This is a genomic window from Dyella sp. ASV21 (genome assembly GCF_016428975.1).
Taxonomy (GTDB): domain Bacteria; phylum Pseudomonadota; class Gammaproteobacteria; order Xanthomonadales; family Rhodanobacteraceae; genus Dyella.
In genome coordinates, this window is record NZ_JAELTT010000030.1 from 1 (window position 1) to 52,244 (window position 52,244).

Consider the following 52,244-nt stretch of genomic DNA (forward strand, 5'->3'; position numbering starts at 1 on the left):
ATCGCGCAGAGCATGCCGATGCTGATCCTGTTCCGTGCCATCCAGGGCGCGGTAGCCGGGCCGATGTATCCGGTCACGCAGAGTCTGCTGATCTCCATCTATCCACCCGCCAAGCGCGGCATGGCGCTGGCGCTGTTGGCAATGGTGACGGTGGTGGCGCCGATTGCCGGCCCGATCCTGGGCGGCTTGATCACCGACAACTATTCGTGGCCGTGGATCTTCTTCATCAACGTGCCCATCGGCATCTTCGCCAGCATGGTGGTCGGCAACCAGATGAAGCTGCGCGTGGATACCATCTCTCGGCCCAAGGTGGATTACGTAGGCCTCATCACGCTGATCGTCGGCGTGGGCGCGCTGCAGATCGTGCTCGACAAGGGCAACGACGAGGATTGGTTCAATTCCTCGTTCATCGTAATCACCAGCATCGTGTCGGCGGTGGCGCTGGCGGTATTCCTGATCTGGGAACTCACCGACGACGAACCCATCGTCAACCTGCGCCTGCTGCGTCACCACAACTTCCGCGTGGGTACGATTGCGCTGGTGTTGGCTTATGCGGCGTTCTTCGCCATCGGCCTGCTGGTGCCGCAGTGGCTGCAGCGGAACATGGGCTATACCTCCACCTGGGCGGGCTTCGCGGCAGCGCCACTGGGCATTCTGCCGGTGATGCTCACCTTTATCGTGGGCAAGTACGCCGGTCGCACCGACATGCGTCTGCTGGCCTCGTGCGCGTTCCTGGTGATGGGCGCCACATGTTTCCTGCGCTCGCACTTCTTCCTGCAGGTGGATTTCTGGCATGTGGCCGGCGTGCAGTTGTTCCAGGGTCTGGGCGTGGCGCTGTTCTTCATGCCGGTGACCACCATCCTGCTGTCGGACCTGCAACCGAACGAGATCGCCTCGGGCGGCGGCCTGGCGACATTCCTGCGTACATTGGGCGCGAGCTTCTCCGCCTCGCTCACCACGTTCCTTTGGGATCACCGCGCCATCGTGCATCACGCGCATCTGAGCGAGCACATCACGGCGTACGACAGCTCGGCGCAGAGCACGCTGCAGGCGGCGGGCGTCAGCGGTCAGGCAGGCAATGCGATGCTGGAGCAGATGATTACCCAGCAGGGCTATCAAATCTCCTTCAACGAGGTATTCCACTTGCTGGGTTGGGTGTTTCTCGGCCTGATCGTGGTGGTGTGGCTGGCGCGTCCCCCGTTCAGCGCCAAGGGTGGTCCGGCCGCGGATCATTGAGTCGCGGCCGCACAGGCGCCTGAAACGACAACGGCCCCACGTGGGGCCGTTGTCGTTTCGGTGAGTACCACCGGTTTAGAGGTTAAAAGCCAATCCTACCAGGGCCATGGTCTCGCCACGGTTGGAGCCCTTGATGCCCGCGTTGGACACGTGGCGCACCTGGAAACTCCAGTGGTCACCCTGCCAGCCGACCGAATTGACGAATTCACCGCCGCTGCTCAATGCCAGTGTACGGCCACCCTGGGCGGCGACCTGCGTGGTCCAGAACAGGTGGTGGTACCAGTCGTTGTCGCTGCCGTAGCGAATGCGGGCGCCGCCAGCCAGTAGCCAGACGTCGTCGGACACCGCCCGGCCGTAGCGCGTAACGTTGCGGCCGTTGATGAAGCCGACGGAGGCGTCGGGCGCCCAGGTGAAGCGGGTGCTGCCGACGGGGTGCTCGCCGAACACCGCCTCCACGAAGCCGGTGTTGGTCCAGTAGCCGTCGGAATAGCTGCGACCGCCTTCCAGCTCGATACGGGTATCGGCGGCGGCGACAGCGGACACGCCCAGCAGGGCGGTCGCCAGGACACTACGAATCAATAGGGAACGCATGGGAAAACTCGTTCTAGTTTGGGGAGGGTTTTGTGCACCGCATAGTTTAGTAAGTTAGTGGACCGGCCGGTACTAGAAATAGGTCGAATCCATGCAACACACCGTTGCGCGGGCGGCGCTTGCATCCCCGTGCTTGCTTCGGACAGGACACAGCATTGGCGCGCCGGCGTAAACGGCGCGCGCAAAAACGGCGAAGATTTGGCAAGCCACGTCGGCCAGGACGCCGCCGACCGAAGCGGGGCGCTACATCAGGACGCCGTCCACCGGCTGCAGTGGCTCGGGCAGCGGCGTATCGCCGAGTAGTTCGCCCAGGCTGATCTCGATGGTGCGGCACAGGGCATCCAAGGCGAGATCATTGGGCAGGCGGTCGAAGGGGTTTTCGATCTGGTCGCCCAACGCGTCCAGGCCGAAGAAGGTGTAGGACAGCACGCCCACCACCAGCGGCGTCACCCAGCCCACGCTGCCGACCAGGCAGAACGGCAGCAGCAGGCAGTAGATGTAGACCGTGCGATGCAGCAGCAGGATGTAGGCAAACGGGATGGGTGTGCCCTGGATGCGCTCGCAGCCACCCAGCACGTAGGACATGCGGCTCAGTTGCTCCTCGATGCTGGCGAGCAGCATCGCGTCCAGCCGTCCCTCGCGGCGCAGTTGGGCATAGCTCTCGCCAATCGTGCCCAGTAGCGCGTTGGCCGGATTGCGTGCCTGCATCAGCGCCGCCACTTCAGCCGGCGGCAACCAGTGGGCGAGGTCCTCCTGCGCCGGCGAACCGCGCAACAGGTGACGCAGGGCGTGGGCATAGGCGATCAGCCGGTGCACGCGCAGGCGTTGTTCTTCGCGGGGCAATCCGTCCGGCAAGGTGAGTGTCTGGCGTGCCAGGTTGCGCAGCACAATCAGCAATTCGCCCCACAGTTTGCGCGCCTCCCACCAGCGGTCGTAAGCCACGCTGTTGCGAAAGCCAAGGAAGATCGCCAGAGTCAGGCCCATCAGGGTCAACGGCCCCGCGCCCAGTTCGATGCCGGTATGGGGCAGCCGCTCTTCCAGCAGCACCACCAGCACCGCCAGCAGCATCATCCCCAGCACCCGCTTCCAGATCACCGGCACGATGGACCCGCGCAGGGTGAACAGCATCAGCCGCAGTGGACGGTGAGGAGGATGGATGACCATGGGCATGGTGGCGGAACGGAGGGATGGCCCACTTTACCGCGTCCGTGCAAAGGCGTTGATGCCGTTTTTTTGCCCGGGTAATATGAGAAAACACCGACAGCCGGGCCGCACTATGCAGCGCAAGGATCGTCCGACCTGCACCGCCTTCCTGGGCCATCGCCAGCTCGCCTCTGGCAGCCTGGCCGAGGTGGCGTTGGCGGCCCGCAAGGCCCTGCTCGATGACGCCGCGGCGCCGGTGCTGATCTTTGACGATCTCAGCGGGCGCACGCTCGACCTGGATCTGCGCGGTACGCTTGATGAGGTGCTGGCACGGCTGGCGGACTACACGCCGTGCGAACAGGCGCCCGCGCGCGGGCCTGGTCGTCCCAAGCTGGGCGTGGTGCCGCGCGAAGTGACCCTGCTGCCGCGCCACTGGGAGTGGTTGGCGGCGCAGCCGGGCGGGGCCTCGGCCACGCTGCGGCGGTTGGTGGAGGAAGCGCGTCGCGAAAGCGTGGGACGCGATCGCGCGCGCCTCGCAGGCGAGGCGCTCGATCGCTTCATGCTCACCATGGCCGGGGACCTGCCTGGTTACGAAGAAGCCGCTCGTGCGTTCTGGCGTCAGGAGCGCGATCGCTTCGGCGAACTGATCCAGCGCTGGCCCATCGACGTACGCACGCACCTGCACCGGCTGGCCGACCAGGCCTGGCAGGAACACGAACTCGTCGGCTGACCTTCACCCTCCTCCCCTTTTCCGGAATCGCTCCGATGTCCTCCATTGCCTCCCGGCAACCCTTGCTCACCGAAGGTCCGATCGCGCGCACGCTGCTGATGTTTGCGCTGCCGATCCTGGGCAGCACCGTGCTGCAGTCGCTCAATGGCTCGGTCAACGCCATGTGGATCGGCCACTATCTGGGCGAGGCCGCGCTCACCGCGGTAAGCAATGCCAATCTCATCCTGTTTCTGCTGCTGGGCGCGGTATTCGGGCTGAGCATGGCCTGCACCATCCTCATCGGCCAGAGCCTGGGCGCGCGCAACATGCTGGAGGCCAAGCGCGTGGTCGGCACCGGCGTCACCTTCTTCGTGTCGGTATCGGTGCTGGTGGCGATCGGCGGTTACTTCGGCACGCCGTGGATGTTGCGCGCGCTGGGCACGCCGGTCGATGCGCAAGCCTTCGCGGTGCCGTACCTGCGCATCATCTTCATCGCCGTGCCGTCGATGTACTTCTACAACTTCCTGATGATGACCTTGCGCGGCGCGGGTGACTCGCGCACGCCATTCACCTTCATGGCGCTATCGGTGGTGTTGGATATCGCACTCAATCCGCTGCTGATCTTTGGCGTGGGTCCGTTCCCGCGCATGGGTATCGCGGGCTCGGCCACCTCCACCTTGATCGCGCAAAGCGTGGCGTTGATCGCGCTGTTGTGGACGCTGTATGCGCGCAAGCACTTCCTGCGCCTCACCCGCAGCGAATGGTCCTTCCTCAAGCCCGATCCGGACATCCTGCGCTCGCTGGTGTTCAAGGGCCTGCCGATGGGCCTGCAGATGATCGTGATCTCCACCTCCGCGATGATCATGATCCACATGGTCAACGGCTACGGCTCCAAGACCACCGCTGCCTACGGCGCGGCCACCCAGTTGTGGACCTACGTGCAGATGCCGGCAATGGCCATCGGCGCGGCGGTGTCCTCCATGGCGGCGCAGAACGTGGGCGCGCGCCTGTGGGATCGCGTTAGCACGATCGCCAAGGTGGGCGTGCTGTACAACTTTCTGCTCAGCGGGGCGCTGATCGCCTTGATCTACCTGTTCAACCACGCCGCGCTCAACCTGTTCCTGCCCAACGACGGCGAAGCGCTGGCACTGGCGCAGCACCTCAATGGCATTGCGGTGTGGTCGTTCATGTTCTTCGGCGTCACCTTCGTGATGTTCGGCGTGGTGCGCTCCACCGGCGCGGTGCTGCCGCCGCTGGTGATCCTGTTCATCTCGATGTGGTTGATTCGTCCGCCGTTCGCACTGGCATTGGCGCCCACGCTGGGCGCGGACTCGATCTGGTGGAGCTTCCCGCTGGGCTCGCTCGCCTCGATGCTGATGGCGATGGGGTATTACAAGTGGGGCGGCTGGCGACGCGCGCATATGCTGGCCAAGCCGATTGAAGTGGTAGCCGAAGGTGCTGCTGGCGCCGGCCAGCAAGCCCCCACCACCGGTCAGGGCGTACCCGCCTCGGTAGACTGAATCTCCCCGCTGCGCTCCCCGCCATGGGCTTTGACGAGGCCATGGCGGGCGTTGTACCCCTGGGTGTTTCTCGTTCGTCCCCTTCCGCGCCTTGCATCAGCATGCCTGCGAAGCGTCGCCGTCATGCGCTCCTGAGTGTGATCCGCGTCGTGTATGTAATGTGCATTTTTTGCTAAAGGAACGTTATACGCTGCCGACAACGTCGACGTGGAGGAGCGATTTCTTGCGGTTCCGGTGCCTGTTCCCAGGCTAGCCGGCTTCTTGGCCATCGACGGCCACGACCGAAAACCCTCATCCCGACCCGACCACGGCGTTCCCGCGAATGCCGTGCACTTTGTTTGCGCCAGGAATGAATAGCGTCGTATGAACAGGATTTTTCGAGTGATCTGGAGTCCCGCCCTTGGCCAGCCGGTAGTGGCCTCGGAGCTGAGCCGTCGCAACGTCGGTGGCAAGTCGCGGGAGACGCGTGACGCCACGCCGCTGCGCCGCACGATGCTGTCGATGCTGATGCTTGCCGCTGGCCTGGGCTTCAGCCACGCCAGCCACGCGACGGCAGGCGGCTTGTCGCTGCCGGCGGGCGCGCTGCTGGATATCAACAACGGTACCGCCGCCAATAGCGCCAGCAACGTGGCGAACCAGTTCCAGACTTACTCGGTGTCCTACACGGCCACCAGCGATGGTGCCAATTACGTGCTGTTCGCTTTCCGCCAGGATCCGGCCTACTGGACCTTCGGCAACGTGATCCTCACGGCGGCAGGCAGCAGCACCAACCTGTTCGTCGACCCCACCTTCACCCAGGGTGGCACCTTCAGTCAGCAGAGCGGCCTGCAGGCGCCGGCCGGCTGGGGCATCGTGTACCAGAGCGGCAGCACGCCAACGGCCGCCGGCCGCTGGGTAGCGCCGGGCTCCGGTCACGCTTCCAGCACCACCAACGTGAACCAGGGCACCGCAGGCGCCTGGTACGACGGCGCGGTCGGCAGCTTCGACGGCATCTACCAGGGCGTGAGCCTGGTGGCCGGCACGACCTACACCATCACCTTCACCGCGTTGTCCAACAACCTTGCGGGCTCCAACAACGGCGTCGAGCTGGGTGTGTTCGCCGGCAACTGCCTGGCGCTGACCGGTTCGGCCTCCAGCTGCGTGCCCGACAATGCCTACTTCGAAGTGCTCGCCACGCCGTCGCAGACGACCAACGCGGGCGGCCCTTCCTCCACCGTGATCAACGTGCCGGTGACCGTCACCACTCTGGGCTCGGCCCTGGGCGTATTCGACGGCGGCGTGCTGACGGGTGACCGCTCGGCGACGTTGAGCCAGAACTTCACCGTCAGCGGCCATGGCGGCACGGTCGACGAAGCCGGCCACGACCTGGTGATCGGCGGTGTGGTCAGCGACGCACAGAGCGGCACACCTGGCGCGCTCACGGTGACCAACAGCGGCCAGGGCGGCTCGCTCACCCTCACCGGTGCCAACACGTACACCGGCACCACCACCATCGACAGCGGCTCCACCCTCGCGCTGGCAGGCGCGGGCTCCATCGCATCGTCGGCTGGCGTGGTGGACAACGGCCTGTTCGACATCAGCCAGGCGAGCGGCAACGTGGCGATTACCACGCTCTCGGGCGGCGGTGTCGTGGCACTGGGTTCGCAAGGCCTCACCCTCACGGCCGCCGCCGGCGATTTCGGCGGCAGCATCCAGGGCACCGGTGGCGTAACCGTCGCCAGCGGTACGGAAGTGTTCTCTGGTGACAACACCTACTCGGGCGGCACCCACCTCAACGGCGGCAGCCTGCAGATCAGCCGCGACAGCAACCTGGGTGATGCATCGGGTGCGGTGACCTTCAACGGCGGCGACCTCACGGCGACGCAGTCGATGAGCACGCAGCGTGCGATGACCATCGGCGCCGGCAACGGCTCGCTGACCACGCAGGCCGGCGTAACGCTGGCGGCGCAGGGCGATATCGGCGGCACCGGCGGCCTGGTGAAGAACGGCGCGGGCACCCTGGTGCTCTCGGGTGACAACAGCTACGCCGGTGGTACCACGCTCAACGGCGGCAGCGTGCAGATCAGCCGCGACGGCAACCTGGGTGATGCGTCGGGTGCGGTGACCTTCAACGGCGGCGACCTCACGGCGACGCAGTCGATGAGCACGCAGCGTGCGATGACCATCGGCGCCGGCAACGGCTCGCTGACCACGCAGGCCGGTGTAACGCTAGCGGCGCAGGGGAATATCGGCGGTACCGGCGCCCTTATCAAGAACGGCACCGGCACGCTGGTGCTGACCGGCAACAACACCTACAGCGGTGGCTCGGTAATCAACGGTGGCGCCGTGCAGATCAACAGTGGCTCCGCGCTGGGCACCGGTACGCTGGCGCTCAACAGCGCCACGTTGCAGACCATGGCCAACCTCACCCTCAACCAGCCGCTGCTGCTCAGTGGCACCGCCGGTATGAACATAGCGGCCGGCACCACGACGGTACTGAGTGGTTCGATCCAGGGCAGCAAGACCACCGGTTGCTTTACCAAGGATGGCAAGGGCACGCTCAACCTGACCGGTGCAGCCACGCTCAATGCAGGCACCTGCGTCGCGGAGGGCATTCTGCGCGCCAATGGCACGCTCAACAGCCAGGTGCAGGTGTACCAGCAGGGCGTGTTGCGCGGTGTGGGACAGGTCAATGGCGCCATCACCGTCAACGGCACCTTGGCGCCGGGTAACTCGCCGGGCACGCTGACGGTGAGTGGCCCGGTGGTGATGAACGCGGGTAGCTCGCTGCAGATCGACATCGACGGCTACGGCACCGGTACGGGCGCAGGCAACTACTCGCGCCTGCTGCTGGTCGGCGCCAACAGCAGCTTTACCGCGGGCGGCACCCTGGTGCCGGTGCTGCGCGGCATCACGGGCAATGCCTCCAACACCTTCACGCCGGTGGTGGGCGACCAGTTCGTGGTGGTAAGCGCACAGGGTGGCGTGCAGGGCCAGTTCACCGGTCTGCAGCAGCCGACGGCGGGTCTGGCGCCGAACACGCGCTTGCGCATGTTCGTGCTCAACGGCAACCAGGTGAACCTGTACGTAACCCCGGCTTCCTACGCCTCGCTGCTGACCGGCCAGGTCGACGGCAATGCCCTGCGTACCGCTGCCGCGGTGGATCGCATGGGCAGTGCGATGGACAGCGCCAGCGCTTCGGCCGCACAGCAGGTGCTGCTGTACGGGCTGTCGGGCGCCAAGTCGGGTCAGCTGGCCGCGCTGATGAGCAACCTTTCCGGCGAGGTGCATGCGCAGCAGGCCGCGATGGCCCGCGAAGCGAGCCTGGGCCTGGCGGGGGACATCGGCGATCACCTGGCCGAATCGCAGGTGGGTGATGGCACGCACGCCAACCGCGCATGGGCGACCCTGTCGCAGGGCGGCTACCGCACCGTGACAGACGCGGATGCCCAGGGCTTCCGCTCGCAGCAGAGCCGCATGAGCGTGGGCCTGGACGCCTACCGCAGCGATGCCATCGTGTGGGGCGTGGGTCTGGCGCATACCGAAGCCAACCTGGTGGATGCGGCGGACTCGGCGACCGTGCGCGGCAATGCGCTGATGGTGTACAGCGAAGTGAAGGCTGGCCCCGCCTTGCTCGACGGTTCGGCCACGTGGTCCAAGGACGATTGGAACAGCCATCGTCCCGACCCGCTGGCCAGCGGCAGCCTGTACGGCGACGCCAATGGCCACAGCATGGCCGCAAGCCTCACCGCGCGCTTCCCGCTCGCGTTGGCCGGCGGTCGCTTCGAGCCGTATGCGCAGGCCATCTGGCAGCGCGTGAGCCGCGATGGCTTCGCCGAGAACGGCGACGCCGTGACCCAGCTCCAGTTGGGCAGCTACCGCGCCAACGGCACGCGCGTGCTGGCCGGCGTGAAGTTCGGCTCGGCGATCCAGGATGCGCTGGCGGCGGACGTGACCTATCGCGTGGGCGTGGCTGCCGGTGCCGATATGGGCGACACGCTCAAGCCGACGCTGGACGCGACCCTGGCTGGCGAGAATTACACCTTGAACGCCCCGTCGATGGGGCGCGCCCTGGTGAAGCTCGATGCCAGCGGCACCATGCGCCTGAGCAAGCAGGCCTACCTCTACGGTGGCCTCAGCTCGGAAACCGGCCGTGACCGTTCCAGCTACAGCGTGAACGCCGGCGTGCGCGTGCAGTTCTAAGCACGTCGCGGGTCGCAAGACCGGGAAACGCTGCCGACGAGAGTCGGCAGCGTTTTCTTTTGTGCTCAGCGGCGCATCCGGCGCTGCCATGGTTCTGTCATCCAGCCTGCCTAGGGTGGTTGGATGACACGCAACCGTTCCGTGGACGATCACCGCGCGCACCGCCGGGTGCGCCCATGAAGCCGTCGCGCCGGCAGTTCCTGCGTGGTCTGGCCAACGCCTACGGTGCGCTGGCCGCCGCCGAGCTGGGGCTCTTTGCGCTGGCGCCGCGTGTACGGGCGCATGACATGGCGCGCATGGCCATGCCCCAGCTCGCCGCGCCGTCGGTACCGCTGCTCAACCCGGTATCGTTGACCCGCTTCGTCGATCCGCTGCCCATTCCGCCGCTGGCGCGCGCGGCAGGCGAGCGCACGCATGCGGCTTATCCGGGGCGCACGCTGCCGTACTACCGCTTGCGCATGCGCGCCTTCAGTGCACGTGTGCACCGTGATCTGCCACCCACGGCGCAGTGGGGTTACGAGGGATGCTCCCCAGGCCCCACGCTGGAAGCCACGCGCGGCGAGCCGCTGCTGGTGGAGTGGGTCAATGCGCTGCCTGCACAGCACTTTCTACCCATCGACCATGGCATCCACGGGGCCGAGCGCGACAAACCCGAGGTGCGCACCGTGGCCCATGTGCATGGCGCGCGCGCGCCGGCGGCGAGCGACGGCTATCCGGAGGATTGGCTGGCGCCCGGACATGCGGCGACCTATCACTATCCCAACGGACAGGATGCCGCCACGCTGTGGTACCACGACCACGCGATGGGTATCACCCGCCTCAACATCTACGCCGGGTTGTACGGCACCTACATCGTGCGCGATCCGGCCGAAGCGTCGCTGGGCTTGCCCACGGGGGCGTACGACCTGCCGTTGGTGCTCTGCGATCGCCTCATCGCGCAAAGCGGCGCGCTGTACTACCCGGTGTCCGATGATCCCCAGGCGCCATGGGTGTCGGAGTGCAACGGCAACGCCATCCTGTGCAACGGCAAGTTGTATCCCTACCTGGAGGTGGAGCCGCGTCGCTATCGGCTGCGCCTGGTCAACGCAGCCAACGCGCGCTTCTTCCATCTGTCGTTGTCCCATGGTCATCCCCTGGTGCAGATCGCCAGTGACCAGGGGCTGCTTGCCGCGCCGCTGCCGCGCACGCAGGTGGAGCTCTACCCCGGCGAGCGCGCCGATGTGGTGGTGGATTTTTCCGGCCTGGACGGCCAGCAAGTGAGTCTGCGCCAGCAAGGCGATGCGATCCTGGCGTTTCGCGTGCGCGATCGCGGTCGCCGCGATGCATCCCGGGTGCCCGCAACGCTGCGTTCCATCGCGCGCATCGAGCCCGCCAGCGCGGTGCATGAGCGCGTGCTCACCCTGGGGGAGCAGGACGATAGCGGCGGTCGACCGATGATGATGATGCTCGGTGGCCAGCACTGGTCCGCGCCGATCACCGAGCGCCCGCGCCAAGGCAGCACCGAGATCTGGAGCTTCGTCAACCTCACCGGCGACGTGCACCCCGTGCATCTGCACCTGGTGCGCTTCCAGGTGCTCGATCGTCGCCCCTTCGACTTGTTCGCATGGAATGCCAGCCGCACGCTCAAGTACACCGGCCCGGCGCTGCCGCCAGCGGCGGAGGAAATGGGCTGGAAGGACACCGTGCGCGCTGATCCGGGCATGGTTACGCGCATCATCGCGCGCTTCGATGGCGAACCGGGTCGCTACGTATGGCATTGCCATCTGCTGGAGCACGAGGACAACGAGATGATGCGGCCGTACGAACTGCTGCCCGCATGATGATCCGCAAGACGCAAGGCATGCCATGGGCGCCTTGAATCCGTTGCATGGTGATGCGCCGGGGCCGCACCGACCCTAGGCGCGCCGCCGCAGCACCAGTCGTACTGGCTGCTGCGGCCTGAGCGTGACATGCATGCGCGGCTGATACGCCGCTGGCGAGGCATCAGGGAGATCCAAGGTATAGCGCTGCAACAGCATCGCCGCGAGCAAAGTCATCTCCAGCATCGCAAAGTGCTGCCCGATGCATACACGCGGCCCAGTGCCGAACGGCATCCAGGCGCCCTTCGGCGGCGACGGCGCGTCTTCGAGAAAGCGCTCGGGCTGAAACTGCGTGGCCTGCGGGAACCATCGCTCATCGTGATGCAGCACCCATGGCGATATGCGCAGCACTGCCCCGGATGGAACGACGTGGCCATCCAGCGTGAACGGTGACACGACGCGCCGGTTCATCAACGCCGATACCGGCGGGTACAGGCGCAACGCTTCCTTCAGTGTGGCGACCAGCCAGGGCAAGCGCTCCATATCGGGTGCGCCCGGCGTGGCCGAACCCAGTACGTCGTCCACTTCCGCCTGCGCGCGGCGCGCGGCTTGCGGGTGTGTGGCCAGCAAAAGGCTCCACCACAGCAACGCGGTGGCCGACGTCTCATGGCCAGCCTGAAAGGTCACCATGCACTGGTCAAAGATCTCCTGCGAGGACAACGACTCGCCGGTTTCCTCATCGCGCAACGCCAGCAGCATGTGCAGCAAGTCTTGGCGTTCGGTGGTGCCCGCCTCACCGCGGGTGCGCGCATCGATATGGCGCTGGATCAAGCGACGCAGCGTGCGCAAGGCACGCCGCTTGGCGGCCTTCCCCGATAGCGGGAGCCAGTCGGGCAGTGTGAAAGGCACAAACATCTCACGGAACGCGGTGGCCGAGATCACCTGGGTGGCCGCCGCGGCGTCTCGCGCGTCCCGTTGCGCCGATGCGCTGAAAAGTGTGCGCAGGATCACATCCATGGTCGCATCCGTCCAAAGGTCATCCATGCAGACCTCGCCTTGCGCTTGTCCGGATGGCACCGCGTTGTCCAGCGCCACGCCGGCCGCCTCGACCATCAGCGTGGCGTAGCCGGCCACGCGCTTGGGCGTGAATGCAGGCATCAACATCCGTCGCTGGCGCTGCCAGGTGTCTCCTTCGCTCACCAGTACGCTTTCGCCGAAGATCTGGCGGAACACATCGATGCCGTGCTCCCAGCGCAGCAGCTTGTCCGCATGGGTTACCAGCGCTTCGCGCGCCAGCCGGGGCGACATCAGATCCCAGGTCTCCCAGTTGAGCAGGTGCATACGCGTGAGGTCGCCATGTTGACGTTGCAGAGCAATCAGGTAGCCAATGTAATCGGCGCGCATACGGCGTATCTGCGGCAGCCCCCACCAACGCCGGGGCGGCCCCGGTGGGCTGGCGGTGGGCGAGGTGCTAGGCGTGGTGGGGAGATGTCTGGCGGAGTTGTCCATGGCGTGATGCTGTCGCGCGCTTAGCGCGGCGTCTTGAACGAATGCGACATCGGCGCGGTGCTCTAAACTTCCGGGCATGGCAACACTCATACCTCTTCCCTCTACCGAGCCCGGCGGCTTGCTCCCTTCCGGCCAGTTCTGGCTGCCGCGTGCATCATTGATAGCCTGCATGCGCAGCGTGTTGGTGCGCTCCACGCTGGGCTATTCGCTCGACGACACGCAACGCATCAACCGATTTCCCGCCACGCCGTTATGCACCTTGAGCTGGTGGTTCGAAGGCAGCAGCGAGTTGCTGGTGCCGGAGCGACCCGGCGTGATGCCCTGGCCGGACGGCAAGCGAACACCAGCCCCCGGCCGTTGGGTGCTGAGCGGCCCGCAGATGAGTCCCACATCGACATGGTCCCCGGGCCCGGTCCACGGGATGATGGCGTTGTTCCTGCCCGATGCGCTGCACCTGCTGACCGGCCTGGAGCCGGCGGCGATTACCGATCGCCTGGTGGATGCGGCGAGTGTCTTGCCGCCGGATTGGTTGGCCATGTGCGAAGCCGTGCAGCAGTCCAGCGATGATGCACAACGGGTCACCTTGCTGGAGAATTTTCTCGAACCGCGTTGGCGTGCTTGCCGGCCTGCGCTGCCATTCGCCGCGCACCGGCAAGCGGATTGGGCGGCCTATCTGGCGCAGCGCGCCGCCGCTTCCACCATGGGAAGCAGCCTGCGGCAGCTGGAGCGGCGCATCAAGCAATGGGCCGGGTTGCCGTTGCGCGAATTGCGCGGGTTCGGCCGGGCGGAACACGCCTTCTTCGAAGCGCTCCAAGCCGGGGCGATGCAGGCATCGGTCAACCTGGCGGAGGTGGCGGCTGAGGCCGGGTACGCGGATCAGTCGCATCTATCGCGCGTCATGCGACGCATGACCGGTTACTCGCCACAAGCGCTTTATGCGGGCATGCGCCGCGAAGAGGCGTTCTGGCTGTACCGCATGTGGGGTGTCTCCTGAGCGGCGACCGCGCCTAGCGATGTGTGGTTTGGCGCCATCGCCGCACATCGAAAGAACACTCGCGGCACGATAGTTCTTGCGTGATGGGCTGCTTGTCAGCGTATCCGTTGCGCGGAGTTTCGCCTGGCGCCGCGCATTGCACGTCACCGCCGCGACGCAGGCTTTTGCGTCGTAGCACCACTGTCACGTGCGCCCCGCGCGCTGTCGCACGACTGCCAAGGTGCCGTCATCCGGGCGGACCAGACTCGCCGCCGGCCTGCACTCCGTTGCGCTTTGCTGCGGGCCATATCAGGGGGACCACTCGCGCAGCCCTAAGGGGAACTGCAGGAGATCCAAGTCATGACGTCTGTCCGCAAGCGATTTTTGCCCTTGGTCATCGGCACGCTGGCCGCTGGCCTGGCGGGTGTAGTGAGTGCACAAAGCAGCAACCCGTCCGATCAGGACATGCCGTTCCGCGACAAAGTACCGGCAGCGGGCGTGAGCCAGCGTGCCGGGCTGCCGGGCGGTGTCACCACCCTGCACATGCCCGGTGAGGGCGAGGACCGCAGCGGTCGCACCGCCACGCCGATCAAGCATGTGATTTTGCTGATTGGCGAAAACCGTACCTTCGATCACGTCTATGCGACTTACACGCCGCCGCAAGGCCAGAGCGTGCATAACCTGCTCTCCGAAGGCATCGTCAATGCCGACGGTACGCCGGGGCCGAACGTGGCGGCCGCGCGCCAATGGCAGGCCAGCAACACCGGCACATTCACCGTGGCACCGACGCATACGTCCGCTTACGCGCAGCTGCCGTCCATGAATACCGGTGGCGCGCCCACGCAGGCACCGTTTGCCTCCGCCGCACAGGCGCAGGCCGTGGAACCGGGCTTGCCCACCGCGTCATACAGTGAGCTGGCCAACGGTGGCACCGGCCTGCCCAACGACGTGCTCGACTCGCGCTTCCCGGCCCAGTTGCCGAATGCGCCGGTGGATATGCATGCCTCGCTGAGCTACGACGACTACGCCAATAGCCCGGTGCATCGCTTCTTCCAGATGTGGCAGCAGCTCGATTGCGACGTCCATGCCGCCACCGCCAAGAATCCCAGCGGTTGTCGCAACGACTTGTTCCCCTGGGTGGAAACCTCGGTGGGCGCGGGCACCAACGGCGCGACTCAGCCGGCCGGCTTCAACGAGCAGAGCACGCATGAAGGTTCCACCGCCATGCAGTTTCTCAACATGGCCAAGGGCGATGCACCCTACTTCGAGGAACTGGCGCGCACGTACACGCTCAGCGACAACTTCCACCAGTCGGTGATGGGCGGCACCGGCGCCAATCACATCATGCTTGGCTACGGCGACCTGATCTATTACGCCGACGCCAACGGCGAGCCGGCCGTACCCCCGGCCAATCAGATCGAAAACCCCGATGCCCAGCCCGGCACCAACAACTGGTACGTGCAGGATGGCTACAGTGGCGGCTCCTACGTGAACTGTGCCGATGACAGCCAGCCGGGCGTGGCTGCGGTCAAGGGCTATCTGAAGTCGCTGCCCTATCGCACGTTCCACGGCACGGATTGCCGCAAGGGCGCCTATTACCTGGTGAACAACTACAACCCGGGCTACCTCGGCGATGGCACCCCCGCACCGTTGGGCGCCAAGCAGTTCACCATTCCGCCGAGCCAGCAGGACAACCTGGCGCTGCTGCTGACGCGTCACGGCGTGAGCTGGAAGTACTACGGCGAAGGCTGGGGCGGCGGCAAGGAGAACGGCGAAGCCGGCACCTTCTGCAACATCTGCGATCCCTTCCTGTACTCCACGCAGGTGATGACCAACCCCGCCCTGCGCGCCAACAACCAGGATCTGAACGACCTGTACAACGATATCCAGAACGGCACGCTGCCGGCGGTGGCCATCGCCAAGCCGGACGGCATCCTGGACGGTCACCCGGCCTCGTCCAAGCTGGACCTGTTCGAAGGCTACGTAAAGAAGATCGTGGACATGGCCAAGGCCAACCCCAAGGTGTGGGCCGACACCGTGATCATGGTGACCTTCGACGAAGGCGGCGGTTACTACGACTCGGGCTATGTGCAGCCGATCGATTTCTTCGGCGACGGCACGCGCATTCCGCTGCTGGTGATCTCCCGCTACTCCGAGGGCGGCCGCGTGGTGCACACCTATTACGATCACGTGTCCTTCGACAAGTTCGTGGAAGCCAACTGGGGCCTGCGCGAAACCATCTCGCACCGCAGTCGCGACAACCTGCCCAACCCGGTGGCGCTGCCCAACAACCCGTATGTGCCGTTGAATGCTCCCGCCATCGGCAACCTGATGAACATGTTCGACTTCGATCGCATCGGCCACGCGAACGTCGCTACAGCTGAAACACAAGACTGATCCAATGCCGGCCGTGCCCCGCCTGCCGGTGCAGGCGGGGCTGTTGCCCGACCCGTTGGAGCCCTTGTCCCGTGAACCCTTTCCGCCAAGCTGCCGAAGCTCCCCGCACCCAGGCGGTGGCGCGCGTCATCGCCGTGCTGGTGCTGCTGGCGGCTGCGGTGATCGGCGAACCCAGCCATGCCGACCCAGGCGATTTCCAAGCCATGCCAGGCCTGTGGAAGATCGTCACGCACAAGCTCGATCACGGCCACCCCGGGCCGGCCCTGGTGCAATGGCATTGCGTGGACGAAAGCCCCGACCCTTGGTCAGCATTCGCCAACCTTCCCGCGCCGACCACCTGCGAGCGCAGCGACGCGCATCGCAGCAGCACGGCGCTGGCCTGGTCATTGCGTTGTGGCGGTTCGTCCCATCCGGTGGGCACCGGGCGGGTGGATTTCGACTCACCCGAGCACTACACCGCCAGCGTGAGCCTGGATGGTCACGAGGTAGTGCAGGCCGAAGGGCGCCGCTACGCGGCGTGCACCAGTGCCAACGATTGAGTATCCCGCGCTGCCGGTGAGCGCGCTGCGGGCATCCATCTAGGCCGTAAGGCAGCGCAAAGTCGTCTCAGTCACTCGCGCCCGTACAGGCGCGGACGACGTGTCCTGTCCTTGCTAGCGCGTGCGGGGTGTATCGGCGTTGCGCGTGGTCCCCCTCCCCGCAGGGAGAGGGCATCCATCCATCAACCTGCGGCGGTTTGCGCCTTCAGTGCCCGCTTGGCTTCGCGCTTGGCCTTGCGTGCTGCCTTGCGCAGCTTGCGATCGTAGTTCCACAGGTAGATCGCTGGCGTACTCAGCAGTGTCAGCAACTGCGATACCAGCAAGCCGCCGACAATCGCCACGCCCAGCGGCTGGCGCATTTCCGAGCCCACGCCAAAGCCGATCGCCAGCGGCAGTGCCGCGCCCATCGCCACCAGGGTGGTCATGGTGATGGGGCGAAAGCGCACCAGGGCGGCCTCGCGGATCGCGTCCGGCGGCGAGAGCCCGCGCTCGCGCTGGGCGACCAGGGCGAAGTCCACCATCAGGATGGCGTTCTTTTTCACGATACCGATGAGCATCAAAATCGCGATGATCGCCATCAGGGTGAGCTGGGTCTGTGTCGCCAGCATCGCGAGGAAGGCACCCGCGCCCGCCGCCGGCAAGGTGGAGAGAATGGTCAGGGGATGGCCCAGGCTCTCGTAGAGAATGCCCAGCACGATATACATCGCCACGATGGCGCCGATCAGCAGCACCATGCCATTGCTCTTGGCCTGCTGCAGGCGCTGGTTCTGGCCGGTGAACTCCACCCGCACGCCGGCCGGCAGACCCACCGCGATGGCTGCGTTCTCCACCAGCTTCACGCCCACGTCCTGGCTTACGTCCTTGGCCAGGTTGTAGTTGATGGTGGAGGCTTCGAGCTGGTTGTGGTGGCGCACGCGCATCGGGCTCATGTTCGGCTCGATATGCGCGATGGCCGATAGCGGAATCATCTGCCCGCCGCCACTGCGCACGCGCACGTTGAGCAGCGACTCGGGGCTCAGCGAGGTGGCGGCGCTGGAGGTGAGCACCACCCAGTACTGGTTGATGTCCGAATAGATCACCGATACCTGGCGCTGGCCGAACGAGTTGAACAGCGCGGTATCCACCTGGCCCATGGTGATCTGCAGGCGGCTGGCCGCCTCGCGATCCACCTTGAGCATCTGCTGCTTGCCGACCAGGTCGAAGTTGCTGCCTACATCGCGCAGATCCTTCATCTTGCGCATCTGCTGCACCATCTTCAGCGTCCACGGCTGCAGGTTCTCGCCGCTGCTGCTGATCAGCTGGAATTCGTACTGGCCGCCCTTGTCGCCGCTGCCGCCGCCACCAAGGAACTGCACCAGGCTCAGGGTGACGCGCACGCCTGAAAGCTGGTCGTACTGCTTGGAAAGCCGGTCCATTACCGCCTTGGCGCTCTCATGGCGATCGTTGGGGCCGCTGCCCTTGGGCTTGAGGTCCACGAACATGCTGCCGGCATTGCCCACCGCGCCGGTGCCGTCGTTGCCGCCCAGCGTGGTGAGCACATCGAGCACCGCCGGGTCTTTGCGCATGATCTCGGCGGCTTTCTGCGCCTGCTCGGCCATGCGCGTGGGCGAGATGTTCACGTCCGCGCGGATATCGCCCTGGATCATGCCGATGTCCTCCTCCGGCATGAAGTTGCCACCCGCCGTGGCCACCACCGCCGCGCCCAGCGCAAACGTGGCAAACAGCAGCACCAATGGCTGCCAGCGCATGATGCGGCGATGGCGCATGGCCCAGTCCAGCGAGCGCTCATAGACGCGATGCAGCCAGTGGTCGAAGCGCTCCAGCGCCTGTTCGATGCGGCCAGGCGTGCGCTCACCGGGCGCCTCGTGCTTGAGGAAATAGCCGCACAAGGCCGGTGTGAGGGTGAGCGAAATCAGTGCCGAGATCACCACCGCCGCCGCCAACGTCACCGAGAACTCGCGCAGCAACATGATCAACATGTTGTTGCCGAACAACAGCGGCGCGAACACCGCCACCAGCGACAACGTGATGGAGACCACCGTAAAGCCGATCTCGCGCACACCGATCAACGAGGCCTGCAACGGCGTCTCGCCCTGCTCCATATGGCGCACGATGTTCTCGATCACCACGATGGCGTCGTCCACCACGAAGCCGATGCACAGCACCAGCGCCACCAGTGACAGCGTGTTCAACGTATAGCCCAGCGCCAGCATCACCACGAAGGCGCCGGCCAGCGACAGCGGCACGCTCAGCGAGGCGATCAGGGTGGGCCGCATGCGGCGCAGGAACACCAGCATCACCAGCACCACCATCACGATACTGATGAGCAGTGCCACCTGTACCTCGTGCAGAGCCGACTTGGTGGTCTGGGTGAGGTCGAAGATCGGCGTGATCTTCACGTCCGCGGGCATCCAGGCGCTGAACTCGGGCAGGCGGCGGCGGATTTCCTCCACCGTCTCCACCGCGTTCGCCTCCGGGCGCTTGCTGATCTGCATGGCGACCGTGCTCTGGTCGTTGAACCAGGCGCCTTGGTAGATGTCCTGCTGGCCGCTGCTCACCTTGGCCACGTCCGACAGGCGCACCGGCGCGCCGTTGCGCGTGGCGATCAGCACGTTGGCGAAATCCTTGGCCTCGCGCATGCCGTCGTTGGCGGTCACCGTCATCTGCGTGCGGCCGTCGGTGAGCACGCCCTGCGGCGAGGTCACGTTGGCGGCAATCAGCGCGTTGCTCACATCGTTGGCCGTGAGGCCTTTGGCGGCCAGCGCGTTGATGTCCAGTTCCACGCGCACCGCGTGCGGCGTGCCGCCGAACACCTGCACCTGGGCCACGCCGGGAATCTGTGCCACGGCCGGCTTGAGCAAGGTATCGGTGAGGTCGTACAGCTTGTCCTGCGGCAGTCCGGTAGAAGTGAGCGAGACCAGCAGGATCGGAATCTGCGAGGTATCGAACTTGAAATACTGCGGCGGGCTGGGCATCACCGGCAGGTCGGCCTGCGCCGCATTGATCGCCGCCTGCACGTCGCGCGCCGCCTTGTCGGCGGTACGGTCGAAGGTAAAGCGCACCTGGATCGAGGCCGTGCCTTCGGAGGCATTGCCATACATGTCATCGATGCCCGGAATGCGCCCGATATGCCGCTCCAGCGGAGCCAGCACGGTGGAGGCCATGGTCTGCGCGCTGGCGCCCGGCATCTGCGCCACGATGTACACGCCGGGGAATTCCAGCGACGGCAGCGCCGCCACGCCGAGCAGGCGATAGGCAAAGACACCGGCGAGCAACAGGCCCAGCGCCAGCAGCGACGTGCCCACAGGGCGGCGTATGAGAGGGGCGAAGATGTTCACTCAGGTTTCCGTACCGGTAAGGGCTGTGCGCGCCCGCCTCCCAGGCAGACCCGCAACAGGGGCGCTCGTTCACTCGCAAATCCGGCGAAAGGCGCAGTCATGCCGCACTTTATGCCTGGAAAGACATAAACCGCGAATGTGCCTGAAGTCGGTCCGTGCCGAAAGGCAGGGGCCACATCCAGGCCCGCTTGCCCGGCGGAGTATGACCGGCCGTCAGCCTGCGGCGGGTTGTGCCTTCAGCGCGCGCTTGGCATCGCGCTTGGCGCGGCGTGCTGCCTTGCGCAGTTTGCGGTCGTGGTTCCACAGGTAGATGGCGGGGGTGCTCAGCAGGGTCAGGAGCTGTGAGACGAGTAGGCCGCCCACGATGGCTACGCCCAGCGGCTGGCGCATTTCCGAGCCCACGCCAAAGCCGATCGCCAGCGGCAGCGCCGCGCCCATCGCTACCAGGGTGGTCATGGTGATGGGGCGAAAGCGCACCAGGGCGGCCTCGCGGATCGCGTCGGGCGGCGAGAGCCCGCGTTCGCGCTGGGCGACCAGGGCGAAGTCCACCATCAGGATGGCGTTCTTCTTGACGATGCCGATGAGCATGAGGATGGCGATGATCGCCATCAGCGACATCGGCGTACCCGTGGCCAGCATCGCCAGGAAGGCGCCCGCGCCGGCGGCCGGCAAGGTGGAGAGAATGGTCAGCGGGTGACCCAGGCTCTCGTAGAGAATGCCCAGCACGATGTACATCGCCAGGATCGAGCCGATCATCAGCACGTTGGCATTGGAGCGCGTTTCTTCCAGGTTCTGCGCGCTGCCGGAATAGCCCAGCTGCACGCCGGCCGGCAGGCGCGCGTCGGCCACGATCTGTGCGATCAGGGTGTTGGCCTTGTCCTGCGTCAGGTTCGGCTCGACGTTGTAGTAGATCTTGGACGCTTCCAGCTGATTGGTGTGGATCACGAACGACGGCGTGACCTGCGGCTTGATCTTGGCGAGGGCCGACAACGGCACCAGATTGCCCGTGTCGCTGCGCACATAGGTGTTGAGCAGCGTGCTGGGGCTTACCGAGTGCTGGTCCGACGAGGAGAGCACTACCCAGTACTGGTTGATGTCGGAGTAGATGATCGACACCTGGCGCTGACCAAAGGCGTTATACAGCGCCGAATCCACCTGACCCATGCTCACCTGCAGGCGTCCGGCGGTGGCGCGGTCCACGCTGAGCAGTTGTTGCTTGTCCACGTCGTCGTAGTCGGTGCTGACGTCGCGGAACTCCTTGTGCTGGCGCATGCGCCGCGCCACTTCCAGCGCCAGCGGTTGCAGGTCCACCGTGCTGCTGCTCACCAGTTCGAAACTCTGGCTGCCGCGATCGCTGTCGTTGTTGTCGTTGAAGAAGCCGATGGAGTTGATCGAGACGCGCAGCTCCGGCAGCGCGGCATAAGCCTTGTTGAGGCGCGTGATAATGTCCTTGATCGGCTCGGGTCGCTCGCCGGCACCGTGCCCGCGTGGCTTGAGATCCACGAACATGGTGGCCTGGTTGCCCACCGAGCCGCCGGCGCGATCGCTGCCCAGGAAGGTGGTGACGTCGCGCACCGCGGGGTCGGCCAGCATCACGGCGGCGGCACGCTGCGCGCGCTCGGCCATCAGCGTGGGCGAGATGTTGGAATCGGCTTTGACGTCGCCCTGGATCATGCCGATGTCTTCCTGCGGCATGAAGTTGAAGCCGAACAGGTTAACCACCAGCATCGCCAGCGCCACGGTAAGGCTCAGCAGGATCAAGGGCTGCCAGCGCATCAGCCGACGATGGTGCAGGGCCCAGTCCAGCGCGCGCTCGTACTTGTCGTGCAGGCCGCGATCCATGCGCTCCAGTGCCCGTTCCAGCCGGTTCGGCTCGCGGGCGCTGTTGTGTTCCACGCGCAGGAAGCGTCCGCACAACGCGGGCGTGACCGTCAGCGAAATGACAGCCGAGATCACCACCGCCGAGGTCAGCGTGACGGAGAACTCGCGCAGCAGCAAGGTAAATTGGTTGTTGCCGAATAGCAGCGGAGCGAATACCGCGATCAGCGACAGGGTGATGGACACGACGGTAAAGCCGATTTCCTTTACACCCACCATCGCCGCCTCCAGTGGCGGCGTGCCCTGCTCCATGTGGCGCACGATGTTTTCGATCACCACGATGGCGTCGTCCACCACGAAGCCGATGCACAGTACCAGCGCCACCAACGACAGCGTGTTGAGCGTATAGCCCAGCGACCACATCACCACGAAGGCGCCGGCCAGCGACAACGGCACGCTGATCATGGCGATCAGTGTGGGCCCCACGCGACGCAGGAACACCAGCATCACCAGCGCCACCATCAGCACGCTGAGCATCAGCGCCACCTGCACCTCGTGCAGGGCCGACTTGGTGGTCTGGGTCAGGTCGAAGATCGGGGTGATCTGGATATCGGCGGGCAACCACGCGCGCATCTGCGGCAGCTTGGCGCGCACCGCATCGGCGGTCGCCACGGCATTGGCCTCGGGGCGCTTGCTGATGCGCAGCGCGACGGCGCGATCCTGGTTGAACCAGGCGGCCTGGTATTCGTCCTGCTGACCGCTGGTGACGCGGGCGACATCCGAGAGGCGCACCGGCGCGCCGTTGCGGGTGGCGATGAGCAGGCTGCCGAATTCCTCCGGCGTGTGCAGCGCATCGTTCGCGGTCACCGTCATCTGCGTGCGGCCGTCGCTCAGCGCGCCCTGTGGCGAGGTGACGTTGGCTGCGCGCAGCGCGTTGGCCACATCGTTGGCGGTGAGGCTCTTGGCGGCCAGGGCCTGGGTGTTCAGTTCCACGCGCACGGCGCGCGGGCGGCCGCCGATCACGCGTACCTGTGCCACGCCGGGTATCTGTGCGATGGCTGGATTGATCAGCGTGTCGGCCAGGTCGTACAGCTTGTCCGGCGGCAGCGAGTGCGACGTGAGCGACAGCAACAGCACCGGGATATTGGCGGTGTTGAACTTGTAGTAGCGCGGCGGTGCCGGCATGTTGGTGGGCAGGTCCACCATGGCGGCATTGATCGCCGCCTGCACGTCGCGCGCCAGCTTGTCGGTGTTGTTGCCGAAGTTGAACAGCATGCGCACCGAGGTGGAGCCGTCGTTGCTCTCCGAGTGCATCTCCTTGATGCCGGCGATGCGGCCCAGGTGGCGCTCCAGCGGCGCGGCCACGGTGGAAGCCATGGTCTGCGCGTTGGCGCCGGGCACCTCCACGTACACCACCATGCCGGGAAACTCGATCGAGGGCAGCGCGGCGACACCCAGCAACAGGTACGCCCACAGGCCGGCCAGGGCCAGCCCCAGCGCCAGCAGTGAGGTGCCGATAGGTCGGCGGATCAATGGCGCAAACAGGTTCACGGGTTCCCAACCCTTGGCGATGACGCGTCCCCGCGCGCCTTACGGACGAAGGCGCTACCGCAGCGGTCACCTCGTGCGTCTTTATGCCTGCAACCGCGCGTGGGCGAATGTGCCGTTAGTCGTTGGCCTTGCGATTCGTCATGGTGGCGCAAGCCAGTCTGCGTGTCGCAGAGACGCGAACGGCGCGGAAGCCGCGCCGTTCGGTAGGGGGCCGGTGCCTGCCTCAGCGCACGGCGGGGCTGTAGCGCAGGGTGAGGAACCAGCTGCGGCCGGGCTGGTTGAAGTAGTAGGCGGTGGCGTAGTTGCGGTCGAACGCGTTGGCCAGGCGCGCTTCCACGCGCCACTGCGGCGCAAAGTCGTAGCTGGCGCGCAGATCGGTGGTGGTGTAGCCGCCCAGGCGATGCGTATTGGCGAGGTCGTCGTAAGCCTTGCCGGAGGCGAAGAACGTGGCGCCGATGCCGAAGGCGTTGAAACGGCGGTCCACGTCCACGCGCGCGGTCTGCTCCGGGCGGCGCGGCAGCAGGTTGCCGTCCGCGCTGCCCTGCACGTTCTTGGGCTGCATCAGGGTCAGGTAGCTCTGCACCTGCCAGCCGTCCAGGTTTACGCCGAACTGGCCCTCGATGCCACGGATGCGCGCCTTGCTGATGTTCTGCGGCACGTAGTTCTGGTCAAGCTGGATCAGGTCGGTGATACGCGTCTGGTACACGTTCACTGCCCAGTTCCAGATGTCCTGCTTCTGGCTCAGGCCCAGTTCGCCCGTGCCCGAGCGCTCGGGCTTGAGGTTGGGGTTGCCGCTGCCATAGGGGTAATACACGTCGTTGAACGTCGGCGCGTGGAAGGCGGTGCCGTAGCTGGCGGACAGGCGCAGGCCGTGGTCGAACGCGTAACCCCAGGCCAGGCTGCCGGTGTCGTGGTTGCCGAGCTGGTCGTAGTGGTCGTGGCGCACCGAGGCCTGCAGTTCGTTGCGGTCGAAGGTGCCCATGTACTGGGCGTAGACGCCGGTGTCCTGACGATCGCTGGCAAGGTAGCCGGTGGCGCTGTTGATGTGTTCCTGCTGGTAATCCACGCCCACCGTGAGCAACTGGTTGGTCGCCAGCGTTACGTCGTTCTGCCAGGAGGCCTGGTTGCGACGCGAGTATGCGTATCCCACCTTGCCGTACGGGTAGTACGTAGTGGTGCCGGCGTACGGATCGGTATAGGTGCCCTGGTAGTAGTTGGTGGAGTCATCGCGGCTCTGGCCGGCGTTGAGCGTGACCTTCCACGCATCGAGCGGGGTGAAGCTGAGCTTGGCGCCCGACACCAACTGCTGGTTCACCGCCTGGTTGCCGCCATAGGGGCTGCCGGCGTAGTTGACGAAGCTCTTGCTGCGCAGCCAGGTGGCCGACAGCTCGGTGCCGTTGTCCCAGCGGTAGCCACCGTTGGCCATGCCGTTCCAGTTGCGGAAAGGGTCGTTGTTCGGGTCGTCCACGAAGCAGCCGGCGCCCTGCTCGGCCGCGCCCATGCGGCACGCCGGGATGCCGCTGGTGTATTGACCGCCCAGGCCCACGTTGAACCACGCGTGGGAGTCGCCGCCCGAAAGGCCAGCCTGTTCGTCCATGTAGCTGCGGCTGCCGGTGGTAAGGCTTAGCGACGGGCTGAGGCTGCCATCGGCGGAGCCGTGGCGGGTGAAGATCTGGATCACGCCGCCCACGGCATCCGCGCCATACAGGCTCGAACGCGGGCCGCGCACCAGCTCGATGCGCTCGATCTGATCGACCGGAATCTGCTCGAACGCCGCCAGGCCCGCGCCCACCGCGCCGATGCGCACGCCATCGATCAGCACCAGCGTATGGGTGGAATTGGTGCCGCGCAGGAACAGCGAACTCTGCTGGCCGAGGCCGCCAGACTGCGCAAACGACACGCCCGGCAGGCCCACCAGCAGGTCGCGTACCGAGGTCGGCTGCAAGCGTTCGATATCGGCGCGGGTGATCACGGTGACCGAGGACAGCGCCTCGTCGGTGGTGATGGACGTGCGCGTGGCGGTGACGATCACCGACGACAACGAGGTCGCCTGGTCGGTATCAGCGGCGTGGGCGGCCAGCGTGCACGACAGCAGCGCGGTGGCCAGCAGGGTCTTCTTCATGCGTGTTCCTTCGGGCGCGCACATCCGCGCGACCCTTCAAGTGGGTTTCGAGGGAATCACGGTGGAGAAGGCGACGGCAGGCAACGGCCATGACACGGCACTCGACCTCGCCCACCGCGAGTCTTTCGTAACGTGTCGGGCCGGTCTCCGGGCTTGCGGGCGGCATGCCGTGACGCTGCATGCACCGTGGGGCGCCTTCCCGTGCTTGCGCACAGTGGCTTCGTGCCCGTGGGTTGAGTCGCTCGCTTACCGTTGCGGGGGCAGCGCCGGACTAGCTGCATGGCAGCGCACCGGCTTCCCGTTTCATCCCGGCGAGACATTCGCAGGGACACCCGAACCGGCGCAGCTTAATGAGTGGGCGCCGCCCCGGCAAATGCCGGCACGTTCGCCACCGCATGGCGATGGCCAGCAGGAACTTGCGTGGTGCGTGTTTCGCGTGCGCATGCAGGGCGCGCGGCTGCGCCGCCGCGTGCGCCACGCGGCCGGTCGGCGCGCCCCGCGTGCGCCAACTCTTTACGCGATCTATATGGCGTGCAGGTTCCCGCGATATCGCTTCTTTATGCCGGGCCGCCACAGAATACGTCCATGAAAACCGCATTCCGACGCTTGTCTCTCGACCTTCGATGGCGACACGTGCTCCTGCTGGTCTCCGCGCTGCTGTTCGCCGCGGCCATCTACAAGCTCATGCTCGGTGCTGGCGCAGACGCCGGCATCTGGCGCGGCGTGGCGCTCAGCGCGCTCTACCTGGGCTTTTGCCTCACGCAGCGACGACTGTTTACGCCGTCATCGCGTCACTATGCCGAGCCGCTGCCGCGCGAGCGCCTGCTCAAGTAAGCGCCTGTTTCATGTCTCCCCGCGGCTAGTGCCGCCACTCCCGCGCACATCGACCAGGGATGGATGCGGGCAGCGTGCCGGTGGGCGCACGCTACCCGTGGATGTTCGACGTGGAAGCGGCCTTCACGGTTGGGCGCCGTGGGCTGCGGGGAGACATGGGGCTGGCCTTGCGCGTTCAGCCGTGCGTCGGGGGTGTCTGCTTGGCGAGCTGTCGGCAGCTGGCGCTGTAGTCACGCAGATTGTTGCGCACCGCATCGAGATCCAGCGCAAAGCCGTAGCGCACCGCGCCGCCGCGATCGGCGAGCCACGCGCCCATCGAATGGGCCGATAGCAGCGGGCCCAATTGGTCCACCGACACCGGGTGGCTGAACACCAGCGATTGGTTCACGGTGGCGACGCCATCGCGCTCCCCCTGCGGCGTGGGTTGCCGATCGATCTCGAAGTACGAGTGCGTGATTCGCGCGGCGATCTTGCGCGAGCGCTCCGCGCCAACCATGTAGTACGCGGTGAGCGTCATGCCGTCGGGGCGGCACAGCAAGGTGATGCGGTGCTCGCCATCGCGCGCCACCTGACTCAGCGACAGCGAGGTGGCGCCGATCATGGGGTGATAGCTTGCCGTGGTAGGCAAGCGCCCGTTGTTGGCCAGGCCGCCGGCCATCATCTGGTCGCCATCGAACCAATGGACGTCGCCCGCCGGCGTCGTCGCCGGTGCGGCGACGAGTTCCGGGCGTATGCCCATGTCCTTGAGGTAAGCGCTCACCTCGTCCGGTGCCGCCGCGCCGGTGTTGCCGATGCGTTGAACGCCGAAGCGATCGTTGCCAGTGGGCGCCCAGCGATAGAGCCCCCCCAGGTAGGCGTAGGCGCAGGCATCGATGCATTGCGCCGCGCGTGGCCCGATCGGCATGCGCGCGGTGCGTCGCGGCACACCCAGGTGGGTGGCGAGCGAGCCGGCGCGGAACAAGCGGCCCAGTGCGAGCCCGCTCGCCATGTCGCCGCCGGTGGCGTTCAAGTAGATGTCCGAACCGGGTGGAATCTTGCCGGACTTGATCAGCTCATCCACGCGGCGCGGCGCATCGGTGTCGATCCTGCCGTACAGGTACACCTGCGGCACCTTGGCGACCGCCAGGGTCATGCGATCGTTGTTGACCTGAATGGCCAGTTGATCGCTGCTGCTGGAAGACGTCGCGCCGCGCGCATCCGGATCGTATGCGTTGGCGTGCGCCGCCAGCCCCGCGCCCGCCCATGCCAGCGCCGCGCGCAGTACGCGCCTCGGTCGATGGGACGAACCAGGGCGATCACGATTGATGACAAAAGCGGGCACAGGCAGGTCCGGCGGAGAACGGTCGCTCAGTGTGCGTGGTTTGGGATGTGGTGCAAGTGAACGCTGGCTTCCATCGGATAACGTGCGGTCAGGTGCATGAACAGGCGCGCTGGGCAGGCACGAGCTACATCCGGGTGATGTTGTCCGGCGGCCGGCCATCCCGGACGTCCGCGAGACTGTCCGCGGACTGCGGACAGCGCGGTCAAGCGCACACAAGTGACGGAAAAGCGGCGATTTTTCGCTTGGCACGGCGCTTGCCATAGACATCGCAACGACGCTGGCGCGGGGGCGCCAGCGCGATTCGGACGTAAACCGCATTTCCAAGGAGATGGCCTTGAACACGTTTCGCACCACCGTGCTGTTCGCGTTGACCTTCGTCGCTGGCATCGCCGTTCATCACACGGCCCTCGCGGCCGATGCGCCGGCCACGCCGGGCAAGCCGATGTCGCGCGAGGAAGTCACCCGCATCCTCGACAGCAATCGCAAGATCGACACCACGCAGGGCGTGGATGAAAAGCTCAAGGTTCGCATCAATGGCATCGACCAGTGGATCTCGGTGCGCGGCAAGGATCGTCGCAACCCGATCCTGCTGTTCCTGCATGGCGGCCCGGCCGCGCCGGCGATGCCGGAGGGCTACACCTTCCAGACTCCGTGGGAGGACTATTTCACCGTGGTGCAATGGGATCAACGCGGCGCCGGCAAGACCTATCGCGCCAACACGGAGGAAGCGATGGCGCCGGGCATGAGCGCCGAACACATGACCGACGATGCGAGCGAAGTGGTGAAGTACCTGCGCGAGCATTACGGCAAGCAGAAGATCTTCGTGCTCGGCCACTCCTGGGGTTCCATCCTCGGCGTGCGGCTGGCGCAGAAGCATCCCGAATGGCTGTACGCCTACATCTCCACCGGTCAGGTGGTGAACGGTCGTCGCAATGAGGAAGAGGGTTACAACTACGCGTTGCGCCAGGCCAAGGCCGAAGGCAATGCCACGGCCATCCGAGAGCTGGAAGCGATGGCGCCTTACCCGGGCCCCGGCCCGATGACGCTTGAGCGCTTGGGCATGCGCAGCAAATGGGAGATGTATTACGGCGGTCTCGCCTGGGGGCGCAAGGACTATCAGTTCGATGTGGATGCCGAAGAACTCTCGCCCGACTACAGTCGCGAAGACCTGGACGCCATCGACAAGGGCAGCCTGTTCTCGCTCCATCACCTGATGCCCGAGCTGATGGCAACCAACTTCGATCACGTCACGCGCTTCGAGTGCCCGGTGATCGTCTATGTCGGCGCGCACGACTACACCACGCCGCATGAACTCACCGAGGAATGGTTCGGCCACATCCAGGCACCGTCCAAGCGCCTGGTCAGCTTTGCCGACGCGGCGCACATGATGATGCAGGAGCAGCCGGGCCGCTTCCTGCAGCATCTGGTGAACGATGCGCGCCCGCTGGCGGAGAAGGCCGGCGACGTGGCACCGGCCGAAGTGGTGCGCGACCGCTGAGTCGGCAGGCCCGATGCATGGCGTTGCCCCGGTCGGTCGCGGCCGGGGCAACCGCGATCAGTCGGTTTGCAGCTCGGCCACGAAATCGTAGATATCGCCGCGATACCACGAGGTGGTGAACTCCACCACGCGGCCGTCATCGAGAAAGCTGCGGCGCTCGATGTTGAGGCCGGCGCTGCCCACCGGCACATGCAGCAGGCGCGCCTGCTGCGCACCCAGCGATACCGCGCGCAGGCGCTGCAGGGCACGGCGTGGGCGGGCGCCCAGGGCCTCCAGCACTTGGTACAGGGAGTCGTGCACGATGGTGGGGTCCGGCAGGATGCTGGCCGGCACCACGCTGCGTTCGATCGCCAGCGGTTCTTCCTTGGCGTAGCGCACGCGGTGCAGGCGCGCCACCAGCACGCCCGGCGACAGGTTCAGCGCCATTGATTCTTCCGGCGTTACCTCGCCCACCACGCGTTCGGAGAACTCCGAGCGGGGGTTGAGGCCGCGGGCGCGCAAGTCTTCGGTGAAGCTGGTGAGGCGCGACATCGGCTTGATGATGCGCTCGGCCACGAAGGTGCCGGCGCCGTGGCGTTGATGCAGCAAACCCTCTTCGACCAGGCCGGCGATGGCCTTGCGCACGGTCACGCGCGACAACTGCAGCAGGCGCGACAGGTCGCGCTCGCTGGGCAGCGCCTGGCCCGGTTCGATATCGCGATGCTCCACCACATTGCGGATGGCCCGGCGCAGGCGCAGGTAGGCCAGCGGCTGGCTGGAGGCCGGGTCCCGGCTGAGCCGGCGGTATTCGTTGACGAGGGCGGTTTCCATGCCTGAACGATACCAATGACCATACCACTCTGGCAATCCATCGTTTTGGCGGGAATTTCTGGTGGTACCAATTTTTGGGTCGAACCGTTGGCCTGTCTCGATCGCCGAGTTGGATCGAGAGAACTGGTTTTGTCTGGTATGTCACTGGTACGATCGGTGGGCATCGCACGTGGTATGCATGCCACGTGTCGTTCTCTGCATCGCCTTGAGGTGACTGAAGTGACTGCTTCTCCCCAGCCGGTCGAACCCTTTGACCTGGTGATCTTCGGCGGAACCGGCGACCTCGCCGTACGCAAGCTGCTGCCTGCCCTGTACCACCGCTATGCGGACGGGCAGATTCCCGACACCAGCCGCGTCATCGGCATTGCCCGCGAAATGCTGGACGACGACGGCTACCGCGCCCATGCGCGCAAGGCGCTGCTGGAGAACGGTGGCGACAAGAGCAAGGTCGACGATTTCCTCAAGCTGCTGCACTACCGCTCGCTCGACGCCCGCAAGGACGAGGGCTGGGACGCGTTCGCCGCACTGATGAGCGAGCAGCCCGGGCACGTGCGCGTGTTCTATCTGTCCACCTCGCCGGACCTGTTCGTCGACATCTGCAATCGCCTGGGTGAGCACGGTCTCAACCAGGGCAAGGCGCGCGTGGTGCTGGAAAAGCCCATCGGTCGCGACCTGGCCAGCGCCAACCAGATCAACGACGACGTGGGCCGCGTCTTCGACGAATCGCAGACCTATCGCATCGATCATTACCTCGGCAAGGAGACGGTGCAGAACCTGCTGGCGCTGCGCTTCGGCAACGTGCTGTTCGAGCCGTTGTGGAACGCCGAGCACATCGACCATGTACAGATCACCGTGGCCGAAACGCTGGGCGTGGGTCAGCGCGTGGCTTACTACGACCATGCCGGCGCACTGCGCGACATGGTGCAGAACCACATCCTGCAGTTGTTGTGCATGGTGGCGATGGAGCCGCCCTCCTCGCTCTCGCCCGATGCGGTGCGCGACGAAAAGCTCAAGGTGTTGCGTTCGCTCAAGCCGATCGACGAAAGCAACGCGGCGCAACTCACCGTGCGCGGTCAATACCGCGCCGGTGCCGCCGAAGGCCAGAGCGTGGCGGGCTATCTGGACGAACTGAAGGATCACAAGTCGCATACCGAGAGCTTCGTGGCGCTGAAGGCGGAAATCGCCAACTGGCGCTGGGCCGGCGTGCCGTTCTACCTGCGTACCGGCAAGCGCCTGCCCGAGCGTGTGTCCGAGATCGTGGTGGTGTTCAAGCCCGTGCCGCATTCCATCTTCGATGCTTCGGCCGGCCCGCTGGCGCAGAACCGCCTGGTGCTGCGTCTACAGCCGGACGAGAACATCAAGCTGTGGGTCACCATCAAGCATCCGGGTCCGGGCGGCCTGCGCCTGCGCCACGTCTCGCTGGACATGAGCTTTGCCGAAGCTTTCGGCGTGCAGCAGCCCGATGCATATGAGCGACTGATCCTCGACGTGGTGCGCGGCAATCCCACCTTGTTCATGCGTCGCGACGAAGTGGAAGCCGCATGGCGCTGGGCCGATCCCATCCTTGCCGCGTGGGCGGAAAGCGGCGAAGCGCCGCGCCCGTACACGGCCGGCACCTGGGGCCCGAGTGCGGCCGTGGCGCTGATCGAGCGCGATGGTCGCACCTGGAACGAGGACAGTGATTAAGCGCTTTGTTCGCATGCATCGCTGCGACGCGCAGGCACTTCACCTGCACGTCGCGGCCCCCCGCCTACACTGCGTGGCATCCCCGTTGTCCTTGCCACGCGTGTGTTTCCCGCGCCGCCTGATATGCCTCCCACCATGTCCGACACCGTGAACGTCACTACCCAAAGCTTCTCCGATAACCAGGCGCTGGCCGCTGCCTTGGCCGAACGCGTCGCCCAATGCCTGCGTGAAGGCGTGGCCGTGCGTGGCCGCGCGTTGCTGGCGGTATCCGGCGGCAGTACGCCGCGTCATTTCTTTGAGCGCCTCTCGCGTGAAGTGCTGGACTGGGCTCGCGTGCAGATCACCCTGGTCGACGAGCGCTGGGTGCCTGAGAGCCACGAGCGCTCCAATGCCGCGATGGTGAAGGCGATGCTGCTGCAGCATGCAGCATCAGCAGCCCAGTTCGTGCCGCTGTATGCGGATGCGCCCACGCCGGAGGCCGGGCTGGCCACGGTGCGCGCACGCATGGCCGCGCTGAGCCTGCCGTTCGACGCGGTGGTGCTGGGCATGGGCAACGACGGCCATACCGCGTCGTTCTTCCCCGGCGGCGACCGCCTGCCCGAGGCGCTGGATATCCATAACCCGGTGCGGGTGTTGCCGATGCGCGCCGCTGGCGCAGGCGAGCCGCGCATCACCTTCACGCTGTCGGCGCTGCTGGAAACCCGCGCGCTGTTCCTGCATATCGAAGGCGAAGCCAAACGCCAGTTGCTTGCCGATGCGGAGGCTGGCGTGGGTGAGGCGATCCATTTCCCGATACGCGCCGTGCTGACCCAGCCGCGCGTACCGCTGACCGTGTACTGGTGCCCCTAAGGCATCCACGGTGCTCTTTAGCTTGCACGGTGCGCCGAATGGCGCGCCAACCGACTGATCCGGAGTTCGAACATGAGTGTGCTTCACCCTGTCGTTGCCGAAGTCACCGAGCGTCTGCGCGAACGCAGCCGCGATGCGCGCGCGGCTTATCTGCGCCGCATTGAAGGCGCCCAAGGCCACGGCGTGCATCGCGAGCGCCTGTCCTGCGGCAATCTAGCGCACGGCTTCGCGGCGTGTGGCGCCACCGACAAGGAGCGTCTGCGCGAAGGCCACACCCCCAACCTCGGCATCATCAATGCGTACAACGACATGCTGTCGGCGCACCAGCCTTACGAGCGCTACCCGGAGCTGATCCGCAGCGTGGCGCGCGAAGCGGGCATCACCGCGCAGATGGCCGGCGGCGTGCCGGCGATGTGCGATGGCATCACGCAGGGCCGCGCCGGCATGGAGCTTTCGCTGTTCTCGCGCGACCTCATCGCCATGGCCACCGCGGTGTCGCTCTCGCATGACATGTTCGACGGCGCGATGTACCTGGGCATCTGCGACAAGATCGTGCCGGGACTGTTGATTGGCGCGCTGAGCTTTGGTCATCTGCCAGGCATCTTCGTGCCCAGCGGCCCGATGCCCAGCGGCATCAGCAACGAACAGAAATCCAAGGTGCGCCAGGCTTATGCCGAAGGCAAGGCGACCAAGGCCGAGTTGCTGGAAGCGGAGGCGGCGTCCTATCACGCGGCCGGTACCTGCACCTTCTATGGCACCGCCAACTCCAATCAGATGCTGATGGAGATCATGGGCCTTCATCTGCCGGGCTCCAGTTTCGTCGCGCCGGATACGCCGCTGCGCGATGCGTTGACCCGCGAGGCGGTGCATCGCGTGGCGGAATTGAGTGCGCCGGGTTCCTCGCATCTGCCGCTGGGACACATCATCGACGAGCGCGCCATCATCAACGGTGTGATCGGCCTGCATGCCACCGGTGGTTCCACCAATCACCTGCTGCATCTGGTGGCGATCGCGCGTGCGGCCGGCATCGAGCTGCGCTGGGACGATTTCGATGCGCTGTCCTCGGTCATTCCGCTGCTGGCACGCGTATATCCCAATGGCTATGCCGACGTGAATCAGTTCCACGAAGCCGGCGGCATGGGTTTCCTGATCGACCAGTTGTTGAGCCAGGGCTTGTTGCACGGCGACGCGCGCACCGTGTTCGGCACCGGTATGGACGGCTATACGCAGGTGCCAGAACTGGACGAACACGGCCAGCTGCTGTGGAAGCCGGTATCCAAGGAGAGCGGCAACCGTGGCGTGTTGCGTGCCATCACCGAGCCGTTCCGCGCCGATGGTGGCCTGCGCATGCTCAGCGGCAATCTGGGGCGCGCGGTGATCAAGGTGTCCTCGGTGCCGGACGATCGTCTGGTGATCGAGGCACCCGCCATCGTGTTCCATGACCAGGACGATGTGCGCAAGGCGTTCGAGCGCGGTGAGTTGAATCGCGACTTCGTGGCGGTCGTGCGCTTTCAGGGGCCGCAGGCCATCGGCATGCCGGAGCTGCACAAGCTCACTCCCACGCTGTCGGTGTTGCAGGATCGCGGCCATCGCATCGCGCTGCTCACCGACGGTCGCATGTCCGGCGCATCGGGCCGCGTGCCGGCGGCGATCCACGTAACGCCGGAAGCCCAGTCCAACGGTGCCATCGCGCGCATTCGCGACGGCGACATGGTGCGGCTGGATGCGGAACACGGAAAACTCGATGTGCTGGTCGACGCCGCCGAGTTCGCCGCGCGGGTGCCGGCCACCGCCGATCTTTCCGCCCACCAGTTCGGCATGGGCCGCGAGCTGTTCGGCCTGTTCCGTCAAAACGCGATCGCGGCCGATCTCGGCGCGGGTGTGTTTTGACGCACGGCCACTGACGACAACCTCATTCCACGGAACGCCATGAGCATCGAACAAAAGCAAAAGCAGATCGCCACCACTCTGCGCCTGGCGCCGGTGGTGCCGGTGGTGATCATCGAGGATGCCCGCGCCGCGGTGCCGATGGCACGCGCGCTGGTCGCCGGCGGCATTCCCGCCATTGAAGTGACCTTGCGCACGCCGGCCGCCCTCGATGCCATCAAGGCCATCGCCCAGGAAGTGGAAGGCGCGGTGGTAGGCGTGGGCACCGTGCTCAGCGCCAAAGACCTGCGCGCCGCCTACCAGGCTGGCGCGCGTTTTGCGGTGTCGCCGGGCGTGTCGCCGGGTCTGCTGGATGCGGCGGATGACAGCGAATTGCCGCTGTTGCCGGGTGTGGCGACCGCGGGTGAAGCGATGACCCTGCTGGAGCGTGGCTATCGCCACCTGAAGTTCTTCCCGGCCGTGCCGGCTGGCGGCCACAAGCTGCTGGGCGCCTGGGCCAGCCCGCTGCCGCAGATCACTTTCTGCCCCACCGGTGGCATCAGCCTGGCCAGCGCGCCGGAGTTCCTCGCACTGCCCAATGTGGTGTGCGTCGGCGGCTCCTGGCTAACCCCGGCCGACAAGCTGCACAGCGGCGACTGGGCGGGCATTGAATCGCTGGCGCGCGAAGCGGCGGCACTGAAGGGCTGAACCCGTCGCGGATGGCGCGGCCCGCAGGGCGCGTCATCCAGCCGCATCGTCCATCGGCATCAGGTACGGAATGACGTGAGTCATCCCTGCGCGCCGTGAACGGTGACGCTCAGCGTGAGTAGCCCATCTTTCCGACGGTGCCTGGATGCTGCGTTGCACGATGACGAGGTAATTTCTCTCGATCATGCTGCCGCGCCTACGTAGGAACATGCCCTCGTTCGGGTCCGCGCAGGAACATGCGCAACCCGTCATGGAGGTTCCTGCGCCCGGCGCGCGGGGGCGCGCCATCCAAAAACGATGGGGAGAAGCATGAGTTATCGCCGCCGCTTGCCGCAGGTGTCCGTCGCGCATTTCGATCGATGGCGCCGGCGTCCGTTGACCGTGGCCTGCGCCACGGCCCTGTTTGCTGTGATGAGCGCCGGCCAGGCGCATGCGCAGGTCGCGCCCGCCAACAACGGCCAGGACCCGGGCAGTGCCGCGCCGGCCAAGGACCAGGCGGCCACGCCGTCCAAGCCGGTGGCAAAAACCCAAACCAAGTCCGAGAACAGCGCCAAGAACCTGGATGCCATCGTGGTCACCGGTATCGCCGGCAGCATCCAGAACGCGGTGGCGGCCAAGCAAAATTCGGACAACATCATCGAGGCGATTTCGGCCGAGGACATCGGCAAGCTGCCCGACGCCAGCATCGCCGAGAGTCTGGCGCGCCTCCCGGGCCTGGCCACGCAGCGCGTGGACGGTCGCGCCAACCAGATCTCCATTCGCGGCCTGTCGCCGGACTTTGCCGGCACCACGCTCAACGGTCGCGAACAGGCCACTATCGGCGAGAACCGTGGCGTGGAATACGACCAGTATCCGGCCGAACTGATCAGCGGCGCGGCGGTATACAAGACCCCCGATGCGAGCCTGATCGGCCAGGGCCTGTCCGGCACGGTGGATCTGCACACCATCAAGCCGCTGGACCTGCCCGGTCGCGCGATGGCGGCCAACCTGCGCGGCGAAACCACTAGCAATGGCAACCTCAAGGCCGGTGGCGACGTGGGCGACCTGGGCCATCGCGCCAGCTTCTCCTACATTGACCAGTTCCTCGATCACACGCTGGGCGTGGCGGTGGGCTTTGCCCAGCTCGATTCGCCCATCCAGGAAAAGCAGTACCAGGCCTGGTGGTGGAGTGTGGATAACGGTCCGGCCGGCATCGAGCAGAACTGGGGTGGGCCGCATACGCCGGGCCTGCCCGACAACGTGCTTTCGCAGGAGGGCATGCAGTTGCGCGCGCAGTCAGAGAACCAGCTGCGCAATGGCTTGATGGCGGTCATCGAGTGGGCGCCGAACGACGTCTACCACTCCACCCTGGATATGTACTATTCAACCTTCAACGAGAAGAAGTACACCAACGGCGTGCAATGGTCGAGCAGTCCGTACAACACCAACGGTCTGCCCACCTATGGCAACGTGGGCGTTACACCGGCATCGCCATACCCCATCGTCACCTCCGGCTCGATGAGCAACATCGCGCCCATCCTGCAGAACGAGTACACCAAGGAAAAGGACAAGCTGTTTTCCGTCGGTTGGAACAACCAGGTGGACTTCGGCCACGGCTGGTCGGGCACGGCCGATCTCTCCTACTCCACCGCGCGCAAGCACCTGCAGGATGCCTACCTGTTCGGCGGACTGGCGGGCAGGCCCACCACCAGCGTGGATTTCAACACCCCGACCAGCGACGGCTACCCGGATTTCCGTCCGGCGGTGGACCTGTCCAACCCGGGCAATGTGGTGTTCACCGACCCGGACAACTATGGCTACAACGGCCGCGAGGAATGGGACAGCCAGAAGGACACCATCAAAGCGATTCGCCTGCAGGTGAGTCACCCCGTGGGCTGGATCTTCTCCACCGCTGACGTGGGCGTGAACTATTCGGACCGCAAGAAGACCAAGCAGGCCGATGTGTACTTCGCCTGGCTCAACGGCAACGGCAGCGGTACGCCAGACAGCCCGTACCTGCCCTCCTTCAGCGCGCCCATCGGCGGTAACTTCCTGTACGGCCCTACCTCGCTGAGCTACGGCGGCATTCCCGGCATCATCAACTACAACGTGCTGAGCGCGCTGGCCAACCAGTTTTATCTCACGCCCGAAAATGGTCAGGGCGATTGGAGTCGCAACTACTCCGTCGAGGAGAAGGTGCCGGTTGCCTACGTCAAGTTCAATATCGACACCATGCTCGGCGACGTACCGTTGCGCGGCAACATGGGCGTGCAGTTCGTGCATACCGATCAGTCGTCCAGCGCGTTCCAGACCAATGGCAATACGCTGGTGGGCACCCTTGCCGGCGGCGCGGTGTACAACAACGTGCTGCCCAGCTTGAACCTGGTGGCGCAGATCACCGATAGCCAATACCTGCGCTTTGGCCTGGCCAAGACCATGGCACGTGGCCGCATCGACGATGAGAAAGTGGCGTCCAGTGCCTATGTGGCCCGCGTGACCGATGGTCCGGCGGCCGGGCAGGTGCTGTGGACGGGTAGCGGCGGTAACCCGCAGCTCAAGCCATACGTTGCGGTGGGCACGGATATCTCGTGGGAGAAATATTTCGGCAAGGCCAGCTACGTAGCGGTCGCGGTGTTCAACAAGAACCTGTTGAACTACATCTACAACAAGACCGTGCTGGACTTTAACTTTGCCCAGGCCGGCTACATCAACAACACGCCGACCCTGGTGCCCAGCAGCGATATCGGTTCGTTCACTCGTCCGGAGAACGGCACGGGCGGCAAGATGCAGGGCCTGGAGTTGTCTGGTGCGTTCGAAGGCGCGTTGCTGACGCCGACGCTGGATGGCTTTGGTGTGCAGGCGAACTTCTCGCTCACCAACAGCGATATTCCGGAAAGCTCCGTGTCGTCGATTCCGGGCGCGCCGGCAACGCTGCCCGGCCTCTCGCGCAAGGTGGCAAATCTGGCGTTCTATTACGAGAAGTACGGCTGGTCCGTGCGTATCGCCGAGCGTTATCGCTCCTCGTTCACGGGTGAAGCCGTGGCGCTGTTCGATCAGCTCGGCTACACCACCATCCTGGCCGACAGGCAGACCGACTTTCAGGCGGGTTACGCGTTCAGCGAAGGACGCTGGAATGGCTTGTCCGTGCTGCTGCAGGTGAACAACCTCAGCAACTCGCCGGCCAAGACGCGTCAGATCTCCGCGTTGCCCAACAACGTGCAGGTATCGCGCCCCCTGGAGTACGACACCTGGGGTCGTACGGTGATGTTCGGCATCAACTACAAACTGTAAAAATCAGCCGGGGCGTTCTCGACGAACGCCCCGGCGCTGACGCCGTACTAACGGCGCGCGGTGTTGAATGGGTGGACCACACGGAGGGACACACATGAACAAGCGCATCGGCAGTATCTCGACCACCTGCGTAGCCATCGCGCTCAGCCTCGCCTGCAGCACGGGTGGCGCGCAGGACCTGGGCAAACTGGGCAGCATGATCCCGGGCGGCGGTTCGATGGCCTCGGGCAGCATGGGCAATGTGGCGGGCCTGCTCGAATTCTGCGTGAAGAACAATTACCTCGGTGGTGACTCGGGTGCTTCCGGCATCAAGGATCAGCTGATGGGCAAGCTGGGCGGCGGTTCCAGCGCCTCCAACGGCAAGAGCAGCTCCAGTTCCAGTGCCAGCGACATGCTCGGCCAGCTCACCGGCGGCAAGGCGAAATCCTCCAGCGACAGCATGGCCAGCAGCGGCGGGGCCAGCAACGACCCTGGCTACCTTAGCGGCGCCAAGGGCATCCTGCAGGGCAGCAACGGACAGAGCACCGACCTCAACAGCCTGGGCGGCGGTTCCAGTGACATGAAGTCCAAACTCACCAAGAAGGTGTGCGATACGGTGCTCAAGCAGGGCAAGTCATTCCTGTAACGACTTGCGCCGGGATTCAGCGCCGGGCACGCAGCCGGCGCTCGTCGCGCACCACATACACGCCCGCGCCCAACACCATCAACGCCAGCACGTACCAGGTGATCAGGTAGCTGAGATGGTTGTTGGGAAAGTTCACCACGGTAAGGCCGCCTTGCGGCCATGCGGGCTTGCCGGCGTCGAGCGTGCCCGGCGCGGCGTCCTCGTCCACGAAGTACGGAGCCACGTGTTGCAGGCCGCGCGTCTGCGCGATGGCGGCCACGTCACGCGTGTACCAGCTGTCGCGCGCCGGATCGTTGTGGCGAAAGGTGACCGCCGGCTCGCTCAGGCGCAGCAGGCCGGTCACCGTGACGTCGCCGACGGGGGCCGTGGCGCAGGCGTTCTTCAGGCCGCACCAATCGGTGGGCACGAAGCCGCGGTTGACCAGCACGATGGAGCCATCGGCTTGTTGCAGCGGCAGCAGCACCCAATAGCCGCTGCCCAGTTCGGTGGCGGCCCATACCAGGGTGCGGCGATCGCTGAGGAAGTGGCCTTGCAGGCGCACATGCAAATACTCAGCCGTCTGCGCATTCACGCCGGCCCATTGCGCGGGGCCGGGTGCGTCGGTGGGCGGTGCGTGCACGCGCGCATCCACACGGGCGATCAGGTCCCGCTTCCAGGCAAGGCGATATACCTGCCAGGTGCCCAAGGCGATAAAGCCGGCGAACAACACCACGCCCAACAGGGCGAGCAGGCTCAACGCCAGGGCGCCGCGCGGCTGGCGGCCCGATTCTTCGGTGGAACTCATGAATGACTCACGATAGTGATGGAGCGGCCTGCGTGAGGATTCACGGCAGGTTGGCGGGGTTCATCAGCGGCATCATGTTGTTGTTGAGGTGATACATGATCCAGATGGAACCGCTCAGCGTGATGACGACCAGCACGATGGTAAAGACCAAGGCCAGCATGTTCCAGCCGCCCTCGGACTTCGCGTTCATGTGCAGGAAGTAGATCATATGCACCACGATCTGCACCGCCGCCAGTGCGAGGATTACCACCGCCGCCGTGCTCGACTTGGCGATGACGTGTCCCATCACCAGCCAGAAGGGGATGACGGTGAGAATCACCGACGCCACGAAGCCGGTCATGTAGCCGCCAAAGGTGGCGTGGATGCCCAGGTCGTCGTGACCATGATGATCGTGGTGGGCGTGCTGCGTATCGTGCGAACTCATGGCAGCACTCCCATCAGATAGACAAAGCTGAATACGCCCACCCACACCACGTCGAGGAAGTGCCAGAACATGGACAGGCACATCAGGCGTCGCTTGTTGGCCGGGATCAATCCTTTCTTCGCCACCTGCGTCATCAGCACGATCAGCCACAGGATGCCGCAGGTGACGTGCAGCCCGTGCGTGCCCACCAGGGTGAAGAATGAGGACAGGAACGCGCTGCGCTGGGGACCCGCACCGATGCTGATGAGGTGGGCAAACTCGCGCAACTCCAGCGTGATGAAGCCGGCGCCCAGCAGACCGGTAATGGCCAGCCAGATCATCATGCTGCGCTGGCGGTCGCGCTGCATCTCCAGCACCGCGAAGCCATAGGTGATGGAGGAAAGCAGCAGCAGCGAGGTGTTTACGGCGACTGCCGGCAACTCCAGCACCTCGGCGGCACTGGGCCCGCCCGCGTACTCGCGCCCCAGCACACCATAGGTGGCGAACAGGCAGGCGAAGATGAGGCAGTCGCTCATCAGGTACACCCAGAAGCCCAGCAGCGTACCGTTAGGCACGTGGCTCTCGGTGGTCTCGTAGAACGCCAGCGGTGGCGCCGTAGCGCCGCTGGCCGGATAGCTCGTGGATAGCTCAGACATGGCGGGCCATCAGCTCCGTACGGGATGTCTCGACGCGGCGCACTTCATCCGCCGTCAGGTAATAGTCGCGGTGATAGTTGAAGGTGTGCGCGATCGCCACGACCACGATGGCCGCGAACGACACGATGGCGACCAGCCACATGTACCAGACCATGGCGAAGCCGAAGACGAAGCTCAGGCCCGCCAACGTGATGCCGGCACCGGTATTCAGCGGCATGTGGATGGGGATGAAGCCATCCAGCGGTCGCTGGTAGTGATGCTTCTTCATCATCCACCATGCGTCGTGGTCGTGCACCAGCGGCGTGAAGGCAAAGTTGTACTTGGGCGGCGGCGACGAGGTGGACCACTCCAGCGTGCGGCCATTCCACGGATCGCCGGTGACATCGCGCAGCGCTTCGCGCCGGCGGAAGCTCACCACGAACTGGATGATCATGCTGGCGATGCCCAGCAGTATCAGGAACGCGCCGAACGCAGCCAGTACGAACCAGATCTGCAGCGCCGGGTCGGTGAAGTGACTCAGGCGTCGCGTCACGCCCATCAGGCCGAGGACATACAGCGGCATAAAGGCGAAGTAGAAGCCCACCACCCAGAACCAGAACGCGCACTTGCCCCAGAACGGGTCTAGCTTGAAGCCGAATGCCTTGGGGAACCAGTAAGTGATGCCGGCGAACAGGCCGAACACCACGCCACCGATGATCACGTTATGAAAGTGCGCGATCAGGAACAGGCTGTTGTGCAGCGAGAAGTCCGCCGGAGGCACCGCCAGCAGCACGCCCGTCATGCCACCGATGACGAAGGTGACCATGAACGCGAGCACCCACATCATCGGCACTTCGAACTCCACCCTGCCGCGATACATGGTGAACAGCCAGTTGAAGATCTTCGCCCCGGTGGGAATGGAGATGATCATGGTGGTAATGCCAAAGAACGAATTGACGCTGGCACCCGAGCCCATGGTGAAAAAGTGGTGCAGCCACACCAGGTACGACAACACCGTGATCACCACCGTGGCGTACACCATCGAGGTGTAGCCAAACAGCGGCTTGCGACTGAACGTGGCGGTGACTTCGGAGAAGATACCGAATACCGGAAGCACCAGGATGTATACCTCCGGATGGCCCCAGATCCAGATCAGGTTCACGTACATCATGGCGTTGCCGCCAAGTTCGGTGGTGAAGAAATTGGTGCCCGCGTAGCGGTCCAGCGCCAGCAGCGCCAGCACCGCGGTGAGCACCGGGAAGGCCGCCACGATCAGCACGTTGGTGCACAGCGCGGTCCAGGTGAACACCGGCATCTTCATCATGGTCATGCCGGGGGCGCGCATCTTGATGATGGTCACCAGCAGATTGATGCCCGATAGCAAGGTGCCGACACCCGCGATCTGCAACGCCCATATGTAGTAATCCACGCCGGCATCGGGGCTGGAGGCGATATCCGACAACGGCGGATACGCCAGCCAGCCGGTGCGCGCGAACTCGCCCACGAACAGCGAGGCCATCACCAGCAGCGCGCCGGCCACGGTCATCCAGAAGCTGAAATTGTTGAGGAAGGGAAACGCCACATCGCGCGCGCCGATCTGCAACGGCATCACGAAGTTCATCAACCCCGTCACCATGGGCATGGCGACGAAGAAAATCATGATGACGCCGTGCGCGGTGAAGATCTGGTCGTAATGCTCCGGCGGCAGATACCCCATGTTGTCGCCGAAGGAGATTGCCTGTTGCGCGCGCATCATGATGGCGTCGGCGAATCCACGCAGCAGCATGATGAAGCCGAGGATCATGTACATGATGCCGATGCGCTTGTGGTCGATGCTGGTGAACCACTCGCGCCACAGGTAGCCCCATAGCTTGAAGTAGGTAAGCACGGCGACCAGCACGAGGCCGCCAAGGGCGACCACGGCGAAGGTGCCCAGCACGATCGGTACGTGCAGCGGCAACGACTCCAGGGTGAGGCGACCGAAAATCAACGTGGTGAGGTCGGGGTGGGCAAGCATCGTGGACACCGCCTGTCGCTAGAGTCAGTTCGAATGTGCTGGGTGGGCGGACATATCGGCCATGCCCGTCGCCGCGCTACCCATGGGCTGCGCCGCGCCGCCCTCGCCTTCCGGCTTGGGTGCATGCATGTCCATGCGGGTCATGCACGAGGGACTGTCCGGCTGAAGGCAGTGCGTGAGGATGGCTTGGTACAACCCGGGCGCTACCGAGGCATAGAAGGCCACCGGCGCGTTCTCGCTCGGCTCGGCGAGCTTCATGTAGGCATCGCGGCTGAGGTCGCCGCCGTTGGCCTTGGCCTGCGCTACCCATTGCGCGAAGCCGTCCTCGCTCACGCCGTGGAACACGAAGTGCATGCCGGAGAAGCCCTCGCCGCTGTAGTTGGCGGAGAAGCCCTGGTATTCGCCGGGCTTGTTGATGACCGCCTGCAGCGTGGTTTCCATGTTGGGCATGGCGTAGATCTGGCCAGCCAGCGCAGGGATGAAGAACGAGTTCATCACCGTGGTCGCCGTAATCTTGAACTGGATGGGCCGATCCACCGGCGCGGCCAGTTCGTTCACGGTGGCAATGCCTTGCTCGGGGTATATGAACAGCCACTTCCAGTCGAGCGCGACGACGTTGACCACCAGCGGCCGCGCATCGGCGGGAATGGCCCGCTCGGCGTCCAGGCGCTCCAGCGGCCGATAGGGATCGAGCTTGTGCGTGCTCACCCAGGTGATGGCACCGAGTGCGATGATGATCAACAGTGGTGCGGACCAGATCAGCAGTTCGAGGATGGTGGAGTGATCCCAGTCGGGATCGTAGGTGGCCTTCTTGTTGGAGGCGCGGAAATGCCAGGCGAACCACAGCGTCAACACGATCACCGGAACGATGATGAGTAGCATCAACACCGTGGATGTCAGGATCAGGTTCCGCTGCTGTACTGCCAGGTCGCCCGATGGCGACATCAGCACGGACTGGCAGCCCGCAAGCAGGGCGAGGGACGATAACAGCGGTGCACGGAGAGCCTTCATGGACATGACCGATGGCGCGACCGAAGTTCTGATGGTGGAAGACGGTACGCCGATCGGCGCGAAACAGGAACAGGTGTAGCATTCCCATCACGCGGTAGGCGTGGCGATGTCGAACACTGTCGGGGTCATCCTCCCTCTTTCCGAGTAACGACTATGTCAAGCACGTTCCCTGAGCAAGGCACGGCAGGCAATACGGTAGAGGCCATTGGGCGCCTGCAGGCGCACGCCAAGGTAGCGCCCGGCGAGATTGCGGTGGGTGTGATCATTGGTCGCACCTCCGAGCACTTCGATTTCTTCGTGTTCGGCATTTCCTGCGTGCTGGTGTTTCCTTCGCTGTTGTTTCCCGACGCCAGTCGGCTGGACGGCATGCTGTATGCCTTCACGATCTTTTCACTGGCTTTCATCGCGCGACCGTTCGGCACCGCGTTGTTCATGAGCTTCCAGCGCCGGTGGAGCCGCGGCATCAAGCTCACCATCGCCCTGTTCCTGCTCGGCAGCGCCACGGCGGGCATGGCCTTTCTGCCTAGTTACCGTGTGATCGGTACCTGGTCAATCGCCTTGCTGGTGCTGTTCCGTATCCTGCAGGGCATCGCCTTGGGCGGCTCGTGGGATGGCCTGCCCTCGTTGCTGGCGCTCAATACGCCGCCCTCGCGACGCGGTTGGTACGCCATGCTGGGCCAGCTCAGTGCGCCCATTGGCTTCATGGTGGCCGGTGCGCTGTTCTTGTTCCTGCACACCAGCCTGAGCGAGGCGGACTTTATCGACTGGGGTTGGCGCTATCCGTTCTTCGTGGCCTTTGCCATCAACGTGGTGGCGCTGTTCGCGCGCCTGCGCCTGGTGGTCACCGAGGAATACACGGTGGCGATGGAGGAGCGCGAACTGGAGCCGATCGGCATTATCGAGCTGCTGCGTACCCAGGGCTACAACATCTTCATTGGTGCGTTCGCGGCGCTGGCCAGCTATGCGCTGTTCCATCTGGTGACGATTTTCCCGCTGTCGTGGATCGTGCTTGGCGCCACCCAATCGGTGGGCGCGGTGTTGGTGGCGGAGTTGATCGGTGCGGTGGCCTGCATCCTGGGCATGATCGTGTCGGGCCTGCTGGCCGATCGCTTCGGCCGGCGCACCACCCTGGGCACAATGGCGGCATTGATCGCCATCTTCGCGCTGATTACGCCGTGGCTGCTGGGTGGTGGCAAGCTGGGGCAGGATGCCTTCATCATCCTGGGCTTCGGCGGCTTGGGCCTGTCCTACGGGCAGGCGGCGGGCAGCGTCACGTCCAACTTCGATATCCGGTTGCGCTATGCGGGCGCGGCCCTGACCACCGATTTCGCGTGGCTGATCGGTGCGGCCTTCGCGCCGCTGGTGGCGCTGGGTTTGTCGGCGCGTTTCGGATTGGTGGCGGTGAGCGCGTATCTGCTCTCCGGCGTGGCATGTACGCTGCTGGCGTTGCGCGTGAACCGGGCACTGGCCGCGCGCGAATAGCGCCCGGCACCGGCTTGGCGCATCACAAACCTTGCGTCATCAGGTGGTAGCCATCGCGTCCGTTTTCCTTGGCCCGATAGAGTGCGTCGTCGGCGTGCTGCAGCAAGGCGTCGGCATCGTTGATGTCGCGGCATAGCGCCATGCCGATGCTGAGCGTGACCCTTAGTGGGATCGCGCCGAGCATCACCGGCGCACGCATTGCTTCCATAATCTTCTCCGCCAGCGCCTCGGCGGTGGCGGGGCTATCAATGTCGTGGCAGAGAATGACGAACTCGTCGCCGCCCAGGCGTGCGAGAAGGTCGGTTTTGCGTACGCTGGCGGTGAGCCGCTCGGCGACTTCGCGCAGCGCGGTGTCGCCGGCGGCATGTCCGTAGGTGTCGTTGATCTGCTTGAAGTGATCCACATCGATCATGATCGCCAGCAGCGTGGATTGCCTGGCCGAGGCATGGCGTATCGCTTCGGTGATGCCATCGTGGAAGGACAGGCGATTGGCGATGCCGGTGAGCGCGTCGTGATGGGCCAGGAACGATAGCTGTTGCTCGGCGTGCTTGATCTCGGTGATGTCCGTGGTGAGCGTGTAGAAGCCGTTGTGCTCGCCACGTGCATTGGTCACCGGCAGATAGGTGGCCTGGAGATGGCGATGGCGACCGCTGGCATCGGATTCGTACTCGAAGGTGGTCGCCTGCCCGTTCATGGCGCGCTCCACGTGCGGCTTGAGCAGCGGAAACAGCGTGGCGCCGCGCACCTCTTCGATGGTGCGGCCGAGAATGCCGGTGGAGTCCAGGCCGACCATGCTGCAGGCGTAGGCATTGATGAAGGTATAGCGTTGATCGCTATCCACCTGGGCGATGATAGCCGGCACGTTGTCGGTGATCGTGCGCAGGCGCAGTTCACTTTCAGCCAGCGCCTGCTCGGCCAGCACGCTCTCGGTGATATCGCGCCCGGTGTAGAACAGTTCGGATTCGCCGGGGTGGTCCGGGCTGGGCGCCACCCGGGCCAACGCTTCGATCCACAGGTATTCGCCGTCGCGTCGTCGTATCCGGTATTGGGTAAGCATGGGCTTGCCGGTTTGCCACAGGTGCTCGGCGGCTTCACGCACGCGCGATCGGTCGTCAGGGTGGATCAGTTCCCGGCCCTGCGCGATGTACTCGTCTATTTCCCAGCCGAGCATCTCCTTGACCGAAGGCGATACATAGCGGCGGGTGCCATCGCGCGCGACGCGCATGATCAAGTCAGTCGCGTAGTCGGCCAGCAGGCGGTAACGGCTTTCGCTCTCCTCCAGTTGTTCGAGCAGAAGCCGTCGATCGGCCATGGCCAGCGCCACGGGCAGTGCCACCACGCACAGCGCACCCAGGAACACCTGGGCCAGCAGCGCCCACATGCTTGCGTCGTGATTGACCAGCAGGTTGAACGGGCCCCAGCCCCACGCGGTCGCATGGTTGGTCACGGTGGCGACCAGGCCAATGCCGATTACCAATCCAGCGAAGCGGTGCTGGTACACCAGGTAAAGCAGCGGCGGAAAAATCAGGAACAGCAGCGGATACTGCGATTGAGCGAATACGCCCACCGTCACCAGGGTGAGCAGGATGACATCGAACAACAGCCGCAGGCGCTTACCCGGTTCGCCCAGCATGCGACTGCGCTGGCGCAGCAGCACCAGGGTGAGGGTCGCCACGATTACCATGCCCAGCAGGTGTGCACGGAACCACGTATCCACCGAGCTCCAGAACGGCAGGCCGTTGGCAGCCCGGTCCACGGCCGCGCCCAACAACGCGCAGGCCGCGCTGCCCAACACGGTGGCGATGATGCCCACCCGGCCGAGCGCCCGGTAGTGCAGCAGATGCGGGTTGTCGGCCAACTGCGGGAAGCGACGCCGCACCAGCATCACCACGATCAGGATATCCAGCATGTCGGCCACGCTGAAGGCCAGCGACATCGGCAGGCGATGATGGGGCGCACCCTCGTACGTGAGCGCTTCGGCCACCATGAAGGCCAGGAAGGCGGCCAGGAAGTACGGCAGCCAGTCGCGTGGACGTGCCATCAGCGCCACCCCGGCCACGATGCCGCCGGGCAGCCAGATCGGCACCACGCCGCCAAAGTGCACGCCCAGCGCCAGCGAGTACACCGAGGTGATGAGCACGGCTGCGAATAGCCCGGTCATGCGAGCCAGCAGCGCCAGCCCATCGCGATAGCGCGCTTGTTGCTCGTACATGCCGTCATCCCAAGGTGTGGAGCGCAGGCAAGCGCCTGCCACGCCATTTTTGGGCGGGTCGATGTCAAGGATGCGTCGTTGCCTGGGCGGCCTCGCGGCGCCCTGCGAGGGTCAGCGCTGCGGTGGTGAAAGCGCGCCTGCCGCCGCCACCAGCAGGGCGTGGGCAGCCAGGTCGACCGGGTGATGCACGACCTGGCTGCTGGCCGGGTGGCGCGCCAGCGAGTTGCCGTTCTTCCAATCCTGCGCGGGGCGTATCGGGCGCGGCACGAAGCCGCCGCCGCAGTTGGGGCAGACGTTGCTCAAAAGCGCCACGCAGTCATGGCAGAACGTGCATTCGAACGAACAGATCATGGCCTCGGTCGACGCTGGCGGCAGGGCCTTGTCGCAGTGCTCGCAGGTGGGGCGCAACTCCAGCATGGGTGTTCCTTCGGTCGTCAGGCGGATCATCGCACGCTCCGTGCGAGCTGGCCGGCGCGGCAGTTGCCCCGGTTGTGCGGCGTGGGCCATGCGGCTACCGTGCGCCACCTTTTCCGTCATCATTCAAACCCGGCTCGGCTGCCATCGCTTTGGATGCCGGGCTTCATCGGGGTGTCGCGAGGCTGGGGCAAGGTGGGTGGCCACACCGCGCCAGTGAGCGACATCGCCCGATCACCGACAAGGACCCTCCATGATCTACGTGTTGATGAGCGTCGCCTGCAGCGTGCTGGTATCCGTGCTGCTCAAGCTGGCGCGGCGGCTTGAGGTGGATGTCGGCCAGGCCATCGCATGGAACTACGTGGTGACCAGCGCGCTTACCGCCTTGGTGTTCCATCCCGACCTGGCCGTATTGCGCAGCGCGCAGGCGCCCTGGCTGGGCTTTATCGGGCTGGGCCTGTTGCTGCCGCTGATCTTCCTGGCGCTGGCGGCCTCGGTGCGTACCGCCGGCATCGTGCGAACGGATGCGGCGCAGCGTCTTTCCTTGCTGATCTCGCTGCTGGCGGCATTCCTGTGGTTCGGCGAAACCTTGAGTCTGCTGAAGGCCGGCGGCATCGCGCTGGGCCTGCTGGCCTTGCTGTGCATGGTCTGGCGGGTGGAGTCGCGTGGCGTGGAAGCCGGCCCGCGTGCCTGGTTGTGGCCGCTGCTGGTGTTCGCGGGGTTTGGCGCCATCGACATTCTGTTCAAGCGCGTGGCGCAGGCCGGCACGCCCTTCGCGGCGTCGCTGCAGGCGATGTTCGCGCTGGCCCTGCTGGTCTCGTTGGCCTTGCTGCTGTGGCGCCGCTGGCACGACCGCACCTTCTTTACCCTGCGCGATGCCATCGCGGGCCTGCTGATCGGCCTGGCCAACTTCGGCAATATCGTGTTCTACGTGCGCGGGCACCAAGCCTTGCCGGATCACCCGTCGCTGGTATTCGCCAGCATGAACCTTGGTGTGGTGGCCGTGGGTGCGCTGGTGGGCACGCTGGCCTTTCGCGAGCGCCTGAGCCGTCTCAATGCGCTGGGCCTGCTGCTGGCGCTGGCGGCGATCGGATTGATCGCCTGGGGCCAGGCGTGACTTCTGGCGTATGTAAAGCCATGGAAGCTGCTGCCTAAGCTGGGGTCTTCGCGCCCCGCGCTTCCCCAGAGGTTCCCCGTCCATGCGTAAGCTCCCCCTCGCCGTGGCGCTCGCCACGCTGTTGCTCGGCTCGGCCGTGCAGGCCGCCGACAAGGACGCCAAGGCATCCAAGCCCGAAGACAAGCCCGATGCGGCCTTGTTGCAGCCGCAGTCGTCCGAAACCTCCGGCACGGTGAAGGTGGAAGGCAAAGGCATCGACTACAAGGCCGTGGCGGGCACGCTGGTGCTGCACGGCAGCGGCGACAAGGAGGCCGAGCCGCAAGTAAGCATGTTCTACACCGCGTACTTCAAGAAGGGCGTGGCGCCGGGCAAGCGACCGATCACTTTTATCTACAACGGTGGCCCGGGCTCCGCCACGGTATGGCTGCACATGGGCGCGTTCGGTCCCAAGCGCGTGGTGACCAGCGACGACTCGCACACGCCGGCCGCTCCCTACGGCCTGGTCAACAACGACTACAGCCTGCTCGATGCGTCGGACCTGGTGTTCATCGATGCGCCGGGCGCCGGCTTCAGCCGCCTGTTGGCGGACGATGCCGACAAGGGCAAGCGCGACGAGCAGATGAAGGATCGCAAGAAGCAGTACTACAGCGTGGATGGCGACGGTCATGCATTCGCGCAGTTCATCACCCAGTTCCTGTCCAAGTACAACCGCTGGAATTCGCCCAAGTACCTGTTCGGCGAAAGCTACGGCACCACGCGCTCGGCGGTGGTGTCCAACATCCTCACCAACGAGGACAGCGTCGACCTCAATGGCGTGATCCTGCTCTCGCAGATTCTCAACTTCGATACCAGCATCGACGGTGCGGGCAACAACCCGGGCGTGGATCTGCCCTACGTGGTGGGGCTGCCGACCTTTGCCGCCACGGCCTATTACCATCACAAGCTGCCGCAGCAGCCCGCCGCGCTGGAGCCGTTCCTGCATGAAGTGGAACAGTTCGCCCTCACCGACTACGCTGCGGCGCTGATGGCCGGCGCGCGCCTGGACGATGCGCGCAAGCAGGCGATCGCCGAGAAGCTGCACCAGTACACCGGCCTGCCGGTGGCCTATCTGCTCAAGGCCAACCTGCGCGTGGATGGCGGCATGTTCGAGCACCAGTTGCAGGCCGATGGCGACATCACCACGGGCCGTCTGGACTCGCGCTTCTCCGGACCGTCGCTGGACCCGCTCAGCAAGACCGCCGACTACGACCCGCAGTCATCCGCCATCAGCTCGGCCTATGTGGCGGCGTTCAACGACTACGTGCGACAGCAGCTCAAATTCGGCGAAGGCCGTACCTATCGCCTGTTCGCCGATATCGACCATTGGGATTTCGCGCACAAGGCGCCGGGGGCCACCGAGGCCCTGCAACAGTCCACCAACGTGATGCCGGACCTGGCCACGGCGATGAAGACCAATCCGAACATGCGGGTGTCGCTGCATGGCGGTTACTACGATCTGGCCACGCCGTACTACGCCGCCGATTATGAAATGCACCACATGCCGATACCCGCGAACCTGCAACAGAACATTTCTTATGCGTGGTACCCGTCGGGTCACATGGTCTACGCGCACGAGGCTTCGCTGAAGCTGTTGCACGACAATGTGGCGCGCTTCATCGAAGAGACCGACAACCTGGGCAAGCGCTGAGCGGCAAGGTGAAGGTGCGGCCCGGCCGCACCTTCACGCTGGCATGTCCGCAGTGGCGTTACGCTCAAAGGCCCGCCTGCCGGAGCACGAGCCCATGAGTACCGAAGCCATCGCCAAGCGCCTGGTCGCCATGTGTCGCCACGGTCGTTTCGAGGAAGCCCAGCACGAGCTGTACGCCCCGGATGCGCTAAGCATCGAGCCATCGAATATGGCGAACGGCCCGCTGGGCAATGTGAGCGGGCTGGATGCGATTCTCGAAAAGGGTAAGCGCTTCCAGGCCAGTGTGGCGGAAACGCACAGCGTGGAAGTGAGCGAGCCGCTGGTGGCCGGCAACTGGTTCAGCGTGGTGATGACCCTGGATGTGACCATGAAGGAATACGGCCGCGTCACCATGAGGGAGGTCTGCGTGTATCACGTCAAGGACGACAAGATCGTGCAGGAGCAATTCTTCTACGACGCCGGCTGAGTCCGCGCCCGCAAACAAAAAGCCCCGCATGTGCGGGGCTTTTGTACGTGCACCAGCGTGTGGCTTAGTCGATATCGAGGAACGAGCGCAGCTGCTCCGAGCGGCTCGGGTGACGCAGCTTGCGCAGCGCCTTGGCCTCGATCTGACGGATGCGCTCGCGCGTCACGTCGAACTGCTTGCCGACCTCTTCGAGCGTGTGATCGGTGTTCATGTCGATGCCGAAGCGCATGCGCAGCACCTTGGCTTCCCTCGGGGTGAGGCCAGCCAGCACGTCGCGCACGGTTTCCATCAGGCCCGTTTCGGTGGCCGACTCGATCGGCGAGGATGCGTTGGTGTCCTCGATGAAGTCGCCCAGATGCGAATCTTCGTCGTCGCCGATGGGGGTTTCCATCGAGATCGGTTCCTTCGCGATCTTCAGCACCTTGCGGATCTTGTCCTCGGGCATGTCCATTTCCTTGGCCAGTTCCTCCGGCGTCGGCTCGCGGCCGAACTGCTGCAGCATCTGGCGGGAAATGCGGTTCAACTTGTTGATCGTCTCGATCATGTGCACCGGGATACGGATGGTGCGCGCCTGGTCGGCGATCGAGCGGGTAATGGCCTGGCGGATCCACCACGTGGCGTACGTGGAGAACTTGTAGCCGCGGCGGTATTCAAACTTGTCCACGGCCTTCATCAGGCCGATGTTGCCTTCCTGGATGAGGTCGAGGAACTGCAGGCCGCGGTTGGTGTACTTCTTGGCGATCGAGATCACCAGGCGCAGGTTCGCCTCCACCATTTCCTTCTTGGCGCGGCGGGCCTTGGCCTCGCCGATCGACATCGTGCGGTTGATTTCCTTGATGTCGGTCAGCGGCAGGAACAGCTTGCGTTCGATGGAGGCGAGCTTTTCCTGCTCGGCATCGATCGCTTCCTTGTGCGGCTTGATGTTCGGCGACCACTTCTGGCGCTTGCGACCCAGTTCGTTGGCCCACTCGAGGTTGCCCTCGTTGCTGGGGAACGTCTTGAGGAACTCGGCCTTGGGCATCTTCACGTGCTTGACGAAGATCTCCATCAGCACGCGCTCGTGGTGACGGATGTCGTTGACCACTTCGCGCAGCTTGCGCACGAAGCCATCGATCAGCGCGG

The 52,244-nt window shown here is 65.1% G+C and carries 36 protein-coding genes and 1 riboswitch; of the genes, 20 read left to right on the forward strand and 16 right to left on the reverse strand.

Features of this window, described 5'->3' with window-relative positions; all coding sequences use genetic code 11:
- Nucleotides 1-1,236 (forward strand): DHA2 family efflux MFS transporter permease subunit (locus JHD67_RS11770; RefSeq protein WP_199099376.1); only part of this gene is annotated, 1,236 nt, incomplete at its 5' end.
- 75 nt (nt 1,237-1,311) lie between these two features.
- Here JHD67_RS11770 and JHD67_RS11775 read toward each other — a convergent pair.
- Both JHD67_RS11775 and JHD67_RS11780 read right to left on the reverse strand, forming a co-directional pair.
- Nucleotides 1,312-1,827 carry a lipid A 3-O-deacylase gene (locus JHD67_RS11775; RefSeq protein WP_199099377.1) on the reverse strand — a complete coding sequence of 172 codons (516 nt, stop codon included), beginning with the start codon at nt 1,825-1,827 and terminating at the stop codon, nt 1,312-1,314.
- 243 nt (nt 1,828-2,070) lie between these two features.
- Nucleotides 2,071-2,997 carry a bestrophin family ion channel gene (locus JHD67_RS11780; protein ID WP_233171833.1) on the reverse strand — a complete coding sequence of 309 codons (927 nt, stop codon included), beginning with the start codon at nt 2,995-2,997 and terminating at the stop codon, nt 2,071-2,073.
- A 106-nt stretch (nt 2,998-3,103) separates the two neighbouring features.
- On the opposite strand from JHD67_RS11780, the gene JHD67_RS11785 reads away from it, so the two are divergent.
- The 4 genes from JHD67_RS11785 to JHD67_RS11800 all read left to right on the forward strand — a co-directional run bounded on the left by JHD67_RS11785 (nt 3,104) and on the right by JHD67_RS11800 (nt 11,201).
- Nucleotides 3,104-3,700: a DUF2239 family protein gene (locus tag JHD67_RS11785; RefSeq protein ID WP_199099378.1), complete on the forward strand. Its 597-nt coding sequence runs from the start codon at nt 3,104-3,106 to the stop codon at nt 3,698-3,700.
- A 35-nt stretch (nt 3,701-3,735) separates the two neighbouring features.
- Nucleotides 3,736-5,199 (forward strand): MATE family efflux transporter, encoded by a 1,464-nt coding sequence (locus JHD67_RS11790; protein WP_199099379.1) that lies wholly within the window; start codon nt 3,736-3,738, stop codon nt 5,197-5,199.
- A gap of 363 nt (nt 5,200-5,562) precedes the next feature.
- Complete coding sequence (locus JHD67_RS11795) at nt 5,563-9,381, forward strand: autotransporter domain-containing protein (protein ID WP_199099380.1); 3,819 nt, start codon at nt 5,563-5,565, stop codon at nt 9,379-9,381.
- Between the two features lie 176 nt (nt 9,382-9,557).
- A complete protein-coding gene (locus JHD67_RS11800; protein ID WP_199099381.1) occupies nt 9,558-11,201 on the forward strand; it encodes a multicopper oxidase domain-containing protein in 1,644 nt (547 codons plus the stop codon).
- Nucleotides 11,202-11,276: 75 nt separating this feature from the next.
- On the opposite strand, the gene JHD67_RS11805 is transcribed toward JHD67_RS11800, so the two are convergent.
- A complete protein-coding gene (locus tag JHD67_RS11805; protein WP_199099382.1) occupies nt 11,277-12,884 on the reverse strand; it encodes a cytochrome P450 in 1,608 nt (535 codons plus the stop codon).
- Here JHD67_RS11805 and JHD67_RS11810 point away from each other — a divergent pair.
- The 3 genes from JHD67_RS11810 to JHD67_RS11820 all read left to right on the forward strand — a co-directional run bounded on the left by JHD67_RS11810 (nt 12,859) and on the right by JHD67_RS11820 (nt 16,598).
- Nucleotides 12,859-13,683, forward strand: a complete 825-nt coding sequence (locus tag JHD67_RS11810; RefSeq protein WP_199099383.1) for a helix-turn-helix domain-containing protein — start codon at nt 12,859-12,861, stop codon at nt 13,681-13,683. The genes JHD67_RS11805 and JHD67_RS11810 overlap by 26 nt on opposite strands.
- A gap of 339 nt (nt 13,684-14,022) precedes the next feature.
- Complete coding sequence (locus tag JHD67_RS11815) at nt 14,023-16,059, forward strand: alkaline phosphatase family protein (protein WP_199099384.1); 2,037 nt, start codon at nt 14,023-14,025, stop codon at nt 16,057-16,059.
- Nucleotides 16,060-16,130: 71 nt separating this feature from the next.
- Nucleotides 16,131-16,598, forward strand: coding sequence for a hypothetical protein (locus JHD67_RS11820; RefSeq protein ID WP_199099385.1), 468 nt, complete (start codon nt 16,131-16,133; stop codon nt 16,596-16,598).
- Nucleotides 16,599-16,780: 182 nt separating this feature from the next.
- Here JHD67_RS11820 and JHD67_RS11825 read toward each other — a convergent pair whose 3' ends face one another.
- The 3 genes from JHD67_RS11825 to JHD67_RS11835 all read right to left on the reverse strand — a co-directional run bounded on the left by JHD67_RS11825 (nt 16,781) and on the right by JHD67_RS11835 (nt 25,427).
- Nucleotides 16,781-19,936 (reverse strand): efflux RND transporter permease subunit, encoded by a 3,156-nt coding sequence (locus JHD67_RS11825; protein WP_199099386.1) that lies wholly within the window; start codon nt 19,934-19,936, stop codon nt 16,781-16,783.
- A gap of 213 nt (nt 19,937-20,149) precedes the next feature.
- On the reverse strand, nt 20,150-23,305 hold the full coding sequence (locus JHD67_RS11830; RefSeq protein ID WP_199099387.1) for an efflux RND transporter permease subunit: 3,156 nt from the start codon (nt 23,303-23,305) through the stop codon (nt 20,150-20,152).
- A gap of 223 nt (nt 23,306-23,528) precedes the next feature.
- Entirely contained in the window at nt 23,529-25,427 is a 1,899-nt protein-coding gene (locus JHD67_RS11835) for a TonB-dependent receptor (protein WP_199099388.1), read from the reverse strand.
- Nucleotides 25,428-25,547: 120 nt separating this feature from the next.
- A riboswitch (cobalamin riboswitch) is annotated at nt 25,548-25,778 on the reverse strand.
- Nucleotides 25,779-26,012: 234 nt separating this feature from the next.
- Between JHD67_RS11835 and JHD67_RS11840 the strand changes: the two genes are divergently transcribed.
- The gene (locus JHD67_RS11840) at nt 26,013-26,261 is read left to right on the forward strand and encodes a hypothetical protein (protein ID WP_199099389.1); all 249 of its coding nucleotides are present in this window, start codon (nt 26,013-26,015) and stop codon (nt 26,259-26,261) included.
- 175 nt (nt 26,262-26,436) lie between these two features.
- Here the strand turns inward: JHD67_RS11840 and JHD67_RS11845 are convergent, their stop codons facing one another.
- Complete coding sequence (locus JHD67_RS11845) at nt 26,437-27,582, reverse strand: hypothetical protein (protein ID WP_199099390.1); 1,146 nt, start codon at nt 27,580-27,582, stop codon at nt 26,437-26,439.
- Nucleotides 27,583-27,916: 334 nt separating this feature from the next.
- Between JHD67_RS11845 and JHD67_RS11850 the strand changes: the two genes are divergently transcribed.
- Nucleotides 27,917-29,080: an alpha/beta hydrolase gene (locus JHD67_RS11850; RefSeq protein ID WP_233171834.1), complete on the forward strand. Its 1,164-nt coding sequence runs from the start codon at nt 27,917-27,919 to the stop codon at nt 29,078-29,080.
- Nucleotides 29,081-29,137: 57 nt separating this feature from the next.
- On the opposite strand, the gene JHD67_RS11855 is transcribed toward JHD67_RS11850, so the two are convergent.
- The gene (locus tag JHD67_RS11855; protein WP_199099392.1) at nt 29,138-29,890 is read right to left on the reverse strand and encodes a GntR family transcriptional regulator; all 753 of its coding nucleotides are present in this window, start codon (nt 29,888-29,890) and stop codon (nt 29,138-29,140) included.
- A 219-nt stretch (nt 29,891-30,109) separates the two neighbouring features.
- On the opposite strand from JHD67_RS11855, the gene zwf reads away from it, so the two are divergent.
- The 6 genes from zwf (at nt 30,110) to JHD67_RS11885 (ending at nt 38,894) form a co-directional block, all read left to right on the forward strand.
- On the forward strand, nt 30,110-31,576 hold the full coding sequence (gene zwf / locus JHD67_RS11860; RefSeq protein WP_199099393.1) for a glucose-6-phosphate dehydrogenase: 1,467 nt from the start codon (nt 30,110-30,112) through the stop codon (nt 31,574-31,576).
- Nucleotides 31,577-31,711: 135 nt separating this feature from the next.
- Nucleotides 31,712-32,425, forward strand: a complete 714-nt coding sequence (pgl, locus tag JHD67_RS11865; RefSeq protein WP_199099394.1) for a 6-phosphogluconolactonase — start codon at nt 31,712-31,714, stop codon at nt 32,423-32,425.
- 72 nt (nt 32,426-32,497) lie between these two features.
- Nucleotides 32,498-34,315 (forward strand): phosphogluconate dehydratase, encoded by a 1,818-nt coding sequence (gene edd, locus JHD67_RS11870; RefSeq protein WP_199099395.1) that lies wholly within the window; start codon nt 32,498-32,500, stop codon nt 34,313-34,315.
- Nucleotides 34,316-34,354: 39 nt separating this feature from the next.
- Nucleotides 34,355-34,999: a bifunctional 4-hydroxy-2-oxoglutarate aldolase/2-dehydro-3-deoxy-phosphogluconate aldolase gene (eda, locus tag JHD67_RS11875; RefSeq protein WP_199099396.1), complete on the forward strand. Its 645-nt coding sequence runs from the start codon at nt 34,355-34,357 to the stop codon at nt 34,997-34,999.
- Nucleotides 35,000-35,308: 309 nt separating this feature from the next.
- Nucleotides 35,309-38,269: a TonB-dependent receptor gene (locus tag JHD67_RS11880; protein ID WP_199099397.1), complete on the forward strand. Its 2,961-nt coding sequence runs from the start codon at nt 35,309-35,311 to the stop codon at nt 38,267-38,269.
- Between the two features lie 94 nt (nt 38,270-38,363).
- Nucleotides 38,364-38,894, forward strand: coding sequence for a DUF2501 domain-containing protein (locus JHD67_RS11885; RefSeq protein ID WP_199099398.1), 531 nt, complete (start codon nt 38,364-38,366; stop codon nt 38,892-38,894).
- Nucleotides 38,895-38,910: 16 nt separating this feature from the next.
- Here JHD67_RS11885 and JHD67_RS11890 read toward each other — a convergent pair whose 3' ends face one another.
- The 5 genes from JHD67_RS11890 to cyoA are packed head-to-tail and all read right to left on the reverse strand — an operon-like array spanning nt 38,911 to nt 43,744.
- Nucleotides 38,911-39,678 (reverse strand): SURF1 family protein, encoded by a 768-nt coding sequence (locus JHD67_RS11890; RefSeq protein WP_199099399.1) that lies wholly within the window; start codon nt 39,676-39,678, stop codon nt 38,911-38,913.
- Between the two features lie 40 nt (nt 39,679-39,718).
- Entirely contained in the window at nt 39,719-40,102 is a 384-nt protein-coding gene (gene cyoD / locus JHD67_RS11895; RefSeq protein WP_199099400.1) for a cytochrome o ubiquinol oxidase subunit IV, read from the reverse strand.
- A complete protein-coding gene (gene cyoC / locus JHD67_RS11900) occupies nt 40,099-40,737 on the reverse strand; it encodes a cytochrome o ubiquinol oxidase subunit III (protein ID WP_199099401.1) in 639 nt (212 codons plus the stop codon). The genes cyoD and cyoC overlap by 4 nt, the downstream gene beginning before the upstream one ends.
- Complete coding sequence (gene cyoB / locus JHD67_RS11905) at nt 40,730-42,703, reverse strand: cytochrome o ubiquinol oxidase subunit I (protein ID WP_199099410.1); 1,974 nt, start codon at nt 42,701-42,703, stop codon at nt 40,730-40,732. The genes cyoC and cyoB overlap by 8 nt, the downstream gene beginning before the upstream one ends.
- 54 nt (nt 42,704-42,757) lie before the next feature.
- A complete protein-coding gene (gene cyoA / locus JHD67_RS11910) occupies nt 42,758-43,744 on the reverse strand; it encodes a ubiquinol oxidase subunit II (RefSeq protein WP_199099402.1) in 987 nt (328 codons plus the stop codon).
- A 153-nt stretch (nt 43,745-43,897) separates the two neighbouring features.
- Here cyoA and JHD67_RS11915 point away from each other — a divergent pair, with 153 nt between their 5' ends.
- Nucleotides 43,898-45,226 carry an MFS transporter gene (locus tag JHD67_RS11915; protein WP_199099403.1) on the forward strand — a complete coding sequence of 443 codons (1,329 nt, stop codon included), beginning with the start codon at nt 43,898-43,900 and terminating at the stop codon, nt 45,224-45,226.
- Nucleotides 45,227-45,248: 22 nt separating this feature from the next.
- On the opposite strand, the gene JHD67_RS11920 is transcribed toward JHD67_RS11915, so the two are convergent.
- Together JHD67_RS11920 and JHD67_RS11925 are read right to left on the reverse strand one after the other, a co-directional pair.
- The gene (locus tag JHD67_RS11920) at nt 45,249-47,438 is read right to left on the reverse strand and encodes a diguanylate cyclase (protein WP_199099404.1); all 2,190 of its coding nucleotides are present in this window, start codon (nt 47,436-47,438) and stop codon (nt 45,249-45,251) included.
- A 111-nt stretch (nt 47,439-47,549) separates the two neighbouring features.
- Nucleotides 47,550-47,885, reverse strand: a complete 336-nt coding sequence (locus tag JHD67_RS11925; RefSeq protein ID WP_233171836.1) for a DUF1272 domain-containing protein — start codon at nt 47,883-47,885, stop codon at nt 47,550-47,552.
- Between the two features lie 220 nt (nt 47,886-48,105).
- Between JHD67_RS11925 and JHD67_RS11930 the strand changes: the two genes are divergently transcribed.
- From JHD67_RS11930 to JHD67_RS11940, 3 genes are all read left to right on the forward strand, one after another.
- Complete coding sequence (locus tag JHD67_RS11930; protein WP_199099405.1) at nt 48,106-48,969, forward strand: EamA/RhaT family transporter; 864 nt, start codon at nt 48,106-48,108, stop codon at nt 48,967-48,969.
- 82 nt (nt 48,970-49,051) lie between these two features.
- Nucleotides 49,052-50,656 (forward strand): peptidase S10, encoded by a 1,605-nt coding sequence (locus tag JHD67_RS11935; protein ID WP_199099406.1) that lies wholly within the window; start codon nt 49,052-49,054, stop codon nt 50,654-50,656.
- A gap of 94 nt (nt 50,657-50,750) precedes the next feature.
- Complete coding sequence (locus JHD67_RS11940) at nt 50,751-51,122, forward strand: nuclear transport factor 2 family protein (RefSeq protein ID WP_199099407.1); 372 nt, start codon at nt 50,751-50,753, stop codon at nt 51,120-51,122.
- 64 nt (nt 51,123-51,186) lie between these two features.
- Here the strand turns inward: JHD67_RS11940 and rpoD are convergent.
- Nucleotides 51,187-52,244: RNA polymerase sigma factor RpoD (rpoD, locus tag JHD67_RS11945; protein WP_199099408.1), on the reverse strand; the 1,058-nt coding region annotated here is incomplete at its 5' end.

Bases quoted from the DNA above. Each gene is read 5' to 3' on its own strand.
- JHD67_RS11775 (WP_199099377.1), bottom strand. From the start codon at position 1,827: ATGCGTTCCCTATTGATTCGTAGTGTCCTGGCGACCGCCCTGCTGGGC.
- JHD67_RS11780 (WP_233171833.1), bottom strand. From the start codon at position 2,997: ATGCCCATGGTCATCCATCCTCCTCACCGTCCACTGCGGCTGATGCTG.
- JHD67_RS11785 (WP_199099378.1), top strand. From the start codon at position 3,104: ATGCAGCGCAAGGATCGTCCGACCTGCACCGCCTTCCTGGGCCATCGC.
- JHD67_RS11790 (WP_199099379.1), top strand. From the start codon at position 3,736: ATGTCCTCCATTGCCTCCCGGCAACCCTTGCTCACCGAAGGTCCGATC.
- JHD67_RS11795 (WP_199099380.1), top strand. From the start codon at position 5,563: ATGAACAGGATTTTTCGAGTGATCTGGAGTCCCGCCCTTGGCCAGCCG.
- JHD67_RS11800 (WP_199099381.1), top strand. From the start codon at position 9,558: ATGAAGCCGTCGCGCCGGCAGTTCCTGCGTGGTCTGGCCAACGCCTAC.
- JHD67_RS11810 (WP_199099383.1), top strand. From the start codon at position 12,859: ATGCGCAGCGTGTTGGTGCGCTCCACGCTGGGCTATTCGCTCGACGAC.
- JHD67_RS11815 (WP_199099384.1), top strand. From the start codon at position 14,023: ATGACGTCTGTCCGCAAGCGATTTTTGCCCTTGGTCATCGGCACGCTG.
- JHD67_RS11835 (WP_199099388.1), bottom strand. From the start codon at position 25,427: ATGAAGAAGACCCTGCTGGCCACCGCGCTGCTGTCGTGCACGCTGGCC.
- JHD67_RS11840 (WP_199099389.1), top strand. From the start codon at position 26,013: ATGAAAACCGCATTCCGACGCTTGTCTCTCGACCTTCGATGGCGACAC.
- JHD67_RS11855 (WP_199099392.1), bottom strand. From the start codon at position 29,890: ATGGAAACCGCCCTCGTCAACGAATACCGCCGGCTCAGCCGGGACCCG.
- pgl (WP_199099394.1), top strand. From the start codon at position 31,712: ATGTCCGACACCGTGAACGTCACTACCCAAAGCTTCTCCGATAACCAG.
- edd (WP_199099395.1), top strand. From the start codon at position 32,498: ATGAGTGTGCTTCACCCTGTCGTTGCCGAAGTCACCGAGCGTCTGCGC.
- eda (WP_199099396.1), top strand. From the start codon at position 34,355: ATGAGCATCGAACAAAAGCAAAAGCAGATCGCCACCACTCTGCGCCTG.
- JHD67_RS11880 (WP_199099397.1), top strand. From the start codon at position 35,309: ATGAGTTATCGCCGCCGCTTGCCGCAGGTGTCCGTCGCGCATTTCGAT.
- JHD67_RS11885 (WP_199099398.1), top strand. From the start codon at position 38,364: ATGAACAAGCGCATCGGCAGTATCTCGACCACCTGCGTAGCCATCGCG.
- JHD67_RS11890 (WP_199099399.1), bottom strand. From the start codon at position 39,678: ATGAGTTCCACCGAAGAATCGGGCCGCCAGCCGCGCGGCGCCCTGGCG.
- cyoD (WP_199099400.1), bottom strand. From the start codon at position 40,102: ATGAGTTCGCACGATACGCAGCACGCCCACCACGATCATCATGGTCAC.
- cyoC (WP_199099401.1), bottom strand. From the start codon at position 40,737: ATGTCTGAGCTATCCACGAGCTATCCGGCCAGCGGCGCTACGGCGCCA.
- cyoA (WP_199099402.1), bottom strand. From the start codon at position 43,744: ATGAAGGCTCTCCGTGCACCGCTGTTATCGTCCCTCGCCCTGCTTGCG.
- JHD67_RS11915 (WP_199099403.1), top strand. From the start codon at position 43,898: ATGTCAAGCACGTTCCCTGAGCAAGGCACGGCAGGCAATACGGTAGAG.
- JHD67_RS11920 (WP_199099404.1), bottom strand. From the start codon at position 47,438: ATGTACGAGCAACAAGCGCGCTATCGCGATGGGCTGGCGCTGCTGGCT.
- JHD67_RS11925 (WP_233171836.1), bottom strand. From the start codon at position 47,885: ATGATCCGCCTGACGACCGAAGGAACACCCATGCTGGAGTTGCGCCCC.
- JHD67_RS11930 (WP_199099405.1), top strand. From the start codon at position 48,106: ATGATCTACGTGTTGATGAGCGTCGCCTGCAGCGTGCTGGTATCCGTG.
- JHD67_RS11935 (WP_199099406.1), top strand. From the start codon at position 49,052: ATGCGTAAGCTCCCCCTCGCCGTGGCGCTCGCCACGCTGTTGCTCGGC.
- JHD67_RS11940 (WP_199099407.1), top strand. From the start codon at position 50,751: ATGAGTACCGAAGCCATCGCCAAGCGCCTGGTCGCCATGTGTCGCCAC.